At 73.6% G+C, this 56,224-nt stretch carries 52 protein-coding genes and 2 pseudogenes (1 of these 54 running past the window's edge); 29 read left to right on the top strand and 25 right to left on the bottom strand.

The features are described from left to right. The 10 genes from GV126_RS08205 to GV126_RS08160 all read left to right on the top strand — a co-directional run. Positions 1–336, top strand: partial view of an FAD/NAD(P)-binding protein gene (locus tag GV126_RS08205; RefSeq protein ID WP_159664020.1) — the 3' end only. The gene continues 1,419 nt to the left of window position 1, outside the view; only the last 336 of its 1,755 coding nucleotides appear in the window; its start codon lies beyond the left edge, outside the window; its stop codon occupies positions 334–336. A 77-nt stretch (positions 337–413) separates the two neighbouring features. After that, on the top strand, positions 414–1,175 hold the full coding sequence (locus GV126_RS08200; protein WP_159664018.1) for an amino acid ABC transporter ATP-binding protein: 762 nt from the start codon (positions 414–416) through the stop codon (positions 1,173–1,175). 25 nt (positions 1,176–1,200) lie between these two features. Further along, complete coding sequence (locus tag GV126_RS08195) at positions 1,201–2,265, top strand: LLM class flavin-dependent oxidoreductase (protein ID WP_159664016.1); 1,065 nt, start codon at positions 1,201–1,203, stop codon at positions 2,263–2,265. A gap of 44 nt (positions 2,266–2,309) precedes the next feature. Next, complete coding sequence (locus GV126_RS08190) at positions 2,310–3,089, top strand: DUF1684 domain-containing protein (RefSeq protein WP_159664015.1); 780 nt, start codon at positions 2,310–2,312, stop codon at positions 3,087–3,089. Between the two features lie 236 nt (positions 3,090–3,325). Further along, a complete protein-coding gene (locus tag GV126_RS08185) occupies positions 3,326–4,231 on the top strand; it encodes a S1 family peptidase (protein WP_159664013.1) in 906 nt (301 codons plus the stop codon). A gap of 401 nt (positions 4,232–4,632) precedes the next feature. After that, positions 4,633–5,724 (top strand): S1 family peptidase, encoded by a 1,092-nt coding sequence (locus GV126_RS08180; protein ID WP_159664011.1) that lies wholly within the window; start codon positions 4,633–4,635, stop codon positions 5,722–5,724. A 267-nt stretch (positions 5,725–5,991) separates the two neighbouring features. Continuing rightward, entirely contained in the window at positions 5,992–9,588 is a 3,597-nt protein-coding gene (locus GV126_RS08175) for a DNA polymerase III subunit alpha (protein ID WP_159664010.1), read from the top strand. After that, positions 9,585–10,559 carry a DNA polymerase Y family protein gene (locus GV126_RS08170; protein ID WP_159664008.1) on the top strand — a complete coding sequence of 325 codons (975 nt, stop codon included), beginning with the start codon at positions 9,585–9,587 and terminating at the stop codon, positions 10,557–10,559. Before GV126_RS08175 ends, GV126_RS08170 begins: the two co-directional genes overlap by 4 nt. 22 nt (positions 10,560–10,581) lie before the next feature. Continuing rightward, the gene (locus GV126_RS08165; RefSeq protein ID WP_185947551.1) at positions 10,582–10,785 is read left to right on the top strand and encodes a hypothetical protein; all 204 of its coding nucleotides are present in this window, start codon (positions 10,582–10,584) and stop codon (positions 10,783–10,785) included. Between the two features lie 185 nt (positions 10,786–10,970). Then, a complete protein-coding gene (locus GV126_RS08160) occupies positions 10,971–11,831 on the top strand; it encodes an esterase/lipase family protein (RefSeq protein WP_159664006.1) in 861 nt (286 codons plus the stop codon). A 69-nt stretch (positions 11,832–11,900) separates the two neighbouring features. Here GV126_RS08160 and GV126_RS08155 read toward each other — a convergent pair whose 3' ends face one another. Next, positions 11,901–12,995, bottom strand: a complete 1,095-nt coding sequence (locus tag GV126_RS08155; protein WP_159664004.1) for a lytic polysaccharide monooxygenase auxiliary activity family 9 protein — start codon at positions 12,993–12,995, stop codon at positions 11,901–11,903. Positions 12,996–13,223: 228 nt separating this feature from the next. Between GV126_RS08155 and GV126_RS08150 the strand changes: the two genes are divergently transcribed. Next, positions 13,224–13,685 (top strand): GNAT family N-acetyltransferase, encoded by a 462-nt coding sequence (locus GV126_RS08150; RefSeq protein ID WP_159664002.1) that lies wholly within the window; start codon positions 13,224–13,226, stop codon positions 13,683–13,685. A 115-nt stretch (positions 13,686–13,800) separates the two neighbouring features. Here the strand turns inward: GV126_RS08150 and GV126_RS37145 are convergent, their stop codons facing one another. Continuing rightward, entirely contained in the window at positions 13,801–13,935 is a 135-nt protein-coding gene (locus GV126_RS37145) for a hypothetical protein (RefSeq protein ID WP_159664000.1), read from the bottom strand. Between the two features lie 139 nt (positions 13,936–14,074). Here GV126_RS37145 and GV126_RS08140 point away from each other — a divergent pair, with 139 nt between their 5' ends. Continuing rightward, on the top strand, positions 14,075–14,701 hold the full coding sequence (locus GV126_RS08140; RefSeq protein WP_159663998.1) for a class I SAM-dependent methyltransferase: 627 nt from the start codon (positions 14,075–14,077) through the stop codon (positions 14,699–14,701). A 132-nt stretch (positions 14,702–14,833) separates the two neighbouring features. Here GV126_RS08140 and GV126_RS08135 read toward each other — a convergent pair whose 3' ends face one another. Both GV126_RS08135 and GV126_RS08130 read right to left on the bottom strand, forming a co-directional pair. Further along, complete coding sequence (locus tag GV126_RS08135) at positions 14,834–15,355, bottom strand: ribonuclease FAU-1 family protein (RefSeq protein WP_159663996.1); 522 nt, start codon at positions 15,353–15,355, stop codon at positions 14,834–14,836. Next, complete coding sequence (locus GV126_RS08130) at positions 15,336–16,265, bottom strand: GNAT family N-acetyltransferase (RefSeq protein WP_159663994.1); 930 nt, start codon at positions 16,263–16,265, stop codon at positions 15,336–15,338. The genes GV126_RS08135 and GV126_RS08130 overlap by 20 nt, the downstream gene beginning before the upstream one ends. A 100-nt stretch (positions 16,266–16,365) precedes the next feature. Between GV126_RS08130 and GV126_RS08125 the strand changes: the two genes are divergently transcribed. Then, positions 16,366–16,734, top strand: coding sequence for a GntR family transcriptional regulator (locus GV126_RS08125; protein WP_185947555.1), 369 nt, complete (start codon positions 16,366–16,368; stop codon positions 16,732–16,734). A gap of 49 nt (positions 16,735–16,783) precedes the next feature. Here GV126_RS08125 and GV126_RS08120 read toward each other — a convergent pair whose 3' ends face one another. After that, complete coding sequence (locus tag GV126_RS08120; RefSeq protein ID WP_159663992.1) at positions 16,784–17,557, bottom strand: DUF72 domain-containing protein; 774 nt, start codon at positions 17,555–17,557, stop codon at positions 16,784–16,786. A 45-nt stretch (positions 17,558–17,602) separates the two neighbouring features. Continuing rightward, entirely contained in the window at positions 17,603–18,712 is a 1,110-nt protein-coding gene (locus GV126_RS08115) for a DUF5925 domain-containing protein (protein ID WP_159663990.1), read from the bottom strand. 133 nt (positions 18,713–18,845) lie between these two features. Between GV126_RS08115 and GV126_RS08110 the strand changes: the two genes are divergently transcribed. Beyond that, on the top strand, positions 18,846–20,267 hold the full coding sequence (locus GV126_RS08110; protein ID WP_159663988.1) for a GH39 family glycosyl hydrolase: 1,422 nt from the start codon (positions 18,846–18,848) through the stop codon (positions 20,265–20,267). Between the two features lie 47 nt (positions 20,268–20,314). Here GV126_RS08110 and GV126_RS08105 read toward each other — a convergent pair whose 3' ends face one another. The 6 genes from GV126_RS08105 to GV126_RS08080 all read right to left on the bottom strand — a co-directional run bounded on the left by GV126_RS08105 (position 20,315) and on the right by GV126_RS08080 (position 28,746). Then, on the bottom strand, positions 20,315–24,217 hold the full coding sequence (locus GV126_RS08105) for a lipopolysaccharide biosynthesis protein (RefSeq protein WP_159663986.1): 3,903 nt from the start codon (positions 24,215–24,217) through the stop codon (positions 20,315–20,317). Next, complete coding sequence (locus GV126_RS08100) at positions 24,210–25,013, bottom strand: polysaccharide deacetylase family protein (protein ID WP_159663984.1); 804 nt, start codon at positions 25,011–25,013, stop codon at positions 24,210–24,212. The genes GV126_RS08105 and GV126_RS08100 overlap by 8 nt, the downstream gene beginning before the upstream one ends. Further along, positions 25,010–26,008: a glycosyltransferase family 2 protein gene (locus tag GV126_RS08095; protein ID WP_159663982.1), complete on the bottom strand. Its 999-nt coding sequence runs from the start codon at positions 26,006–26,008 to the stop codon at positions 25,010–25,012. The genes GV126_RS08100 and GV126_RS08095 overlap by 4 nt, the downstream gene beginning before the upstream one ends. Then, a complete protein-coding gene (locus tag GV126_RS08090) occupies positions 26,005–26,835 on the bottom strand; it encodes a glycosyltransferase family 2 protein (RefSeq protein ID WP_159663980.1) in 831 nt (276 codons plus the stop codon). The genes GV126_RS08095 and GV126_RS08090 overlap by 4 nt, the downstream gene beginning before the upstream one ends. Positions 26,836–27,227: 392 nt before the next feature. Further along, entirely contained in the window at positions 27,228–28,322 is a 1,095-nt protein-coding gene (locus GV126_RS08085; RefSeq protein ID WP_159663978.1) for a GNAT family N-acetyltransferase, read from the bottom strand. Position 28,323: 1 nt separating this feature from the next. Continuing rightward, positions 28,324–28,746 (bottom strand): hypothetical protein, encoded by a 423-nt coding sequence (locus tag GV126_RS08080; RefSeq protein ID WP_159663976.1) that lies wholly within the window; start codon positions 28,744–28,746, stop codon positions 28,324–28,326. A 275-nt stretch (positions 28,747–29,021) separates the two neighbouring features. Here GV126_RS08080 and GV126_RS08075 point away from each other — a divergent pair, with 275 nt between their 5' ends. Then, positions 29,022–29,831, top strand: coding sequence for an SGNH/GDSL hydrolase family protein (locus GV126_RS08075; RefSeq protein ID WP_159663974.1), 810 nt, complete (start codon positions 29,022–29,024; stop codon positions 29,829–29,831). A 384-nt stretch (positions 29,832–30,215) separates the two neighbouring features. After that, positions 30,216–30,482, top strand: a complete 267-nt coding sequence (locus GV126_RS08070) for a hypothetical protein (RefSeq protein ID WP_028422844.1) — start codon at positions 30,216–30,218, stop codon at positions 30,480–30,482. 490 nt (positions 30,483–30,972) lie between these two features. Here GV126_RS08070 and GV126_RS08065 read toward each other — a convergent pair. Both GV126_RS08065 and GV126_RS08060 read right to left on the bottom strand, forming a co-directional pair. Then, a pseudogene (locus GV126_RS08065) lies at positions 30,973–31,767 on the bottom strand (ABC transporter permease); the annotation flags it as partial. Then, on the bottom strand, positions 31,764–32,732 hold the full coding sequence (locus tag GV126_RS08060; protein ID WP_159663973.1) for an ATP-binding cassette domain-containing protein: 969 nt from the start codon (positions 32,730–32,732) through the stop codon (positions 31,764–31,766). The gene GV126_RS08060 and the pseudogene GV126_RS08065, both read right to left, overlap by 4 nt. 63 nt (positions 32,733–32,795) lie before the next feature. Here GV126_RS08060 and GV126_RS08055 point away from each other — a divergent pair, with 63 nt between their 5' ends. Next, positions 32,796–33,521, top strand: a complete 726-nt coding sequence (locus GV126_RS08055) for a TetR/AcrR family transcriptional regulator (RefSeq protein ID WP_159663972.1) — start codon at positions 32,796–32,798, stop codon at positions 33,519–33,521. Positions 33,522–33,718: 197 nt separating this feature from the next. On the opposite strand, the gene GV126_RS08050 is transcribed toward GV126_RS08055, so the two are convergent. The 3 genes from GV126_RS08050 to hmgA form a co-directional block, all read right to left on the bottom strand. Continuing rightward, positions 33,719–34,894 carry a type ISP restriction/modification enzyme gene (locus tag GV126_RS08050; RefSeq protein WP_159663971.1) on the bottom strand — a complete coding sequence of 392 codons (1,176 nt, stop codon included), beginning with the start codon at positions 34,892–34,894 and terminating at the stop codon, positions 33,719–33,721. A gap of 26 nt (positions 34,895–34,920) precedes the next feature. Beyond that, positions 34,921–35,670: a GntR family transcriptional regulator gene (locus GV126_RS08045; RefSeq protein ID WP_159663970.1), complete on the bottom strand. Its 750-nt coding sequence runs from the start codon at positions 35,668–35,670 to the stop codon at positions 34,921–34,923. Between the two features lie 70 nt (positions 35,671–35,740). After that, positions 35,741–37,057, bottom strand: a complete 1,317-nt coding sequence (gene hmgA / locus GV126_RS08040; RefSeq protein ID WP_159663969.1) for a homogentisate 1,2-dioxygenase — start codon at positions 37,055–37,057, stop codon at positions 35,741–35,743. A 189-nt stretch (positions 37,058–37,246) separates the two neighbouring features. Between hmgA and GV126_RS08035 the strand changes: the two genes are divergently transcribed. The 7 genes and pseudogenes from GV126_RS08035 to GV126_RS36290 all read left to right on the top strand — a co-directional run. Next, positions 37,247–37,807, top strand: a complete 561-nt coding sequence (locus GV126_RS08035) for a hypothetical protein (RefSeq protein ID WP_159663968.1) — start codon at positions 37,247–37,249, stop codon at positions 37,805–37,807. Between the two features lie 71 nt (positions 37,808–37,878). Next, complete coding sequence (locus tag GV126_RS08030) at positions 37,879–38,496, top strand: TetR/AcrR family transcriptional regulator (protein ID WP_159663967.1); 618 nt, start codon at positions 37,879–37,881, stop codon at positions 38,494–38,496. A 183-nt stretch (positions 38,497–38,679) separates the two neighbouring features. Then, on the top strand, positions 38,680–40,110 hold the full coding sequence (locus tag GV126_RS08025; protein ID WP_159663966.1) for a CitMHS family transporter: 1,431 nt from the start codon (positions 38,680–38,682) through the stop codon (positions 40,108–40,110). A gap of 20 nt (positions 40,111–40,130) precedes the next feature. Then, positions 40,131–41,402, top strand: coding sequence for an MFS transporter (locus tag GV126_RS08020; protein WP_159663965.1), 1,272 nt, complete (start codon positions 40,131–40,133; stop codon positions 41,400–41,402). Between the two features lie 110 nt (positions 41,403–41,512). Further along, the gene (locus GV126_RS08015) at positions 41,513–42,187 is read left to right on the top strand and encodes a hypothetical protein (RefSeq protein ID WP_159663964.1); all 675 of its coding nucleotides are present in this window, start codon (positions 41,513–41,515) and stop codon (positions 42,185–42,187) included. Further along, positions 42,177–42,878: a class F sortase gene (locus GV126_RS08010; protein WP_419796040.1), complete on the top strand. Its 702-nt coding sequence runs from the start codon at positions 42,177–42,179 to the stop codon at positions 42,876–42,878. The genes GV126_RS08015 and GV126_RS08010 overlap by 11 nt, the downstream gene beginning before the upstream one ends. Before the next feature lie 21 nt (positions 42,879–42,899). Beyond that, positions 42,900–43,038 (top strand): annotated as a pseudogene (locus GV126_RS36290) (sugar ABC transporter ATP-binding protein); the annotation flags it as partial. Positions 43,039–43,072: 34 nt separating this feature from the next. On the opposite strand, the gene GV126_RS08000 reads toward GV126_RS36290, so the two are convergent. Genes GV126_RS08000 through GV126_RS37140 form a run of 3 tightly spaced genes read right to left on the bottom strand, consistent with a single transcriptional unit; the run spans position 43,073 to position 44,843 of the window. Then, complete coding sequence (locus GV126_RS08000; RefSeq protein WP_438947873.1) at positions 43,073–44,191, bottom strand: RNA-guided endonuclease InsQ/TnpB family protein; 1,119 nt, start codon at positions 44,189–44,191, stop codon at positions 43,073–43,075. Next, complete coding sequence (locus GV126_RS07995) at positions 44,077–44,664, bottom strand: hypothetical protein (RefSeq protein WP_438947833.1); 588 nt, start codon at positions 44,662–44,664, stop codon at positions 44,077–44,079. Before GV126_RS07995 ends, GV126_RS08000 begins: the two co-directional genes overlap by 115 nt. Before the next feature lie 47 nt (positions 44,665–44,711). Next, complete coding sequence (locus GV126_RS37140; RefSeq protein ID WP_268977401.1) at positions 44,712–44,843, bottom strand: hypothetical protein; 132 nt, start codon at positions 44,841–44,843, stop codon at positions 44,712–44,714. Between the two features lie 102 nt (positions 44,844–44,945). Between GV126_RS37140 and GV126_RS07990 the strand changes: the two genes are divergently transcribed. Next, positions 44,946–47,738, top strand: coding sequence for a penicillin acylase family protein (locus GV126_RS07990; RefSeq protein ID WP_159663958.1), 2,793 nt, complete (start codon positions 44,946–44,948; stop codon positions 47,736–47,738). Positions 47,739–47,829: 91 nt separating this feature from the next. On the opposite strand, the gene GV126_RS07985 is transcribed toward GV126_RS07990, so the two are convergent. Continuing rightward, a complete protein-coding gene (locus GV126_RS07985; RefSeq protein WP_185947565.1) occupies positions 47,830–49,077 on the bottom strand; it encodes an exo-beta-N-acetylmuramidase NamZ family protein in 1,248 nt (415 codons plus the stop codon). Between the two features lie 210 nt (positions 49,078–49,287). On the opposite strand from GV126_RS07985, the gene GV126_RS07980 reads away from it, so the two are divergent. Genes GV126_RS07980 through GV126_RS07970 form a run of 3 tightly spaced genes read left to right on the top strand, consistent with a single transcriptional unit; the run spans position 49,288 to position 52,335 of the window. Further along, on the top strand, positions 49,288–50,052 hold the full coding sequence (locus tag GV126_RS07980) for an SDR family oxidoreductase (RefSeq protein WP_159663954.1): 765 nt from the start codon (positions 49,288–49,290) through the stop codon (positions 50,050–50,052). Beyond that, positions 50,049–51,713, top strand: a complete 1,665-nt coding sequence (locus GV126_RS07975) for a class I adenylate-forming enzyme family protein (RefSeq protein ID WP_159663952.1) — start codon at positions 50,049–50,051, stop codon at positions 51,711–51,713. The genes GV126_RS07980 and GV126_RS07975 overlap by 4 nt, the downstream gene beginning before the upstream one ends. A gap of 28 nt (positions 51,714–51,741) precedes the next feature. Beyond that, on the top strand, positions 51,742–52,335 hold the full coding sequence (locus GV126_RS07970) for a TetR/AcrR family transcriptional regulator (protein ID WP_159663950.1): 594 nt from the start codon (positions 51,742–51,744) through the stop codon (positions 52,333–52,335). Here the strand turns inward: GV126_RS07970 and GV126_RS07965 are convergent. Beyond that, on the bottom strand, positions 52,274–53,194 hold the full coding sequence (locus GV126_RS07965; RefSeq protein ID WP_159663948.1) for a LysR family transcriptional regulator: 921 nt from the start codon (positions 53,192–53,194) through the stop codon (positions 52,274–52,276). The two genes, GV126_RS07970 and GV126_RS07965, sit on opposite strands and share 62 nt — an antisense overlap. Before the next feature lie 75 nt (positions 53,195–53,269). On the opposite strand from GV126_RS07965, the gene GV126_RS35685 reads away from it, so the two are divergent. Then, positions 53,270–53,416 (top strand): hypothetical protein, encoded by a 147-nt coding sequence (locus GV126_RS35685; RefSeq protein WP_185947566.1) that lies wholly within the window; start codon positions 53,270–53,272, stop codon positions 53,414–53,416. 7 nt (positions 53,417–53,423) lie between these two features. Here GV126_RS35685 and GV126_RS07960 read toward each other — a convergent pair whose 3' ends face one another. From GV126_RS07960 to GV126_RS07950, 3 genes are all read right to left on the bottom strand, one after another. Then, on the bottom strand, positions 53,424–54,638 hold the full coding sequence (locus GV126_RS07960) for an acyl-CoA dehydrogenase (RefSeq protein WP_159663946.1): 1,215 nt from the start codon (positions 54,636–54,638) through the stop codon (positions 53,424–53,426). Positions 54,639–54,644: 6 nt separating this feature from the next. Further along, positions 54,645–55,679, bottom strand: a complete 1,035-nt coding sequence (locus GV126_RS07955) for a phosphotransferase family protein (RefSeq protein WP_159663944.1) — start codon at positions 55,677–55,679, stop codon at positions 54,645–54,647. A gap of 211 nt (positions 55,680–55,890) precedes the next feature. Next, a partial coding sequence (locus GV126_RS07950) for a DUF202 domain-containing protein (RefSeq protein ID WP_438947832.1) occupies positions 55,891–56,224 on the bottom strand: 334 nt, incomplete at its 5' end.

Here is a 56,224-nt window from a genome sequence, read left to right as displayed (position 1 = left end):
GGCTTCTCCGTCCGGGCGCGTGCCCTGGTCGAGGCCCGGCTGCCCGCCCCCACCGTCCGGCGCGCCCGCGACCCGCTGCTGCGCGAGCTGCACGCCGAGGGGGCCGCCGAGACCCCCGACGGGCTGCTGCGCGTGGACCCCGCCGACGGCCGCGTCCTGGACCGGGCCGGCCGGCCGCACCCCCGGAGGTTCGCGCTCGGCCCGTTCACCGACGGCCGTACCCCCGGCGCCTTCACCCGGCCGCGCACCGGCGGTGCCGCGTTCCGGCAGAACGACGCCACGGCGCGGGCCGCGCTGGCGTTCCTGCGCACGCTCACCGCCCGCGTGGCGGCGTGAGCGCCCGGCCCGGCGGCCTCTCTTCTTCTCCCTTCCGCCTCCTCCCGTCTCCCGTCTCCCGCTAAGGAATTCCCACGATGAGCGTCATGGTCGACATCAGGTCCGTCCACAAGAGCTTCGGTCAGCTGGACGTCCTCAAAGGCATCGACCTGCAGGTGCGCACCGGCCAGGTCACCGTGGTCCTCGGTCCCTCCGGGTCCGGCAAGTCCACGCTGCTGCGCACCATCAACCACCTGGAGAAGGTCGACCGCGGCGCGATCCACGTCGACGGCACCCTGATCGGCTACCGGCGTTCCGGGGACCGGCTGCGCGAACTGCCCGAGCGGGAGGTGCTCAAACAGCGCACCCGGATCGGCTTCGTCTTCCAGAACTTCCACCTCTTCCCGCACCTGACCGTGCTGGAGAACATCGTCGAGGCCCCGGTGTCCGTGCAGAAGCGGCCCCGGCAGGAGGCCGAGGAGCTGGCGCGGCGGCTGCTGGAGCGGGTGGGTCTCGCCGACAAGGCCGATGCCTATCCGCGCCGGCTGTCCGGTGGGCAGCAGCAGCGGGTGGCCATCGCCCGCGCGCTGGCCCTGGAGCCCCGGCTGCTGCTGTTCGACGAGCCGACCTCCGCGCTCGACCCCGAACTGGTCGGCGAGGTCCTCGACGTCATCAAGGACCTGGCCCGGCAGGGCACCACGATGATCGTCGTCACCCACGAGATCGGCTTCGCCCGCGAGGTCGCCGACACCGTGGTGTTCATGGACGACGGGCGGATCGTCGAGCAGGGCCCGCCCGGCGAGGTGCTGGACCGGCCGCGGCACGAGCGGACCCGGGCGTTCCTGTCGAAGGTCCTGTGACGCCCCGAGGAAGGAACGGTTCGCCATGACCGCACGGCACGGCCGCGGGCCGCTGCACCTGGCCGCGGCCGTCGACCGGCCCGCGGCGCCCCCGGCCGGTGACACCGGGCCCTACGTCGACGCGGTACGCCTCGCCGAGCGCGGTGGCCTGGACTTCGTCACGCTCGGCGACGACCCCGCGCGGCCGGGCCCGGACGCGCTCGCCGTCCTGACCCGGGCGGCGCCCGCCACCCACCGCATCGGCCTGGTCCTCGCGGTCGCCGCGCCGCACCCCGACCCGTGCCACGTCCCGGCGGCCGTCGTGGCCCTGGACCGGGTCAGCCGCGGCCGGGCCGGCCAGCACATCCGGCCCCCGGCCCCCACCGGGACGGCCGAAGACCCGCCGGCCGGCCAGGACATCAAGAGGGAGGGGGACGGCCGGGAAGCCGGGGGAGAGAGGGACGGCCGCGAGATCCGGCGGGAGGGAGACGTCCAGGACATCCGGCAGGAGGGAGACGTCCAGGACGTCCGGTACGAGCAGCACGGCGACCCGCCGGGCGCGGCCCGCTCCCCGCAGGGCCGGCCCGTGCGCGTGGTCGACGTCGTCGAGGAGCCCGCCCGGCCCGCGGTGGCGCGCCACGCCGACGTGGTGCTCGTGCGCGCCACCAGCGCGGAGCAGGCCGGTGCCGTACGGGAGCGGCTGCGCGCCGCGGCCGAGGAGTGCGGCCGGGACCCGGACTCCCTGCGGGTGCTGGTCCGTCTCGGCGTCGACCTCGGCGACGGCGAGTACGCGGCGGACCGCGGATGGGCATCCGACCCGTTCGCGCGCGGCCGGACACTCGGGGCGGGCACGGGCCGCCGCCGGCCGGCCGCGCCGGGGCCGCTGTACCGGGGTGGCCCGGTGGACCTGGCCGAACTGATCGCCGCCTGGTACCGCGAGGGCGCCGTCGACGGCTTCCACCTGGTGCCCCGTGAACCGGCCCGGGACCTGGAGCGCCTGGTCAACGGCACCGTGGCGGTCCTTCAGCACCGCGGCCTGTTCCGCACGTTCTACCCGGGCGACACCCTGCGCGAGCACCTGGGGCTGGCCCGGCCCGCCCGCACACCATGACACCTCGGTTCGGCCGCTCGGCCACCCAGGGAAAGGCTGATCACATGACGGACGCATCCGCCCGCTGGAAGCAGTGGCACGAGGACCGCACCGCGGCGGTGTCGGCGCCCTACGGGCCGCTCGCGCTGACCGGCACGCACTGGCTCGAGGACCGTCCGGACGGTCGAATCCCGGACATCCCCGGGCTCTGGACGGCCGACGGCGACGCGGTCGTGCTGAGCGCCACCGAGGCCGACGGGCTGAGCGTCGACGGCCGGCCCTTCGCCGGCCGGGTCCGGCTCGGCGCCGACGCCGGACCGGTGGCGCACGCCCGGGTCGCGCTGGGCGAACGCCGGCTGGTCGTGCTCGTGCGGGAAGGCGTGTGGGGCGTACGGGACTACGACCCCGGCTCCGCGGCGCGCCGGGCCTTCCGCGGCATCGCGGCCGGCGCCTACGACCCGCACTGGTCGGTGCCCGGACGCTTCACGCCGTACGCGCGGAGCCGCACCGTGCGGGTGCCCAACGCGGACGGACGCGCACGCGGGCTCGCCCTCGCCGGAGAGCTGGCCTTCCTTCTCGACGGCCGGGAGCGGACGCTGCGGGCCGCGGTGCAGCCGGACGGCACGCTGTGGGCGGTGTTCGCCGACGCCACCAGCGGGAAGAGCAGTTTCCGCTTCCGGTTCCTGTACGCCGAGGCCCCGGACGCCGAGGGACGCACCACGGTCGACTTCAACCGGGCCGTGCTGCCGCCGTGCGCGTTCGCCGACCACTTCATCTGCCCCTTCCCGCCGCCCGGGAACACCCTGGACCTCGCGATACCGGTGGGTGAGCGCTCCCTGCTCTGAGTCCCGGCCGTCGCCGACCCACCGTCAATCCCGGCCGGACCGCACATAATCCACGCGAACCGCACACGGTCGCACGGCCGAAAGGCACCCTTGCGCCGACCGGCCGTTCGGCCGAATACTCCCCCACAGCGCTTGTCAGGGGCACAACTGTCCGGATCCGGACGCCCGCCCCCGGCTGCGCCTCACGGGCCCCGACCCCACGCGGGCCCCCGACTTCCTTCATGGAGGACCGACAAGTGAGGATCAAGCGCACCGCCCCCCGCAGCGGCATCACGAGACCGACCCGGCTGATCGCCCTCGCCTCCGGGCTCGTGGCCGCCGCCGCGTTCGCGGTCCCCAGCGCGAACGCGTCCGACGCCACCACCTTCAGCACCGCGCAGCTCACCAAGGCGAGCGACTCGGTGCTCAAGGCCGACATCCCCGGCACCGCCTGGGCCGTGGACAGCAAGACCCACCGTGTGGTCGTCACCGTCGACAGCACGGTCTCCCCGGCGGAGATCGCCAAGATCAAGCAGCAGGCCGGGGCGAACGCCGGCGCGCTGACCATCAAGCACACCCCGGGCAAGTTCAACAAGCTCCTCTCCGGCGGCGACGCCATCTACGCGAGCAGCTGGCGCTGCTCCCTCGGCTTCAACGTCCAGGACTCCAGCGGCAACTACTACTTCCTGACTGCCGGTCACTGCACCGACGGCGCGGGCACCTGGTGGTCGAACTCCTCGCACTCGACCACGCTGGGCACCACCGCCGGATCGTCCTTCCCGGGCAACGACTACGGCATCGTGCGCTACACCAACAGCTCGGTGGCCAAGTCCGGCACCGTGGGCAGCGTGGACATCACGAGCGCGGCCACGCCGTCCGTGGGCACCACCGTCTACCGCCGCGGCTCCACCACCGGCATCCACAGCGGCCGGGTCACCGCGCTGAACGCGACCGTCAACTACGGTGGCGGCGACATCGTCTACGGCCTCATCCAGACCACGGTCTGCGCCGAGCCCGGCGACTCCGGCGGTCCGCTGTACTCCAACAGCGGTGTCGCCTACGGCCTGACCTCCGGCGGCAGCGGCGACTGCACCTCCGGCGGAACGACCTTCTTCCAGCCGGTCACCGAGGCGCTCAGCGCCTACGGGGTCCACGTCTACTGACGTTCCCCCGTCCCGTCCCCGGGCCGTGCGCGGCCCGGAACCTGTCGGCCGACAGCCGGCGCAGCCCCCGTACGCACCGGGCGTACGGGGGCTCGTCGTTGTGCGCGACCGGCGCGCGCATCCGCGCCCCGCGGCGTTCCGCTACGGCGATTTCCGGCCAGGGCGGGACCTCACCGCGTGTCGACGGGGTACTCGCACGTAGTGTTTGCGCTGCGAACGCGGGGGCGGTGACCTCGGGCGGGCAAGGCACAGGGGGCGTACGCCGGTTGACGTATGCGCGTCCAGAAGTCGACCTTGTGTGCTCCCTGTGCGGCTCGGGATAGTGGGCGCCGGTCCAACCGCCTTCGGCCTTGCGAGGTCCCCACAACCTCCGGGGTCGACCCCCCACAGGAGGACGCAAGTTGACACATCGACGGACACACCGACGTACGTCCGCGCGCCGTACGGTCCTGGCGGGTGCGGGCGCCGCCGCACTCCTCGCCGCCGGGCTGTCCTTCCAGAGTGCGAACGCCAGTGAGGCGACGAAGGCCCCGACGTCCCGCGTCCTGTCCGCTCCGGCGGCCGGAAAGCTCGCCTCGGCACTGCGCAAGGACCTGGGCGCCGAGACGGCGGGCACGTACTACGACACCAGGTCCCGGGCCCTCGTGGTCAACGTGCTCGACCAGCGCGCCGCCCGCGCGGTCGAACGGGCCGGGGCGAAGGCCAGAGTCGTCCGCAACACCCTCGCCGAGCTGGAGGCCGCGCGGACGGCGCTGACGAAGAACGCGACCGTCCCGGGCACCTCGTGGGTGACCGACCCCGTGGCGAACAAGGTCGTCGTCACCGCCGACCGCACGGTCTCCGCGACCGAGTGGGCCAAGCTCTCCCGGGTCGTGGCGGGCCTGGGCGGCAAAGCCGAACTCAAGCGGTCCCAGGGGCGGTTCACACCCTTCATCGCGGGCGGCGACGCCATCACCGGCGAGGGCGGACGCTGCTCGCTCGGCTTCAACGTGGTCAAGGACGGCCGACCGTACTTCCTCACCGCCGGCCACTGTACCCAGGCCATCAGCACCTGGTCGGACGCCGACGGCACGGTGATCGGCCGCAACGCGCGGACCAGCTTCCCGGGCGACGACTTCGGCCTGGTCGAGTACACCGCCGACGTCGACCACCCGAGCGCGGTGGACCTCTACGACGGCTCCACCCGGCCCATCACCCGGGCGGGCGAGGCGACCGTCGGCGAGCAGGTGACCCGCAGCGGCTCGACGAGCCATGTGCACACCGGCACGGTCACGGGCCTGGACGCCACCGTGAACTACTCCGAGGGCACGGTCAGCGGCCTGATCCAGACCGACGTGTGCGCCGAGCCCGGCGACAGCGGCGGCGCGCTGTTCGACGGCGAGACCGCCCTCGGCCTGACCTCCGGCGGCAGCGGCGACTGCACCTCGGGCGGCGAGACCTTCTTCCAGCCGGTGACCGAGGCGCTGTCGGCGACCGGCACGCAGCTCGGCTGAGGAGTGGCGGCCCGGCCGAGCCGTCCGACGACCCCCCACGGGATCGGTGGGCGCCCCGTCCCCGAGCGTGCGAGGACGGGGCTCTCACGCGTCCTCACGCAGCGCGGCGGCAGGCCCCGGCGGCGGGCGTTTGCGCAGGTGGGACACGCTCGAACGGATGTCGTACAACTGTTCGGGGATGGGGGTATGGTGGTGCTGAGAGAGTAGTGAACTGATGTTCGAGAGTCTCGTTCGGTCCGGACGGGCTCACGACTGCGGGAGGTGTGTGTGCCGGGCTTCGCGCATCTGCACACCGTCTCCGGGTTCTCCCTGCGCTACGGCGCCTCGCACCCGGAGCGGCTGGCCGAGCGCGCCGCCGAACGGGGCATGGACGCCCTCGCGCTCACCGACCGCGACCCCCCGGCCGGCACGGTCCGCTTCGCCAAGGCCTGCGCGGCGGCGGGCGTGCGCCCGCTGTTCGGGGTGGACCTGGCGGTGGCCGGGCCCGAGCCGCTGCGGCGTGAGGCCCCCGCCCGGCCCGAGAGGCGCCGGACGCCGGTGCGCGGCGGTGCCTTCGTCGACGAGTCGACCCCGCGCGTGACCTTCCTCGCCCGCGCCGGCGCCCGCGGCTGGGCCGACCTGTGCCACCTGGTCACCGCCGCCCACACCCCTCCCGAGCGCTCGGCCGCGCAGGGGGGACCCCCGTCCGGGACGCCCCTGCTCGCCTGGCCCGACAACCACGGCGACGGCCTGACCGTGCTGCTCGGCCCCGACTCCGACGTCGGCCGGGCGCTGGCCGCGGGCCGCCCCGACCGGGCCGCGCGGCTCCTCGCGCCCTGGCGCGAGGTCTACGGCGACGCCCTGCGCCTGGAGGCCGTCTGGCACGGCCGCGAGGGCACCGGGCCCGGCTCCCTGCGCCGGGCCGCCCGCACCGTCGGCTTCGCCGCCGAGCAGCGCATCCGGCCGGTGCTCACCAACGCCGTCCGCTACGCCGACCCCGGCCAGGGCCCGGTCGCCGACGTCCTGGACGCCGCCCGCCGCCTGGTCCCCATCGACCCCACCAAGGAACTGGACTCCGGCGAGGCCTGGCTGAAGGATCCCGGCGCCATGCTGCGCGCGGCCGAGCGGATCGTGGAGGCCGCGGGCTTCCGGCGCGAGGCCGCCCACCGCCTGCTGGAGCAGACGCGGGCCACCGCCGCCGAGTGCCTGGTCGATCCCGAGGACGACCTCGGCATGGGCACCGTCCACTTCCCCGAGCCGCACCTGGTCGGCGCCGCCCGCCGCACCGCCCAGCGCACGCTCGCCTCCCGGGCGGCCGCCGGCATGGTGCTGCGCGGCTACGCCGGCCGGCGCGCCTACTGGGAGCGGATGCACGAAGAGCTGGACATCATCGCCTACCACGGCTTCGCCAGCTACTTCCTCACCGTCGCCCAGGTCGTGGACGACGTACGGAGGATGGGCATCCGGGTCGCCGCGCGCGGCTCCGGCGCGGGGTCGCTGGTCAACCACCTGCTCGGCATCGCCCACGCCGACCCCGTCGAGCACGGGCTGCTGATGGAGCGCTTCCTGTCCAAGCGGCGCTTCGTCCTGCCCGACATCGACATCGACGTGGAGTCCGCGCGCCGCCTGGAGGTCTACCGCGCGATCATCGACCGGTTCGGCACCGAGCGGGTCGCCACGGTCGCCATGCCGGAGACCTACCGCGTCCGGCACGCCGTCCGCGACGTGGGCGCCGCCCTGTCCATGGACCCCGCCGAGATCGACCGGATCGCCAAGTCCTTCCCGCACATCCGCGCCCGCGACGCCCGCGCGGCGCTGCGGGAGCTGCCCGAGCTGAAGGCGCTGGCGGGGGAGCAGGAGAAGTACGGCAGGCTGTGGGAGCTGGTCGAGGCCCTGGACGCGCTGCCGCGCGGGGTCGCCATGCACCCCTGCGGCGTACTGCTGTCCGACGCCTCGCTGCTGTCGCGCACGCCGGTGATGCCCACCAGCGGCGAGGGCCTGCCGATGTCCCAGTTCGACAAGGACGACGTGGAGGACCTCGGGCTGCTCAAGCTGGACGTGCTGGGCGTGCGGATGCAGTCGGCGATGGCGCACGCCGTCGCCGAGGTGGAGCGGACCACGGGGGAGCGCATCGACCTGGACGCGCTGCCGGCCGGCGACCCGGCGACGTACCGGCTGATCCGCTCCGCCGAGACGCTCGGCTGCTTCCAGATCGAGTCGCCGGGCCAGCGGGACCTGGTGGGGCGCCTGCAGCCGGCGACCTTCCACGACCTGGTCGTCGACATCTCCCTGTTCCGGCCCGGTCCGGTCGCCGCCGACATGGTGCGGCCCTTCATCGAGGCCCGGCACGGGCGGGCGCCGGTGCGCTACCCGCACCCGGACCTGCGCGAACCGCTGGCGGAGACGTACGGCGTCGTCGTCTTCCACGAGCAGATCATCCACATCGTGCACATCATGACCGGCTGCGGCCGCGACGAGGCGGACCGGGTGCGGCGGGGGCTGTCCGACCCGGAATCCCAGGGGCGGATCAAGGTGTGGTTCGCGCAGCACGCGGCGGCGCGCGGATACGACGCGGAAACGATTCAGCGGACCTGGGAGATCGTCGAGGCGTTCGGGTCGTACGGCTTCTGCAAGGCGCACGCGGTGGCCTTCGCCGTGCCGACCTACCAGTCGGCCTGGCTGAAGGCCCATCACCCGGCCGCGTTCTACGCCGGGCTGCTCACCCACGACCCCGGGATGTACCCCAAGCGGCTGCTGCTGGCGGACGCGCGGCGGCGCGGGGTGCCGATCCTGCCGCTGGACGTGAACAAGTCGGGAGCCGCCCACCGTATCGAACTGGTGTCTGAGTCGAAGGTGGTGGCGAGGGGTCGTTCGTCCGGTATGTGGGGACTTCGGCTCGCCCTGTCCGACGTGCACGGCATCAGCGAGGCCGAGGCACGGCGGATCGCGGACGGGCAGCCGTATGCCTCGCTGCTGGACTTCTGGGAGCGGGCCCGGCCCAGCCGGCCCATCGCCACCCGGCTCGCCCAGGTGGGCGCGCTGGACGCGTTCGGCGCCAACCGCCGCGACCTGCAACTGCACCTGGCCGAGCTGCATCGCGGCGCACGCGGCGCGGGCGGCGGTCAACTGCCCCTGTCCGGCGGCCGGAAGACCGCCGCGGCCGGCCTGCCCGACCTGTCCGACACCGAGAGGCTCAGCGCCGAACTGGGCGTGCTGTCGATGGACGTCTCCCGCAACCTGATGGACGACCACCGCGCCTTCCTCGACGAGCTGGGCGTGATCTCCGCGCGCCGCCTGCGCGAGGCCCGGCACGGGGAGACGGTGCTGGTCGCGGGTGCCAAGGCGGCCACCCAGACCCCGCCGATCCGCTCCGGCAAGCGGGTCATCTTCACCACGCTGGACGACGGCACCGGCCTGGTCGACCTCGCCTTCTTCGACGACTCCCACGACGCCTGCGCGCACACCGTCTTCCACTCCTGGCTGCTGCTGGTGCGCGGCACCGTGCAGCGGCGCGGCCCGCACAGCCTCAGCGTGGTGGGAACGGCCGCGTGGAACCTCGCCGAACTGGCCGACCTGCGCGCCGAGGGAGGCCTGGACGAGGTGGCGGCCCGGCTCGCCCGGCCCGCCGGACCACCGGACGGCGCCTTGGACGGCGACGGCGGCGGCGCGGGTGCGCGGCGGGCCCGGCTCGCCGGCTCGGACGGCCGTCCCGCGCCCGCCGGGTCCGCGGCCCAGGACCCGATGGAGACCGCCCGGGCCGGCGACCGCCGGATCCGCATGTCCACCGGCTACGAGATGCACCCATGGGCGGATCTGCGCCCGGCGGGCGAAGGGCCCGCGAGCGGACGGAAGTTGTGGCACCAGTCTCCAGGGAGTGCGGGATGACCGTTCTCTGCGTACGTTTCCAGCTGCCCCCGATGTACGAGGCGGCCCTGCCGGGGCTGCTCGGACTGCTGGAGGAGTTCACCCCGGTGGTCCAGGCGCTGCCGCCGGACGGCGCGCTGGCCGATCTGCGGGGCGCCGAACGGTACTTCGGGCGCGACGCCGTCGAGTTGGCCTCGGTCATCCGGGTCCGCGCGCTCGCCCGGTACGGCGTCGACTGCCTGATCGGCGCCGGGCCCGGCCCGATGCTGGCCCGCATGGCGCTGCGCGCGGCCCGGCCCGGCCTGACCCGCGCGGTGCCCGCCGACCCGGCCGCGATCGCGGAGTTCCTCGCCCCGCTGCCCGTCACCGCGCTGCCCGGCGTCGGCGCGGCGACGGCCCGCACCCTGGGCGAGTACGGCCTGGACACCCTCGGCCGGGTCGCCGCCGCGCCCCTGTCCACACTCCAGCGCCTGGTCGGCGCGAAGACCGGCCGCGAGGTGCACGAGAAGGCGAACGGCATCGACCGCGGCCGGGTCGTCCCCCATTCCGTCTCCAAATCCCTGGCCGCGGAACGCCCCTTCGACCGCGACGAGGTGGACCCCGACCGCCACCGCCGGGCCCTGCTGTCGGCCACCGAGGAACTGGGCACCCGGCTGCGCGCCCTCGACAAGGTCTGCCGCTCCCTGACCCTCACCGTGCGCTACGCCGACAGGTCCGCCACCACCCGCACCCGCACCCTGCCCGAACCCACCGCCCACACGGCCGCGCTGACGAAGGCCGCCTACGGCATGTACGAGGCCCTCGGCCTCCAGCGCGCCCGGGTCCGCGCCCTCGCCCTGCGCGCCGAGGGCCTGGACTGTGCCGACCGGGCCGCCCACCAGCTCACCTTCGACCCCGTCGACGAGAAGGTCCGCCGCATCGAGGAGGCCGCGGACCGCGCACGGGCCAGGTTCGGTCCCCGGGCGGCGTTCCCGGGCACCTTGGCCGCGTGACCTCGGCCGCCGGTCGCGTCGGTTGATCACCGTGTCGCCCGCGGCGACGCGCTCGGTGCGCCCCGCGCACAGCTCCCGGGAGCCGGCGTGCACCCGTGCGGCCGAGGAGGTGGCGGCGGAGGTCGTGGGGGAGTGGGGCGGTGTCCTCGGTGCGGCCGAAGTGCGCGCGCTGTGGGCGGCGTCGGCGCGGATCGCGCCGCAGGGGCCGATCCGGCCCGCCTGGTGACGGGCCGTCGCGGTCTCTATCACGGGCCACATCGGCGCACGGGCGTCGCCGGAAGTTTTTACCGACGCGTAACTTCACACTGGGGCTACCCGTCCGTAACTTGACGAGTGAACAGCATCCTCGTGATCCGGATCACAGGGGCGTAGTGCCGTCGCACCTCCCTCGTGCCGCAAGGAGATCACACGATGCTGCCCGTCAAGCGCGCCCTGAGACCCCTGGCCGCCCTGCTCCTGGCCGCTGCCGTCGCCACCGTCCCGGCCGCCGCCGCCCACGCCTCCGACGCCCCCAGCAGGGGCTGGAACGACTTCACCTGCAAGCCGTCCGCGGCCCATCCCCGCCCCGTCGTCCTGGTCCACGGCACCTTCGGCAACTCCGTCGACAACTGGCTCGCCCTCGCGCCGTACCTGGAGGACCGCGGCTACTGCGTCTACTCCTTCGACTACGGCCAACTGCCGGGCGTCCCCGTCTTCCACGGCCTCGGGCCCATCGACAAGTCGGCCGAGCAGTTGTCCGCCTTCGTCGACAAGGTGCTCGCGGCCACCGGCGCCGCCAAGGCCGACCTCGTCGGCCACTCGCAGGGCGGCATGATGCCCCGCTACTACCTGAAGTTCCTCGGCGGCGCCGCCAAGGTGAACGCCCTCGTCGGCATCGCCCCCGACAACCACGGCACCACCCTCGACGGGCTCGCCGCGCTGCTGCCGTACTTCCCCGGCGCGAGCGACCTGCTCGACGCCGCCACCCCCGGCCTCGCCGACCAGGTCGTCGGCTCCGCCTTCCTCACCCGGCTCAACGCCGGCGGCGACACCGTGCCCGGCGTGCACTACACCGTCCTCGCCACCCGCTACGACGAGGTCGTCACCCCCTGGCGCAGCCAGTACCTGAGCGGTCCCGACGTCCGCAACGTGCTGTTGCAGGACCTGTGCCCGGCCGATCTGTCCGAGCACCTGGCGATCGGGCTGTACGACCGCATCGCGTACCACGAGGTGGCCAACGCGCTCGATCCGGCCCACGCCACCCCCACCACCTGCGCGTCCGTGTTCAGCTGACCCTCTCGGGCCGGTACGGGGCCTGTCCGGCCCGAGCCGCCGGACAGGCCCCGCGTCCGTGCGGCCGCCTCAGCGGCCGTGCCGGCCGCCGCTCGCGGCGCGCCGCCGCACCGAGGCGAACAGCACCGCCGAGCCGAGCGCCAGGGCGGCCGCCCCGCCGACCGCGACGTACGGGGCGCTGCCGTCGCCGCCGGTCTCGGCGAGGTTCTGGGTCCGCGGACCGCCGGCCGCGTCGAGCCGATCGGACCGGCCGGACCGGTCGGGGCTGCTGTCCGCGGGGGCCTGTGCGGTGCCGTGCGCGGCCTGCGCGGGAGGCGTCGGGTCCGTCGTCGTCCGGGGGTCGGCGTCCCCGTGGCCGTGGTGCTCGACGGTCGACCTGGCGGCCCCGGCCGCGATCTGCCGCTCGGTCGGCGCGGAGGCCGTCGGTGCGGGGGAGGAGCCGGCCGACGCCGACGAACCGTCCGAGGCCGAGGAGTCGTCCGGGGCCGAGGAACCGCTCGATGCGGCACCGCCTTCTGTGCCTTGGAAGGTGACGTCCGAGCAGGAGTAGAACGCCTCCGGGCTGTCCGAACGCTGCCAGACCGCGTACAGCAGCTGCCTGCCCGTGCGCCGGGGCAGCGTGCCGGAGAACGTGGAGAAGCCGTTTGCGGCCACCGGGTCGGTGACCGTGGCGACCGGGTGCGCCAGGTCCAGGTCGGCCCAGGCAGGCGGCTTCGCCGGGTCGTAGCCGGGCTTGGTGATGTAGACCGTGAACGTGCCCCTGTGCTGCGCGGTCACCCGGTACCGGAAGGTGTACGAGCCGCTCTTGACCGAGGTCGCCGGCCAGTCCGCGCGCGCCAGGTCCAGTCCCTTGAACTCGTCGTTGTTCGCGCTGCACAGCCTGCCGTCGGGGATCAGGTCCTGGTGCCGGCCGTTCGCGTCGCCGATGCGGATGCCGTTCCAGTCGTACAGGGCCTGCGTGCCGCCGGCCGCGACCGCCGCCTTGCACGCCGCCGACCTCGGGCTCTCCGGGCCCTCCGCGTAGCACTGGAAGACCCGGCTGACCGGGTCGCCCATCGTGCCGTGCGCGGCCGCGGGCGCGGCGGCGAGCGCGGTCAGGACGAGCGGGGCCGTGCCGAGCGCGGCGAGCGCGGCGGCGGTACGGCGTCGGCGGCGTGCGGGCATGGGGGGAACTCCTCGAAAACGGTCCGGACGGTCCTGGCCGGACCGGTGCGCCCGGTGCCCTGGGGCCCGGGCCGCACGGGCGGCCGGTGCGGCGGCGCGATCCCGGGACCGCGCCGCCGCGCTCCCCCAGGGAACCGGGAAACCGCCTGCTGAGGGCGGTTGCGGGAGATCCTTATGCTCGCGTTAAGGGAGTGCTGAGGCTGCGCTCAGGTGGATAGCGTGCACGGCATGCTGAACGAAGAGATCCGGGCGGCCGAGGCCGCGGACATACCCGCCGTGCGGGCGGTGACGGAGGCGGCCTACCACCCCTACATCGCGCGTATCGGCGTGGTGCCGGCGCCCATGGAGGCCGATCACGCGGCGAACGTGGCCGCGGGGAAGGTGTTCGTCGCGCCGGGGCCCGGGGCGCACCCCGTGATCGGCCTCGTCGTGCTGGAGGTCTTCGACGACCACCTGTTCCTCGACAGCATCGCCGTCCACCCCGACGTCCACGGCCGGGGAGTGGGACGGCGACTGCTGGAGTTCGTGGACACCCGCGCGCGTACGCTGCGGCTGCCGGAGATCAGGCTCTACACGAACGCGATGATGTGGGAGAACCAGAAGATCTATCCGAGATTCGGCTACGAGGTCGTGGAACGCCGGATCGACGGGCCCTACGACCGGTTCCACTACCGCAAACGGCTCGTCTGAGGTGCGGGTGCGGGTGTTGGGGCTGCTGCGGGTGCGGGTGCGGGTGCGGGTGCCGGTACCGGTGCCATGGACAGCGCACGTGCCGCGCGCGTCGTCTTCTCCGCGGGTCCGCGGGTCATCCGTCCGGCCACCAGGTCCGGGCGATGTCCTTGCGGACCTCGGGCCGTCCGCCGGGACGCTCGTCGGCCTCCTCACGGACCCGGCGCGTGTCCGACTTCCTCGGGGGCTTCTGCACTGTCATACGGCGCATCACTGCCTCCTTCGACGTCTACCGGGTTCCGTGTTCTCACGGAGGTAGACCTTTCGGGTGAGAGTTCCTCATCGGTGCCGGTCTGTCTGTGGCTGCCGTCACGGATCGGCTGTCAGTGGTGGGTGTCACCCTTGGGGCCATGAGTGAGCAGATGACGACCGACGGTGAGGCGGCTGCCCCGGGCCCCGTGGACTGGGACGCCCAGGCGGCGGTCTTCGACGACGAGCCCGATCACGGGCTGCGCGATCCGCAGGTGCGGGCCGCCTGGGCCGAGCGGCTGCGCGGCTGGCTGCCGGACGGCCCCGCCGAGATCCTCGACCTCGGCTGCGGCACCGGCAGCCTGTCCCTCCTCGCCGCCGAGCAGGGACACCGGGTCACCGGCGTGGACCTCTCGGCGAACATGGTGGAGCGGGCCCGCGCCAAGCTCGCGGGCCGCGACGCGGTGTTCCTGGTCGGCGACGCGGCGCAGCCGCCCGTGGACGGGCGGCGCTTCGACGTCGTGCTCGTGCGCCACGTGCTGTGGGCACTGCCCGACCCCGCCCGTGCCCTGCGGCACTGGCGGGCGCTGCTGCGCCCGGCGGGGCGGCTGGTCCTGGTCGAGGGTGTCTGGGGCACGCTCACCCCGGGCGGCATACCCACGGATCGCCTCCTCACTCTTCTCGCCCCTCTCGCGGACCACACCCGCATCGAGCACCTGTCCGAGGACGCCCGCCTGTGGGGGAGGGAGGTGGACGACGAGCGGTACGCGGTGGTGGCGACGGTGTGAGCCGGCGGGGGCAGTGCTTGTGGGCCGTGCGGGGCGGCGCCGGCCGGTGAACCATGCCGGGACCGCGCCGGCCGGTGGGACGTGCGGTACGGCACCGGCCGGTGGGCCATGCGGCACGGCACCGGCCGCTCCTCAGCCCGGCAGTGCCGCGAAGCCGCCCCCGCGTGCCCACGCCTCCAGCTCGTCGAGCGCGGCCACGGCGGCGGCCGCGGCCTCGGGGTCCCGGCGCGCCAGGCCGCTCGCGGCGAATTCGTCCTCGTCCAGGCGGCGCACGTCCGTGCCGTCCGCGGAACACCACAGATCCAGATCGAGGTCCTCCACGACGAGTTCGCCGCCACGCCGGACGGCGGGGCGTGTCACGTCGCAGTACCAGCCCTTCAGCCGTCCCGCGCCGTCGCGGACCTCCTTCACCGCGTACCACCGGTCGCGCCAGTAGTGCTCCGTGAAGACGTCGCCCGGCTCGAAGCGCACGAACCCGAAGTCGCGCACGCCGGCGCCCGCCCAGGCCGCCCGCACGGTGATCCGCGCGCCCTCGTCGGCCACCAGTACGCACGGGTACCGGATCTTCGTCCGGCCGCCCTTGACCAGGACCACGGTCAGCCGGTCCGCCACCGGACCCTCGGCAGCGGCGGCCTCAGCCGAGTTCCCGGACATACCGCACCTCCGTCGCGCACACCTCGTACCCGAACCACTTGTTGATCGCGAGCATCGGCCCGTTGCCGGTGTCGTTGCCCGTGAAGGCCTCGGTGTACCCGGCGGCCCGGGCCCGGTGCAGGGAGTCGTTCTTGGCGAGCTTGGCCAGGCCCCGGCCACGGAACTCCTGTGCGGTGCCCGTCATGACCGTGCCGTACCGCCTGCCGCCGTCCGTGCGGGCCGCCGAGAACGCCGCGGGGCGGCCGTCGACCAGGACCACCGACGTCAGCTCGGGGCTGAACAGCGGATGCCGCCAGGTCTCCGCCAGCCAGGACTCGTAGTCGGTGAACTCGTGGTCCACGTCGCTGGGTTCGTCCGCCGTCGTCCGCGCGTCCAGCTCGAACAGGGGGCGTGGGTCGGCGGCGAAGTCGGAGCCGCGGCGCAGCTCCACCCCGGGGGGCGGGTCCGCGAGCGGCGGAAGCGTGCCGCCGACCAGGTCCAGCCGGAGGAAGTGGGCGGAGCGGCTGCTGCGGTAGCCGTGGCGTGCGGCGAAGGCGCGGGTGCCCGGCTCGTCCAGCACCCATGAGGACAGCCGGACCGCGCCGTGCGCGGCCAGGTGCTCCTCGGCGGCCCGCACGAGCAGGGTGCCGGCGCCGCGGCCGGTGTGCCGCGGGTGCACGTACACGTTGACGCTGCCCACGCCGGGCTCGGCGCTGTCGTGCACCAGGAGCACCTGCGCGGTGCCGATCACCTCGCCGTCCGCGACGGCCACCAGCGGGCGGTAGTGGGCGTCGGGATGCATGTGGGCGAGGTCGTGGGCCAGCGAATCGGCGGTGAGCAGCATGTAGGGCAGCGCCAGGTGCCGTACGCGGGCGAAGCCTTCGAGATCGGCGCGCGCGTCGGCGCGCAGGTCGCGGACGATGACAGTCATGGGGGTGCACGCTACGCAGCGCATCCCGCGGGCCGCCTCCTGTTTTCCCGGCCGCGGGCCGCCCGTCCCGCCGCTCGGCCGGGTGCGCGACAATCGCCACGTGACCTTGTCGATCCAGATCCACGACGGCGCGCCCCCCTACGAGCAGGTGCGGGCGCAGATCTCCGAGCAGGCGCGCTCGGGAGCGCTGCCGGTGGGGTACCGGCTGCCCACGGTGCGCGCACTGGCCGAATCGCTGGGGCTGGCGGCCAACACGGTCGCCAAGGCCTATCGGGCGCTGGAGACCGACGGGGTGATCGAGACACGCGGGCGCAACGGCACCTTCGTGGCGGCCGCCGGCTCGGCCGCCGAACGCGAGGCGGCGACGGCCGCGCAGGCCTACGCGGAGCGGGTGCGCCGACTCGGGCTGGACGAGGACGCCGCGCTGGCCGCCGTACGCGACGCCCTGCGCGCGGCCTACGCCCGATAGCCCGCGGCCCAGCGGTGGGCCACGGTGGGCCACCCCCGGCGCGCCCGGCTCAGCGGCGGGCCGGCACCGCCTCCGGGGTGCGGGTCACCGTCAGGCTCGCGCGCCGCGCCGCCCGAGCGAACGTCACCGCGTCCCGCACAGCCGCGCCCGTGGGGTCGTTGTTGAAGTACGCGTACCCCTCCCGCTCGTCCGGCCAGGTGGTCGCGATGCGGTCGACCCAGGTCTCCAGGCACCGCCGCCCGTAGTGCGGCCAGGGCAGGGCGCGGCCCACGTGGAAGCGGACGTAGCCCCAGTCGGCGGTCCGCCACAGCGGCGTGACCGGGCGGGCGTGGGCGTCGGCCCAGCACAGCGCGGCGCCCCGCAGCTCCAGCACGGAGCGGACCTGCGGGCTCCACCACGACTCGTGCCGCGGCTCGACCGCCACCCGCGTGCCCGGCGGGAAGCGGGCGAGGCAGGCGTCCAGCAGGCCGGAATCGGCGCGCAGCGTCGGCGGCAGTTGCAGCAGGACGGGACCGAGCCGGTCGCCCAGGGCCGCCGCCCGCGTCATCAGCCGCTCCACCGGCTCCTCGGGGTCCTTCAGCCGCTTGATGTGGGTCAGGAAGCGGCTCGCCTTGACCGCGACCACGAAGTCCGGCGGCACCCGCTGCCGCCACGCCGCGAAGGTCTCCCGCTCCGGCAGCCGGTAGAAGGCGTTGTTGAGCTCGACCGTGGCGAACGCGCCCGCGTACTCCTCCAGCCACAGCCGGGTGGGGCAGCCCTCCGGGTACAGCACGCCCCGCCAGTCCTTGTACTGCCAGCCGGACGTCCCGACGAACAGGGTCATACGCCCATCAAAGCACCAGCCGGCGTCCGCCACCGGCGGAGCCCGTCACAGGTACAGGCCCGCGTCCGACCCCTCCCGCTGCTCCGGCAGCGCCGTCGGGGACGTGCCGCGGCGCAGCGCGTACAGCTCGGCCAGGCTGGCGCCGTCCCGGGGGACGGCGTCCTCCCGGTCGCAGCCCTCCCGGCCCAGCCAGTCCACCGCCTCCTGCCGGGTCAGCTTGCCCACCTCGATGCGGGCCAGGCAGCGGCCGGGGCGGACCACGGCCGGGTGCAGGCGCTCCAGATCCTCGTTGGTGGTGACGCCGACCAGGACGTTGCGGCCCTGGCCGAGCAGGCCGTCGGTGAGGTTGAGCAGCCGCGACAGGGCCTGGCCCGCGGTGTGCTTGGCCTCGCCGCGGATCAGCTCGTCGCAGTCCTCCAGCAGCAGCAGCCGCCAGCGGCCCTTGCCGGCCGCGTCCTCCTCGCCGATGGCGATGTCCATCAGGTAGCCCACGTCGGAGAACAACCGCTCGGGGTCGAGCACGCAGTCCACCTGGCACCAGTCCCGCCAGGAGCGGGCCAGGGTGCGCAGCGCCGAGGTCTTGCCGGTGCCGGGCGGGCCGTGCAGCAGCAGCAGCCGGCCCGCGATGTCCTCGGGGGTGGTCTTCATCAGGCGGTCCATGGCGTCGGCGACCGGCGCCGTGTAGTTGCCCCGGACCTCCTCCCAGGTGCCCGCGGAGATCTGCCGGGTGGTGCGGTAGGGGCCGCGCCGGGGGGAGACGTACCAAAAGCCCATGGTCACGTTCTCCGGCTGCGGTTCCGGCTCGTCCGCCGCGCCGTCGGTGGCCCGGTCCAGCACGGTCCTGGCCAGCTCGGCGGTGGTCGCGGTGACCGTGACGTCGGCGCCCCGGTTCCAGCGGGAGACCAGCAGGGTCCAGCCGTCGCCCTCGGCGAGGGTCGCGCTGCGGTCGTCGTCGCGGGCCTCCCGCAGCACACGGGCGCCGTCGGGCAGCAGCGTGGCGCCGGCGCGCACCCGTTCGATGTTCGCCGCGTGCGCGTACGGCTGCTCGCCCGTCGCGAAGCGGCCGAGGAACAGCGCGTCGACGACGTCGGACGGCGAGTCGGAGTCGTCGACGGTGAGCCGGATCGGCAGGGCGTCGTGTGGGTTCGCGGACATGCCGCCATGATCCGCCACCGGGGCCTTGCGCGCACCCCGTTTGCGGGGCGCGCCGCCCGTGTCGCGCTCCTGTCGCGGCGAGCCTGCCCAAACCCTGTCCGAGCGGCCGATTCCGCCCTTACTGTTGTCCTTGATGGGACGTCATGGGTGGGATTCGGGGGTAGGGCGGTGGCGGCTCACCGCGCTGCTCGGGGTGGGCGCGGCCGTGGTGGCCCTGCTGGTGGCGCTGGTCGACGCGCTGCCGGGCGGTGCGAGCACCGAGGGCACGACACGCGACGGCGACGCGGTGCACGGCACGCCCGCGGCGCCGCGCTACGCGCAGAAGCCGTACGTCGGCTGGGGGTTCACGCACACCCAGTTCAGCGCCGACGAGGGCAGCGGCGCGGCGACCGCCCGGGTCTCGGGGGCCCTGGCGAAGGACGGCCCGCTGCCGCAGAACCAGGCCATCATGGGCTGGGGCGCCGACAACCCCGAGCCGGTCAAGGGGCGTTACGACTTCGCCGCGCTGGACCGCCGGGTGGACTTCATGCGCGCCTCGGGCGGCACCCCGGTGATCACCCTGTGCTGCGCCCCGGACTGGATGAAGGGCGGCCGTGCCGGGGTGGACAACACCGACTGGAGCAAGCGGGCTCTGGAGACCGCCCCGACGCCCGCCCACTACAAGGACTACGCCGCGCTCGCCGCGACCGTCGCCAAGCGGTACCCGGACGTGCGCCACTTCCTGGTCTGGAACGAGTTCAAGGGCTTCTGGGACGACGCCGCCGCCCGCTGGGACTACGAGGGCTACACCGAGCTGTACAACCTGGTCTACCGGGCGCTCAAGCAGGTGAACCCCGAGATCATGGTGGGCGGGCCGTACCTCGTCATGGACAGCGTCGACCCACGGCAGAAGGAGTACGCCTCCACCGCCCTGCGCGGCCCGTGGGGGGCCATGGACCAGCGGGTCCTGGACGCCTTCACCTACTGGAACACGCACAAGGCGGGCGCCGACTTCGTCGTCGTCGACGGCTCCAGCTACACCAAGGACGACGAACTGCTGCCGAACGAGTTCGCCGCCACGGACAAGCTGACGGCCGTCGGCCGGTGGGTGCGCCGGCAGACGCACGACCTGCCGCTGTGGTGGGCCGAGTACTACGTCGAGCCGGCCGACGGCAACGACGACCGCAAGGGCTGGTCCGAGCCGCACCGCGTCGCCGTGCAGGCCGCCGGGATGATCGCGATGGTCAAGGGCGGCGCCTCCTCCGGCTTCTACTGGAACCCGGAGGAGGAGAAGGGCACCGACTGCCCCGGCTGCCTGTGGACGCCCACCGACACCGCGGACGGCGGGCGGACCCTGCCCCTGTACGACCTCCTCACCCGCTTCGACCGCGCCTTCCCGCCCGGCACGACGTACCGCACGGTCCCCGTGGCGCCGGACGACGTGCCGAACGTGCGGGTCCTGGCCAGTGACAGAACCGTCCTGGTGGTCAACACCCGCGACCGGACGATCAGCGCCCAGGTCGACGGCAGGCGGTTCGACATGAAGCCCTACGGGGTGACGTGGCTCCAGCGGTGAGCCGCCCGCGCCACGTCACCCCGTAGGGCCGGACCCCGGCGGGGGCCCTACCCCCGCCCCCTCGTCAGGAACCGCTGCACCAGCGAGGCCAGCAGCAGCGCCAGCAGCGGCAGCGAGAACCAGAAGCCGCCCTGCAGCCGGCGCAGGTGCCGCACGCTCGGCCGCAGGGCGACCCGGGCGACCTCGCGGGCCGCCAGCAGCAGCACCAGCGCCAGCGCCGCCAGCCCGCCGACCACCGACCAGGGCGTCCACGTCACCTTCGGCCCGATGGGACCCGGATCCGGCTCGGGCACCGGACCGGCCGGCCGGGCGCGCAGCGCGTACATCGTCACGTCGTCGTTGACGAGGACCTTCTTCAGCTCCTGCCGGTGGTCGAGGTTCTCCACCAGCCGCGAGGCCCAGGTGGCCGAGTAGCCCGCGTCCATCCGCAGATACGTCACCTGACTGTCGTTGACCATCAGATACGAGTTCGGACCCGCGTCCTTGAGCGCCTTGACCAGGCTCGACACCAGCACCGGATCGGTCGGCGCCAGGGTGGGCACGTAGGTGACGCGCTCCATGTCCCGCGCGCCCCACGGCATGGCCGGCGTGACGTTGTCGACCGTGTCGTTGCTCAGCCACAGCACCCGTACGGTCGGCTTGTCGTGGGCGTAGACGTAGTCCATCGCGGCGACCTCGCCGGGCCGGATCCGCTCGAAGGGCTCGTTGCCCCACCGGGCCACCAGGAAGCCGCCCATGAGCAGCAGCCCGGCCAGCAGCGCGGCGAGCGGGGCCGGGCTCACCCGGTCCTTGTGGCGTTCCTCGGCGGTGACCCCGGCGCGCGGGAACAGCGCGAGCGCGGCGAGCAGAGCGGCCCCGGGCAGGGCGAACATGAAGACCCTGAGGGCCATCTCGCCGCCGTAGGACTGCATGCCGAAGCCGAGGAACGGCACGAAGGCGAGCACCAGCAGCGAGCGCTCCCGGTACTGGTGCTCGCGCCGCCGCCACCAGCCCCAGCAGGCCAGCAGCATGACCGCGCCGGCCAGCAGCACCCGCATGTACAGCACCAGCTTGTGCGTGGAGTCGCCGCCCTGGATGCGGCCCGAGACGGACGTCGAGACATTGCTGCCGACCCCGCCGACGCCGCCGAACAGCTCGTCGAAGTGCCCCGACCAGTACGGCTCGGCCATGAAGCCCAGCCAGAACAGCACCATCACCGCGCACAGCAGGGGCAGCCCGCGCAGCTCGCAGCGGCCGACGAGGACCAGTACGGCCACCACGCCCAGCATCATGAACGGGGTGAGCTGGTGGGCGGGGACGGTGGCCGCGAACAGCCCGATCAGCACCAGCAGCAGCACGGCCCGCTGCCGCCGGCCGGCCGGCTCGACCTCCGCCTCCCCGGGCCGCGCCTTCGCCCACAGCATGCGCGGCGCCCGGAAGCAGACCAGCAGGATCGCCACGAACGCCAGGTAGAGCAGGAACGTGAAGCCCTGCGGGGAGAAGTAGTCCTGGCCCACCCAGCCGCTGAGCACGAAGATCCACAGGCCGCTCCAGCGGGCCCGCCAGCTCGCCCGCAGCGAGCGGGTCAGCAGGAACATCGGCGCCAGGTACAGCAGTTGGACCGTCATCGGCCACCAGCGGATGACCTCGGTGAAGTCGCTCAGCCCGCAGGCCCGGGCGACGAACGCGGCCACCGCGAAGAACCCGGGCCAGCTCCAGCGGGCGTCCAGGTCGGGGACGGCCGCTCCGGTGCGGTCGATGTAGTCGATGAAGCCCAGGTGCTGCCAGGCCGTCGCGAACCGCGGCTCGCTCTCGATCACGGCCGGCAGCGCGTGCAGCGACACCACGGTCGCCAGCAGTGTCACCAGCAGCAGCGCCCGGTGCTCGCGGCGCAGCCACAGCAGCACGGCGAACACCGTGATCAGCAGCGCGGCACCGACCAGCGTGGGCAGCGGCAGCACCGAGATCAGGCCGGGCCCGCCCATCCGTTCCAGGTCGGCGTCGTCGAGCCGGGCCGCGGGCACCCAGTACAGCAGCAGCGCCGCGGTCAGCAGGCAGCCGAGGAGGACGCCGGCGCGGGTGGGCAGCAGCCGCTGCCGCCCGGAGCGCGCGGGCGCGCCCGGACGGCCGGCGTCCGACGCGGGCCGCGGCCGCGGCTCCGGCCCGTCTCCCGGCTCCGGTTCGGGCGCGCCGAGCGCCGCGAGCGCCGCCTCCGGGTCGGCCTTGCGTCCCCCGGTCCGGGACGGCGCGTCGGGGCCGGCCTGGTGTTCCGTGGCGGCCGGCGGCGCGCCCGGCACGACCGCCCGTTCCCCGGTGGTGAACGGCGCGTCGGGGACGACCGCGCGCTCGTCGGCCGCGAACGGGGCGTCCCCCTCCCACGCGTCCCGCTGCCCGGACCCGTGCCCGTGCCCGGGGGCGTCCCCGGGCACGGCGAGGCCCGCGGGCGGCGTGCCCGGGCCGGGGCGGACGTCGGGCCGGCGTTCCACGTGGTCGAAGTCGACGTGGATGCCCAGCGCCAGGGTGTCGGACCGGGCCCAGCCCGGCCGCCGCCGCACGCCCTGGCCGCCGGCCGTGTCCGTGCCCAGGTCGGCGAGGTCCCCGTCGGGTGCCACGGCCTCGGCCGCGGCGGCGGGCGCGGCCCGCACGGGCCGGTACAGCCTGGGCGCGGCGATCGCGACGATCACGGCGAGGCTGGAGATCTCCGCGACGCCCGCGCCGGTCAGCCCCATCCGGGGCAGCAGCAGCAGCGTCAGGCCGAGCACCAGCACGCACAGCAGGCCCTGCAGCCAGGCCAGTCCCGAGGTGCGGCTCTGCGCGCGCAGCACCGCGAAGTACGTCTCCATCACCACCCGCAGCAGCGCCCCGACGGCGAACCAGCGCAGCAGCGGGGTCGCGGCGTGCGCGTAGCCCTCGCCGAAGACGTGCAGGATCTGCGGCGCCAGCAGGAACAGCAGCCCGCAGATCGGCACCATGATCCGGGCCATCCGTTTCAGCGCCGCCCGGGTGTTCGCGGCCAGCCGCGCCGGGTCGTGCGAGCCCTCGACGGTGAGGGAGGCGCCCATGTTGATGGCGAGCAGGTTGACGGTGCCGCCGATGGTGGTGGTGATGTAGAAGTAGGCGTTGTCCGCGGAGCTGACCTGCGAGGCGATGATCACCGGCACGAGGTAGGTCACGGCGAGGGAGAACAGGGAGCCGGTGTAGTCCCCGGCCAGGAACCGGCCGAGTTCCCCGGTCGTGGGCGGCTTGGCCTGCTCCTCGGTGGCCTTCACGTGCCGGGGCACCAGGCGGCGGAAGACCAGCCAGCCCAGCGGGACCACGGAGGTGGCGATCGCCACCACCCAGGAGACGAACACGCCGGCCGTCGGGAGCGCGGCGGCCAGTCCCACCAGCAGTGCCAGCTTCACCGCCGAGAACACGGTGTTGCCCACCGGCACCCAGGGCGCGCTGCGCAGCCCGGTGAGCACCCCGTCCTGCAGGGTCAGCAGGTTCCACGCCATCACGGCCGCGACGAAGCCCAGCCCGTGGGAGAGCCCGTGCAGGAAGCGGTACGACGGCCCCCACGTGTCCAGGGTGAGCAGGAACACCACCGCCGCGAGCGCCACGATCAGGCAACTGCCCGCATAGGTCCGGGCGATCAGCCGGCCGGTGGCGCGCCCGGAGACCGGGATGAACCGGGCCAGGGCGCCGGTGAGGGTGACCGCGGTCAGCCCGGCCAGGAACTTCATGGCGGCGATGGCGGCCGAGCCCTGGCCGACGGCGGAGTCGGTGTAGTAGCGGGCGGCGACCAGCCAGAAGCCGAGGCCCAGCACCGCGGAGATCCCGGTGTTGAGCATCAGGGCGTACGCGTTGCGGAACAGCTGGCTGCCGCCGGGGGACCGGCCCCGTCCGGGCAGGCGCAGCCGGCGCCGCGGCTGCTCGGACGGCTCCGGTGCGGTGGCCGATGCCTCGGTGGTGGTCGTCGTGTCAGACACGGGTACGGATGGCCTTCCGGCGGACCTGTCGGGCTCTGCGGACCAGGGCGTAGCCCTTGGTGAGGGCGCGGTCCCCGGCGAAGTTCCGGGCGATCGCGCGGCCCTGGACGAGCCGGGCGAACTCCTCGGTGGTGGTGGAGCGGCGCACGGTGAGCCGCCGCAGCGCGTACGGTCCCTGCGCGCGGCGGGCCAGGCCGTTGCCGACGGCGAGCGCCTGGCGGAAACCGGCCGCCCGCACCCGCTGCCGCACCCGCCGGCTGGAGTAGCCGTAGGGGTAGGCGAACGACACCGGTACGGTGCCCAGTTCGGCGGCGACGATCTCCTTGCAGCGGGTCAGCTCCGACCACAGGGCCTCGTCGTCGAGCTGGTCGAGCTGGGGGTGGGTGTGGCTGTGCCCGCCGATCTCCACCCCGCCGGCCGCCAGGTCGCGCACCTGGTCCCAGTCGAGCATGGTGTCCAGGCCGCCGCCGGTGTCGTGGGCGCCGCGCAGCCAGCCCGTCGAGACGAACAAGGTGGCGGGAAAGCCGTGCTTCACCAGCAGCGGCAGGGCGTGCCGGTGCACGCCCTCGTAGCCGTCGTCGAAGGTGATCAGGACGGGGTTCTCGGGCAGCGGCGAGCGGCCCTGGGTGCGCCAGTGGGCGGCCAGGTCGGCGGTGGTGACCGGGTGGCGGCCCAGGTCCTCCAGTACCGCCAGCTGCTCCGCGAACGCCTCCGGCGACACCGACAGGCCGCGCGTGGCCTCGTTCGGTTCCCGGGCGACAGCGTGGTACATGAGCACCGGCACGGGTGCGTTCATCGGTGCGTTCCCCCCTCGCCGTCCTCGATCCGCACGATCCGGAAGCGGGCGCCGCCCCGGCGGGCGCGCAGGCTGCCGACGGCGTAGCCGCCGGCGGCCGTGAGCACCCCGGCGACGATCGCGCCGGCCCGGCCCGCGCCGCCCGGCCGGGCCAGCAGCGCGTCCCGCAGGCCGCGGGCCACCCCGGCCGGCAGCACCCGCGTGGTGTAGCGGCGTTCGGACTCAAGGCCCTTGTCCGCGCCGACGCTGCGCGCCACCAGCGCCTTCGACAGGCCCTCGGCGAAGGTGCGGGTGCGGAAGTAGCGGAAGTGCTCGCGGGCGCCGGGCACCCGGTGGTGGATGACCGCCCGGTCGTCGATCAGCAGGACCGCCTCCGGCCGGGCCCGGGTCAGCCGGATGCACAGCTCCGTCTCCTCGCAGCCCAGCGGGCGTTTGTCGCCGTCGCGGCCGATGCCGGTGGCGAAGCCGCCCGCCGCGTTAAAGGCGCTGCGGCGGAAGGAGGCGTTGCCGCCGAGGACGTTGCGCACCCGGACCCGGCCGGGCGGCAGGCCCTTGTAGGTGCAGCCGACCACCCAGTCGAACTCCTCCGGGAACCAGGCGGGCCGGCGGCCCGACGCCCACACGGGCACGGTCCGCCCGCCCACCGCCATCACCCGCGGGTCGGCGTAGGCCTCGGCGAAGCGGCGCAGCCAGTCCCGCTCGGCCACGGCGTCGTCGTCGAGGAAGGCGACGACCTCGCCGCGGGAGGCCGCGATGCCCGTGTTGCGGCCGGCGGACAGTCCGCGCGGGCCCGCGTTGGCGAGCACCCGCACGTCGTCCGCGTCCTTGTACTGGCTGCTCAGCCGGTCCAGGAGCGCGGTGTTGTGGTCGACGACCAGCAGCGTCTCCAGCGGCGGCCGGGACTGCGCCCGCACCGAGGAGACCGCCGCGAGGATGTCCTCCCAGCGGTCCTCGGTGTAGACGCAGATCACGACGGAGACGCCGGGACCGCTCAAGACGTCTCTCCCAGGTCCGCCGGGTACGCGGCGAGCATCGGGGAGTGCCGTTCCTGGCGGCGCAGCTCACGCCGGTTGGAGCGTTCCTTCAGGATCACCTTCAGCACCCGCAGCCCGTCCCGCACGGCCCGCAGGTTGCTGGCGCCGTGGATGCGCAGGTACTCGTAGCTGGGGATCTCCTGCACCTTCAGGCCGGCCTTGACCACTCTGATGTTCATCAGCGTCTCGACCTCGAAGCCGGTGCAGTCCAGCTCGATCTTGTCCAGGCAGTGCCGCCAGAACGCGTTGTACCCGTAGCACAGGTCGGTGTAGCGGGCGCCGAACTTGCGGTTGACCACCGCGCACAGCACCCGGTTGCCGAGCTTGCGGACGAAGGTCATGTCGTCGGTGCCGCCGCCGTTGGCGAACCGGGAGCCCTTGGCGAAGTCCGCGCCGGAGACCAGCGCGGAGACGTAGGAGACGATCTCGCCGCCGTCGGCCGAGCCGTCCGCGTCGACCATCACGATGATGTCGCCGGTGCACGCCTCGAAGCCGGTGATCAGGGCGTCACCCTTGCCCTTGCCCTGCTGCGGGACGACCTTGACCTTCGGCCACAGCTCGCGGGCCACCTCGACGGTGTTGTCGGTGGAATTGCCGTCCACCAGGACCACTTCGTGTATCCAGTCCGGAAGGGTCTTGAAGACGTACGGGAGATTCTCCGCCTCGTTCATGGCGGGGATCACCACGCTCACCGGTGGCGCGATGGCCAGGTGCGAGGAGATCGGCCGGTACTGAGTGGCCAGTAAAGGATCCTGACCGGAGGACGGCGGGTGGAGAACGGAACTCATGGTCGGTTTCCCTCTCGTCCGGCGGACCGCCCGCCCCCGGGCGGCCCGGCTGTGTGTCCGGTTCGAAAGGGGGGTTCTCATCCGGGCAGGACGGAACGGCTCTCCGTGCCCGCCGGGTGAGCTGGCAAAGCTGACCGGGCTGCCGGAACGGACGGCAGCCGGTCGCGCGGCACGGCCCGGTGACCTGGCGGCCGACCGAGCACGGCACCCCCCTACCGCGCCCCGCGCCGGTGTGCCCCGGTCCCGAAAGCCCTCCCCTGGGACCATGTGCGGGACGTACCGATGCGGGTGAGATGTACGACGGTATTGACGATTGAACCAGTATGGCAAGACCTGGAGTGAGGCCTCACGCTTTTGTTGGTTTTGCCGTTACGCACTTTTGTGCCGGCCGTTCATTCCCGCGAACGGATTTTCCCCATCCGTTTGAGAATTCTGTCCGCCGGTTCGAAAAGTTCCGGCCGGGACAGCACCACATTGCGCAGCGCCCGGACCGGGGCGCGACGCGCCCGGTGCCCGATCGCCACCGGGTGACGGCGTGTCACCCACCCCTCGAAGACCTCCAGCTCCCGGGTCTTGAGGGAGTCCTTGTATTCCTTCTGGCCGCGGCCCAGATCGAGATAGGCGATGCCGTCGGCGGCCGCCGCCTCGGCCATCCGCAGATGCAGCACCAGCCCCGGCGAGTACTTCGCGTACGCCGGGTCGTAGGCGGGGAACCAGCAGGCCAGCACCCGCTCGGTGCGCAGCCCGAAGTGCGCGGCGACCGGCTTGCCGTCGGCGTACAGCACCGACAGGATCCCGGCGAACGGCTCGGAGCGGGTGTGGAAGAGCCGGGTGACCAGATGGGTGATCCACTCGTGCGCGAAGCGGTCGCTGCGCCCGGTCCGGCGGTACTGCGCGGACTTCCATCCCATCAGCGTCCGCAGCACGGCCGGGTCGCGCTCGTCGTGGACGTACGTCACCGGGCCGGCGTCCCGGCCGAGCTTGCGCTCCTTGGCGAGGGTGGTCCGGGTGAACTTCGGCGAGCGGGCGCGCAGTGCGCGCAGATAGCTGTCGTAGCCCTGGTCGACGTCCATGACCGGGGAGGGGAAGGCGCCGGTGGCCGCGGCCTGGAACGGCTGCTGGCCGGTGATGAGGTGGTCGAACTCCCAGACGGCCAGCCCGCAGGCGCGCAGCAGTTCCCGGGCGTCCCAGGTGAAACCGGGGCGGTGGACCACGCCCTGGGCGTCGGAGACGCCGAGCCCTATGGCCCGGCCGACGCCGGCGGCCGATCTCTGGAACGGGAAGAACGCGGCCGGCTCGCCCCCCTCGCGGGCCACCGCGATGCGCACCCCGCGTCTGCACCGGCCCACGGCGAGCGCGAACTCGGGGGAGAGGAAGGGGTTCGCCAGCTCCTCGAAGCCGTGCAGATGGGCCTTGGACTGCATCGCGGTCCAGGCCGCCCGGTCGGCGGCGGTCAGCTCGCCGGGACGGTACACGCTGATGTCCACGTCAGGAGCCCTGCCTTCTCGCCGTACGGCCGCGCAGCCGCCGCAGGGGGACCAGCAGGAGGACGAGGGAGCTGACCACGGTCACGGCCACGATCCCGCCGGGGACGGACCACCGGTGCACCGCCAGCATGCCCTGGGCCACCAGCATGTCGAGGACGACCGCGCCCGTCAGGGAGGCCAGCACGCGGCCGAAGGGGTCGAGCCCGTCCAGCCAGGCCGCGACGGCGGCGGCCGGCGCCGCGAGCAGGAACAGCAGGGCGAGCGGGCCGCGCAGCGGCGAGGACGAGGCGGTGAGCGCCAGCAGCACGCCGGTCCCCGCGGCGGCCGTCACGGCACCCGCGAGCAGCGGCGGCAGGTCCCTCCCCGGCCCTGGCCGCGCCCGCTCGTCGGCGGTCGAAGCGGTCTTGATGCGTAAGGTCTGCATTGGCGACTTTGCCCCCCGAAGCGCCGGATGCCGGGCTTCAATGTCGCGCAGTGGTACACGGGCCGTCAAGACGCGGAAGCCACCCATACAGGTCCTTGTCCGTCTTCGAACTCTCTTCCCCGGCCGTTTCCGCTCCGGACGTTGACGACCCGTCGGAAACCGCCATGGGTCCCTGGATCCGGTCCGCTTCTCAACAGTTTTGGCATGGACACTTCCAGTCAACACGCGTAGCTGCTACCACGGTTGACGCAGGGATCCTGCTAAAGGGAGGTTCCATGAGACGTTCCCGAATGACCGCCTATGTCGGCTCTCTCCTCCTCGCCGTCGGTCTCGCGCTGACCGGAGCGGCCTCCGCGCAGGCATCGACCGGGCAGGCCGCCGCGGGCGGTTACGTCGCCCTCGGCGACTCCTACTCCTCCGGTGTCGGTGCCGGCAGTTACATCAGCTCCAGCGGCAGCTGCGACCGCAGCACCAAGGCGTACCCGTACCTGTGGAACGCCGCCCACGCCCCCTCGTCGTTCGCCTTCACCGCCTGTTCCGGCGCGACGACCGACGACGTCCTCGCGAACCAGCTCGGCCCGCTCGACTCCACTACGTCCCTCGTCTCGATCACCGTCGGCGGCAACGACGCCGGATTCTCCGACGTCATGACGACCTGTGTGCTCCAGTCCGACAGCACCTGCCTGTCGCGGATCAACACCGCCAAGGCGTACGTCGACACCACGCTGCCCGGCAAGCTCGACAACCTCTACTCCACCATCCGCGGCAAGGCGCCCTCCGCCCACGTGGTCGTGCTCGGCTACCCCCGCTTCTACCTGCTCGGCCAGACCTGCCTCGGCCTGTCCGAGACCAAGCGCTCCGCCATCAACGACGCGGCCGACCACCTCGACGCCGCCATCGCCAAGGTCGCGGCGAACCACGGCTTCACCTTCGGCGACGTCCGCACCACCTTCAGCGGGCACGAGATCTGCTCCGGCAGCTCCTGGCTGCACAGCGTCGACTGGCTCGACATCGGCCAGTCGTACCACCCGACGGCCACCGGCCAGTCGGGCGGCTACCTGCCCGTGCTCAACGGCGCGGCCTGACCCTCCGTCCGCACCGGGCCGCGGACCGGACGGCCGCGCCCGCGCCGTCCGGTCCGCGTGCACGCCGTGCGGGCGTCCCGTCCGCGGTGGCGGAACGGTCTCTTCCGCTGCGTGGGTGACACGCCCCGGGCCGCTCCCGCGCCGATCCCGGCCCGGCGGCGGTCGCGCCGTCACGCCCGGTGACCCCGGGCCCCGACGGAGCCCCGGCCCGCCCCGCCCACCAGCGGCTTGTCCAACTCGCCGCGGAAGCAGCCGGATTCGGAGCGTAGTCGTCAACCCCCTTACGGCGAAGGTGAATCCTGGGGGCGAGATACCCGCATGCCCCTGTGGGGCGATAGGGTTACTCTGCCCGGGCCGGGTGGACTCGTACGGGTGGGGAGTGACATGGAGCAGATAACAGTGCGCAGCAGGGCCAGGGTCCCTGCGATCACCTGCGGAAGCAGCGCGACCAGCTCGCGCCTCGACCGCCACCTGGCGGTGCTGGCGGGCCCCGCGGTGCCGCAGTGCGAGACGGTCGAGGCGACCTCGCTGATGCGTGAGCTGACCGCGCGGGACCCCCGTGACCGCACGGGCCGGGGTGCCCGGGTCGGGCGGGTGTCGCTGTTCGCGCCGCTGCGGCGGCTGCGCCGCTCGCTGTTCGGCGGCCGCTAGCGGCACCGGGCCGGCGCCCGAGGCCGCTCCTCGAAGGCGCCCATCGGAATCCGCACCCGGTGCCCCCGGGCCGCTCGGCCCACCGGGTCTGCCCGGTCCACCGGACCGTCTGATCCGCCGGGTGTGCCCGGTCCCCCCGTTCCGCCGGGCGGGTCGATCGGCCTCGTGCCGCCTCGCGGGGCCGCACCGGTGCCGTGATGCCGGCCGACGCTGTCTTCATGGCCGGACCCGGATCCGGAGCCGCGGCCGGACATCGGTCGGCCAGGTCGTTCCGCCGCGCGGGAGGCGTCCCCACCTCGCCTCCCGCGCGGCGTCCTCCTCTCTCTCCCGCCGCTCCCGCCGGGGCGCCCCGGCCGCGCCCGCCCGGGAAGTGACGCCCGCCGCCCCGTGCCGACGGGCGTGGGCCGCCGTCGGGACGGATCCCGGCCGCACCTTCCGCACCCCACCTGCGCGTCCGGCCGCCACAGCGCCGTCGCGGAGTCGCTCCCCCCTCCGCGCGGGCGTACCGCCGTACGGCGAGCGGCGCGCACAGCGCGATCAGGACCGCGCACCAGGCCAGCGTGCCGGCCACCGGATGGGCCGTCGGCCAGGCGTGGGGGGTCCCCGCCTGCTCTAGCGAAGCCGAGAGCGTGGGGGAGAGCAGGCGGCGCAGCGCCGTGGTCACCGCGCTGATCGGGTTCCACTCGGCGAGGGTGCGCAGCCAGCCGGCCAGGTTCCCGGTGGGGATGTAGGCGTTGGACAGCAGCGGCAGCACGAACGTGGCGGCGCCGAGCTGTCCGGCCGCCTCCTCGCTGCGGCTGGCCAGACCCAGCCAGATCCCCACCCACGTGCAGGCGAGGCGGAACAGCAGCAACACGCCCACCGCTCCGAGCGCTTCGGCCGCCGTCCCCTCGATCCGCCAGCCCACGGCCAGCCCGACCAGCAGCAGCGGAATCGTGCCCAGCGTCGTGACCACCAGGTCCGCCACCGCCTGGCCCACCGGTACGGCCGCCCGGCTCACCGGCAGCGTGCGGAAGCGGTTCATCACCCCCCGGTGGGTGTCCTGGGCGGCCTGGAACATGCCGGTCATGACACCGCCCGCCGCCGTGGCCGCCAGCAGCCCCGGCACCAGGAACGACCGGTACTCCCGGCCCGGCATCGCCAGGGCGCTGCCGAAGACGTAACCGAAGAACAGCAGCAGGTTGATCGGCATGATCTGGGTCAGGATCGCGATGCCGGGGTTGTTGCGCACCCGGCGCAGCTGCCGGCCCACCATCACCGTGCCGTCGTACACCGACGCGTTCACGCGGCGACCTCCTTCCGGGCCGCCTCGGTGTCCCGGGGCTCTCCGGTCAGCCGGAGGAAGACGTCGTCGAGCGTGGGCGGCTTCAGGCTCGCGTCCAGCAACGGCACGCCCGCCGCGTCGAGTTCGCGCACCAGCCGGGGCAGCGTGAGGGTCGGGTCGGTGGCGACCGCGCCCACGGCGAGCCGGTCGTGGTCGAGCACCGGCTCGGACCCGGTGAGCCGGTCCAGCGCGGCCGCCGCCCGGGCCATGGCGTCCGGGTGCGCGACCACCACCTCCGCGTGCGTGCCGATCAGGGCCTTCAGCTGGGCCGGTGAGCCGGTGTGCGCGAGGCGCCCCCGGTCCACCACGGCGACGTCGTCGGCCAGCTGGTCGGCCTCCTCCAGGTACTGGGTGGTCAGCACGACCGTCGTGCCCTGCTGCTTCAGCTCGCGCACGGTGTCCCAGACCTGGGTCCGGCCGGCCGGGTCCAGGCCGGTGGTCGGCTCGTCCAGGAACAGCACGGCGGGCCGGCGGACCAGTCCGGCCGCCAGGTCCAGGCGGCGGCGCATGCCGCCGGAGTACGTCGCCGCGGTCCGGTCGGCGGCCTCGGCCAAACCGAACCGCTCCAGGAGCGCGTCGGCCGCCGCGCGCGCCGCCGGCAGCCGGTGCAGCCGGGCGAACAGACGCAGGTTCTGCCGGCCCGTCAGGTCGCCGTCCACCGAGGTGTCCTGCCCGGTCACCCCGATCAGGCGGCGCACGGCGGCGGCCTCGCGGACCACGTCGTGCCCGGCCACCCGGGCCGAGCCCGCGTCCGGCCGCAGCAGCGTGGTCAGCAGCCGGACGAGTGTCGTCTTGCCCGCGCCGTTGGGTCCCAGCACCGCGCAGACGGTGCCCTCGGCCACCGCCAGGTCCAGCCCGCGCACGGCGTGCACGTCCTTGAACCGCTTCTCCAGACCCTCACTAAGTACAGCGTACGTAGTTGTCATGGGGTGACCATAGCGCACTACGTACGCCGTACGTAACTACGATGAGGAAAGAGGTGATGATCGATGGCTGGCCGAGCGGCCGTACCCGAGGTGATCTGGGCCCGTCCCGAGCGGGCCGGGCGGGGGCCCAAGCCCGCGTACAGCCGCGCCGACATCGCGGCGGCCGCGGTACGGCTCGCCGACGCCGGCGGACTGGACGCGGTCTCGATGCGGCACGTGGCCGCGGAACTGGGCTGCGGCACGATGTCGCTGTACAACTACGTCCCCCGCAAGGAGGACCTGTACGAGCTGATGGTGGACGCCGTCAGCGGCGAGCACGAGCTGTGGCAGCCGTCGGGCGACTGGCGCGCCGACATGCTGAGGGTGGCCCACCAGACGCGCGCGCTCATGCACCGGCACACCTGGCTGCCGCGCCTGATGTCACCGGTCTACGGCTTCAGCCCCCACGCACTGCGCTACCTGGAGCACTGCCTGGCCTGCCTGGACCCGCTCCAGGAGATGACCTACGGCATGAAGATGCAGCTCATCGGGTTGCTCAACGGGGTCGTGACGATGTACGTCACCAACGAGCTGGCCACGGCGGAGCGCACGCGGAACCTGCCGTGGTCGGAGGAGCAGGAGAACGCGGTCCGCGGTGCCTATCTCGGGCGGCAGCTCGCCAGTGGGGCCTATCCGCGGATGGCGGCGGCGTTCACGGAGGACGCGGGGCCGCTCGACCCGGACGCCGTGTTCGACATGGTGCTGGCGAGGGTGCTGGACGCCTTCGACCCCGGCCGGGGCCGGTCGTAGCGCGGCCCGGGGGCTCGCCCCTAGGGCGTGTTTCGAAAGTCCCGCCTGGCCCGCGACGCCTGGCACGGCACCTCGCCGCGTTGTCGGGCTCGTCCGCGTACGCCCAGTACGCGGACGACCCTCCGCCTTGCGATGCACCGCGCCAGACGCCGCGGGCCCCGCCCTCCGGGCGGACGACGCTACTTTCGAAACACGCCCTAGAGCAGCGCGAACTGCCCCTCCGGGCCCTCCTCGCGGTGGTCCAGCACCGTGGCCGGCCGGCGCGCCGGCTCCGGCACCGGCAGGACGCCCGCCGCCCGCAGGTCGGCGGCGGTGACCTCGTCCGCCACCGGCCACGCCGCCGGATCCGGCCGTGCCTGGGACAGCAGCGCCAGGACGGTGATCAGCTCCAGCAGCTCCGACGTCCACGCCTGCGGCCAGGTGGCCGGGCGGATCGCGGCGAGCGTGCCCGGCTCGCCCTCGGCGGTGCGGGCCGCGAACCACTGCTCCAGCACCCGGACCCCGCCGGTCTCGAAGTCCCACGCCTCGGCCGGCACCGGGGCGATACGGCCCTCGTCGAGCAGCAGGGCCTCCTCGTCGCGGTCGTAGCGCAGGGTCAGCGGGCGGGGCGGCAGCGGGGCGCGCACATAGGGACGGCGGCCACCGGGCAGCTTGGGGCGCTCGCCGTCGCGGCGCATCAGCCACAGCGTCCGGCGCCCCGCCCGAACGCCCCGCGCCCACAGGTCGGCGTCCCCGGTCAGCGGGACGACGAGGCCGGCCGGGCCCTGCCGTACCGCCGTCAGGATCCAGGCGAGCACGTCCAGCGGATCCGGGCGGTGCCCCAGGCGGCCGGCCAGATGGTCCAGCAGGCCCGGCGCCAGGTTGGGATCCGCGCCCCCGGGACGGCGGAACAGCGGGCGGATCCGCCCCGGGCGCACCACGGGCAGCAGGGAGGTCGCCAGCAGCAGGAGCCCGGAGGAACCGGGCGCGGCGGTGGTCTCGACCGTGAAGACCTGCCGCGCGTCCGCCACCCGCCACAGCTCGGGCCGGGCGGCGTCGATCAGCCGGTGGTCGGGGATCAGCCACTGCTCGTCGAAGGGTGCCGCCAGGACCCGTACCGGATCGGGGCACGGACCCGAGGCGCGCGCCAGCCGCTCGGTGCCGCCCGAGCGGCCCGGCAGCTGTCCGACCGCCGTGTGCGGGGTGCGGGCGCGCGTCGGCTCGAACAGCGCCTCCCGGTCGGGGCCCTCGGCCTTCAGCAGGGTGTCCCAACGGGCCTTCAGGCAGGCCGCGTCGGGGGCCGCCGGCCAGCCCCGGCCGAGCCGCGGCGGTGCGACGGACCACGGCATGAGGTCCGCCAGAAGCGGAGCGTCGTCGTGCGTCACGCCGGGCATCGTACGATGGGCCGGGCGCCGTGGGGTCAGGTGGCGTCGAGCGTCACCGTGAAGGAGAAGCGGTCCCCGCGGTAGTGGATGACCGCCACGTCCAGCGGCCGCCCCGCCCGGTCATAGGTGATCCCGGTGTAGTGCAGGATCGGGCTGAGCAGCGGTACCTGGAGCAGCCGTGCCGTCTCCGGGTCGGCGAGCCGGGCCTCGACGGTGTCGGTGATCCGGCTGATGTCCGCGCCCACCACGTCCCGCAGCACCTTGGTCATCGGCCAGCGGGCCAGGTCCTGGGGGTCTATTCGGCCGGCCGCCTCGGGACGGACGTAGTTGCGGGCGTGGTTGGTCGGCTCGCCGGTCTTCTCGTCGCAGCGCAGCCGGTGGTACGTCGCGACCTCCTCCACGTCCGGGAAGAACTCGGCGAGTTCGGCGGGCACGGGGCACCTGCCGTGGTCGAGCAGCTCGCTGGTCATGCCGGACTGCTGGGCCACGATCGCGTCCACCGAGCCCAGCAGCCGCACCGGGGAGCCCCGGCGGGCCGCCGGTTCGATGAACGTGCCGCGCCGCCGGTGCCGGCTGATCAGCCCCTCGTCCTCCAGCTCCTTCAACGCCTGCCGCATGGTCAGCACGCTCACGCCGTAGTGGTCGGCCAGCTGTTCCTCGGTGGGCAGACGCAGCGGGTCGTGGGGCGAGCGGCCGAGGATCGAGGCGCGCAGCGACTGCGACACCTGGTACCACAGCGGCAGCTTGCGGTTCAGGACGATCGAATCCGGAGCGAAGGAGGTCACGCGCTATCCGTACCGGTCGGGCACCCTCGGTGCAATGGTCCTGGGTGCGGGGGGCGGTGAGGCCGCGGTCTCACCCCTGCGGACGGAAGTGCCGCTCGAAGCCCTGCCACACGTCGTCGTAGCGCCGCTGCAGGTGCTCCGCGCGCAGCGCGTGCGGGGTGAGCGTCACCGGCCAGCGGGTCTCGAACATGAACGCCAGCCCGTCGTCCAGCTTCTGCGGCCGCAAGTCCGCGCTGCTCGCCCGGTCGAAGGTCTCCCGGTCCGGGCCGTGCGCCGACATCATGTTGTGCAGCGAGCCGCCGCCCGGCACGAAGCCCTCCGCCTTGGCGTCGTAGGCGCCCTCGATCAGGCCCATGTACTCGCTCATCACGTTCCGGTGGAAGTACGGCGGCCGGAAGGTGTCCTCGCCCACCAGCCAGCGCGGGGCGAAGACGACGAAGTCCACGCCCGCCAGGCCCGGCGTGTCCGACGGCGAGGTCAGCACCGTGAAGATGGACGGGTCCGGGTGGTCGTACGAGATGGTCCCGATCACATTGAAACGGCGCAGGTCGTAGACGTAAGGCACATGGTTGCCGTGCCAGGCGACGACGTCGAGCGGGGAGTGGTCGTAGGTGGCCGTCCACAGGTTGCCGCAGAACTTGTTCACCACCTCCACCGGGCCCTCGACGTCCTCGTAGGCGGCGACGGGGGCCCGGAAGTCCCGGGCGTTGGCGAGGCCGTTGGCGCCGATCGGGCCGAGGTCGGGCAGGCGGAACGGGGCGCCGTAGTTCTCGCAGACGTACCCGCGGGCGGTGGCGTCGAGGAGTTCGACGCGAAAGCGCACTCCGCGCGGGATCAGCGCCACGTGGCCCGGCTCGGCGTGCAGCAGCCCGAACTCGGTGCGCAGCAGCAGCCCGCCGCGCTCGGGCACGATCAGCAGCTCGCCGTCCGCGTCGCTGAAGACGCGCTCCATCGAGGCGTTGGCGTGGTACAGGTGCACCGCCATGCCGGTGCGCTGGGCGACGTCGCCGTTGCCGCCGAGGGTCCACAGGCCGGCCAGGAAGTCGGTCTCCGGGCCGGGTTCGGGCAGCGGGTTCCAGCGCAGCCGGTTGGGGTCGGGCACGGTCTGGGTGAAGGGCGCCGTGCGCAGCGTGCCGTTGCCGGTGCGGGTGAACGCCGGGTGCGCGGCCGAGGGGCGGATGCGGTACAGCCACGAGCGGCGGTTGTGCGCCCGGGGCTCGGTGAACGCCGTGCCGCTGAGCTGTTCCGCGTACAGCCCGAGGGGGGCGCGCTGCGGGGAGTTGCGGCCCTGGGGCAGGGCGCCCGGAACCGCCTCGGAGCTGTGCTCGTTGCCGAAACCGGAGAGGTAGTCCAGCCCCTCCGCCACCTTGCGTGCGTCCCCGCTCATCGTCGCTCCCTTACGCAGCGCTGAGGTCCGACCTGATTCCTATGGGACACCGTAGGATTGCGGTTTCCCCCGCGCAAGAGGGCCTGCGCCGCCTCCGCCCCGGGGGCGCGGTCCTCCGCCCGGAGGAGGGCCGGGGAACCAGACCTGAGGGGGATCCGGCGGTCGGACGGCTGTTCTACGCTCGCCGGCATGACATCGTGGACGCGCCGGAGACGCGCCGCGCTCGCCGTCGGTGTCCTGCTGCCGCTGTGCGCCGCGGGCTGCGGTACGAGCGGGGGGCAGGATCCAGGAGCGCGGGCGCAGCCGACCGCATCCGCCGGCAGGCTCATCGACCACACCGATGAACAGGGGCGCCCCTACCGCGAGGTGGACGCCGCCGGCGCGCCCGGAATCGGGGTCGAGGTACGGCCCGACACCGGCGGCGACTGGGACGTACGGCTGAGGGTCCGCCGCTTCCGCTTCTCGCCGGCCGGCACGGCCGCGCGCGCCCGGGCCGGCCGCGGCCTGGCCCACCTCCTGGTGGACGGCCGGCTCGTCGGCCGGCTGCGGACCACCGAGTACCACCTGCCCGCCCGGCTCGTGCCCCGGGGCACCCACCACGTCACCGCCCGTCTGTACGCCGACGACGGCACGGTGTGGGCGGTGGCCGGCAAGCCGGTGCAGAGCACGGCGGACATCACGGCCTCCGCCCAGGAGCCGCCCGAGGCGTCGCCGTCCGAGCCGGGCGCCGCTCAGGAGCCGCCCCGGTAAGCCGCCCGTTCCCGCAGCCGGGAACAGCCGGGAACAGGGAGAGCTTCACCGGGGGCGGGCGGGACGGCATCATGAGCCCTGTGCCTCCTGCGACCCCGCTTCGCCGCGCACCCGTGCAGCGGCGCAGTGCCGAACGGCTGACCCGGATCCTCGACGCCTGCGCCGACCTCCTCGACGAGGTCGGTTACGACGCGCTGAGCACGCGCGCCGTCGCACTGCGGGCCGGTGTGCCCATCGGCTCGGTCTACCGCTTCTTCGGCAACAAGCGCGCGATGGCCGACGCGCTCGCCCAGCGCAACCTGGAGCGGTACGCCGAACGCGTCACCGAGCGGCTGGAGAACAGCGCGGACGGCGGCTGGCGGGCCGCCGTGGACGCCGTGCTCGACGAGTACCTGGAGATGAAGCGCACGGCCCCCGGCTTCTCCCTCGTCGACTTCGGCAACCAGATCCCGCTCGGCCGGCGCCACACCGGGCCCAACCACCGGGTCGCCGACCGCCTCGTCGACCTGCTCTCCGGGCCGGTGCGCCGCGAGCCGGACGACGACCTGCGCCGCACCTTCCTCATAGCCGTCGAGACCGCCGACACCCTCGTGCAGCTCGCCTTCCGCGTCGATCCCCGGGGCGACGAGAAGATCATCGAGGAGACGCGGGAGCTGTTGCGGGCCTATCTGGGACGCGTCCTGGACTGACCCCCCGGGCGGGCCGCGGCGGCCGCGCCGCCTCCAGGTCCTTCCCCGAGAGCCTGGCTGACCTGGAGTTTTGCGCTTATTGCTCGTGCGTCAACCACTTGTTAACCCTTCTTTACGGCACCTAACGTCATCGCGACCCCCGGCCCGGTGGGCAGTTCAAGGGCGAACGTTAGGTATCCACTCATGCTGACCATCCTCGGCTTCGCCATGATCGCGACCTTCCTGGTCCTGATCATGATGAAGAGAATGTCGCCGATCGCGGCGCTCGTGCTGATCCCCGCGCTGTTCTGCGTGGCCGTCGGCAAGGGCGCCAAGCTGGGCGACTACGTCATCGACGGCGTCACCGGCCTCGCCCCCACCGCGGCGATGCTCATGTTCGCGATCGTCTACTTCGGCGTGATGATCGACGTCGGCCTCTTCGACCCGATCGTCCGGGGGATCCTGAGGTTCTGCAAGGCCGACCCGCTGCGGATCGTCGTCGGCACGGCCCTGCTCGCGGCGGTGGTCTCCCTCGACGGCGACGGCTCGACCACCTTCATGATCACCGTCTCGGCGATGTACCCGCTGTACAAGCGCCTGAAGATGAGCCTGGTCGTGATGACCGGTGTGGCCGCCATGGCCAACGGCGTGATGAACACCCTGCCCTGGGGCGGCCCCACCGCCCGCGCCGCCACCGCGCTGAAGGTGGACGCGAGCGACATCTTCGTGCCGATGATCCCGGCCCTCGCGGTCGGCCTGCTCGGTGTGCTGGCCCTGGCCTGCGTGCTGGGCCGCCGCGAGCGCAGGCGGCTGGGCGTGCTCACCCTGGACGAGGCGCTGGAGCCGGCCGGGCGGGAGACGGTGCTGGTCCGCGCGGGCGGGGGCAAGTCCCCGGCGTCGACGGGCGGTCCGGGCTCCGCCGGCCCGGGCGGCTCCCCGGCGCACACCAGCGCTTCGGACTCCGCCGACGCGGACCTTCCCGGGGAGGCGGCCGTCCAGGGGCTGGACCCCGACCGCCCCACCCTGCGCCCGAAGCTGTACTGGTTCAACGCGCTGCTCACGGTCGTGCTGCTGACCGCCATGATCATGGAGTGGCTGCCGATCCCGGTGCTGTTCCTGCTCGGCGCCGCCCTCGCGCTGACCGTCAACTTCCCGCACATGCCCGACCAGAAGGCGCGGATCGCCGCCCACGCCGAGAACGTCCTCAACGTCTCCGGGATGGTCTTCGCCGCCGCGGTCTTCACCGGTGTGCTGCAGGGCACCGGCATGGTCGACCACATGGCCGACTGGCTCGTGACCAACATCCCCGACGGCATGGGCCCGCACATGGCGCTCGTCACCGGAGTGCTGAGCATCCCGCTGACGTACTTCATGTCCAACGACGGCTTCTACTTCGGCATCCTGCCGGTGCTCGCCGAGGCCGGCCAGGCCCACGGGGTCTCCGCGCTGGAGATCGCCCGCGCGTCCATCGTCGGCCAGCCGCTGCACATGTCCAGCCCGCTCGTCCCCGCCGTGTACGTGCTGGTCGGCATGGCCAAGGTCGAGTTCGGCGACCACACCCGGTTCGTGGTCAAGTGGGCCGCGCTGACGTCCCTGGTGGTCCTGGGCGCCGGCCTCCTCTTCGGCATCGTCTGAACACCGGAAAGGCAGGTCCCATGGCGCCCGGCGGGAACCGCGGCTGGCTGCTCCGTCTCGTCCTCGCCTTCGGCTTCGCGCAGGCGGCGGTGTCGATGGCCCGGCCCGCCGTGTCCTACCGGGCGCTGGCGCTGGGCGCCGACGAGCGCGCCGTCGGCGTGATCGCGGGCGTGTACGCCGTGCTGCCGCTGTTCGCCGCGGTGCCGCTGGGCCGCCGTACCGACCACGGCCGGTGCGCACCGCTGCTGCCCGCCGGGGTGGTGCTCATCGCGGGCGGCTGCGCGCTGAGCGGGGCGGCCGGCTCGCTGCCGGCGATGGCCGTCTGGAGCGGGGTGATGGGCCTGGGGCACCTCTGCTTCGTGATCGGGGCGCAGTCGATCGTGGCCCGCCGGTCCGCGCCGCACGAACAGGACCGCGACTTCGGCCACTTCACCATCGGTGCCTCGCTCGGCCAGCTGATCGGGCCGCTCGCGGCGGGCGCGCTCATCGGCGGCCCCGACCTGGCCGGGACCAGCGCGCTCGCGCTGCTCGTCGCGGGCGCGGTCGCCGCCGTCGCCTGCACGTCGCTGTGGCGCATCGAGCCCCGTACGGCCTCCACGGCCTCGTCCGGGTCGCGGCCCGGGCGCGTTCCCGTGCGGCGCATCCTGGCGGCCCGGGGGGTGCCCGCGGGCATCCTCGTCAGCCTGTCGGTGCTCTCGGCCACCGACGTCCTCACCGCCTATCTGCCGGTGGTCGGCGAGCACCGGGGGATCGCGCCGTCCGTGGTCGGGGTGCTGCTCGGCCTGCGCGCGGCGGCCACCATCGCCTGCCGGCTGGTGCTGACCCCGCTGCTGCGGCGGCTGGGCCGCAGGCTGCTGCTGACCGTGACCTGCCTGCTGGCGGGGGCGCTGTGCGCGGGTGTGGCGCTGCCCGTGCCGGTGTGGGCGCTGGGCGCGATGCTCGCGGTGCTCGGGTTCTGCCGGGGCGTCGGCCAGCCGCTGTCGATGACGACCGTGGTCCGGGCGGCGCCCGAGCAGGCGCGCTCCACCGCGCTGGCGCTGCGGCTGACCGGCAACCGGCTCGGCCAGGTGGCCGCGCCCGCCGCCGCCGGGCTGGTGGCCGGCGTCGCCGGGGTGGCCGCGCCCTTCGTACTGCTCGGTGCGCTGCTCGTGCTCTCCGCGGGCGGCGCCCTGCGCGCGCCGCGCGGTGAGGGGCCGCCCGAGAGCGCCGGGCGCTCCCCGGCGGCCGGCGGGGGAGGCCGGCCGGGGCCGGAAGGGTGCCGCGCGCAGGGCGCGATTGCGCCGGAGGAGTGATGTGTGACGGCGCGTCGGGCGTCGGTGCCGCACCGCGGTGAGGGGGTGTGAAAGAGAGTCAGGTGAACGAGCGATTTGTATGAAAATCGTCTGACTCGGAGGAACGCGTCATGCCCACCCTGACACTCCCACGCACCCTCGGCTCCCGCGTCGGTGCGACCGCGGCCCTGACGGTCCTGACCCTGGCGGGTGCCACGTGGCTGGCGGCGCCGGTCGCCAAGGCCGCTCCGGGAGACGCCGGCGACATCAGGATCCACCGCGTGGGTGTGCCCTACGGCGTCCCGAAGGACGACCCGGCCGTCTGCAAGTTCTATCTGGAGGCGGCGAACTTCGGCGAGCTGACGACCGTGGGGTACACCATCCAGGCCCAGCCGCCGCTGCCCAGCAGCGCCACCGTCACCGGCGCCATCGCCCTCGGCCTCAACTCCGGTTCCGGGCACACCGACGAGATGACGCTGGCCGACGGGCAGTACCGGCTGACCTGGACCATCGGCACCAACCCCAAGGAGAAGATCTTCCGGGTCAACTGCCACCAGGACGGCCAGCGCCACGACGGCCCGAACCAGCAGATCGAGGACCAGGACCACGACGAGCACGGCGGCGGCGCGGGCGGCCACGGCGACCCGTCCGGCCCCAGGGGCGGCGTGCACGCGGGCGGCGGCGGTCTCGTCGACCCCGCGCAGGCCTTCTCCCCGGTGGCCGCGGCCGGGGCCGTGGGCCTAGTCGTGGTCAGCGCGGTCGCGTACCTCCGGCTGGTCCGCCGGCGTCCCCGCCGTGCCGCGTAGGCGCAGACGCAGACCCTGGTACCGGACCCGCGCCTACCGTCTGGCCAGGACGGCCGTGCTCGCGACCGTCCTGGTGACGCTGGGGGTCCGGTGCGAGGGGCACCACGAGCACACCGCCCCGGACCGGGCCGCCGGCCCGCACAGCCCCGGCACGGACACCGCCGGCGGGCAGGCCGACCCGGACGCGGACGACCGGGCCGCCCCGGCACCCGCCGCGCCCCCGCCCGAGCCGCTGCCCCGCTCCCGGGCGACGCACCTGCGCATCCCCTCCCTCGGGATCGACGCACCCGTCGTCGCCATCGGCCTGGACGCCGACCGGCAGTTGCAGACCCCGCCGGTGGACCAGCCCAAGGTGGTCGGCTGGTACGACCGGGGTCCCTCGCCGGGGGAGCCGGACACGGCCGTCGCGGTCGGGCACCGCGACACCACCACCGGCGCCGCCGTCTTCGCCGCGCTCGGCCAGGTCGAGCCGGGCCGCCACATCGAGGTGCGGCGCGCGGACGGCCGTACCGCCGTCTACACCGTGGACAAGGTGCGCGTGTTCGACAAGACCCGCTTCCCCGACAAGGAGGTGTACGGCCACTCCCGCCGCCCCGAGCTGCACCTGATCACCTGCGGCGGCCTCTACACCCGCCGCACCGGCTACTCCAGCAACGTCGTCGTCTTCTCCCACCTGACGTCGACGAAGTGAGCGGGCCGCGCCCCATCCCAGCGCGCCACTCCTGACCTCGCCTTGCGGCACGGCATGCAGGCGCCGCTGCTGGTGGGACTTTGCCCACCAGTTCGTCTTCGCCCAGCACGGCGACCGTATCTGCCCGGCCCCGGAGCACCTGCCGGATCTGGGGGATTGACTGCTCCCCTCCCTGAAGGGAGGGGATTCCTGGCTCAGGCAGCCTCCCGGAGCGGCGCTCCGGGAGGTCTTGCGCCCTCGATGCCAGCCGGGTCCAGACCTGCCCGGAGGAGCATCACGCGCGCGGAGTTCTTGTCCCGTGGCGAGACGGCTCCGCACGCGGTGCAGGTGTAGGTGCGTTCCGACAGCGGCAGGGCGTGCTTGGTTCTCGCTCCGCACCTGCCGCAGTCCATCGTGGTGTACGCGGGATGCACCAGCCGCACGTCCCGGCCGTGCTTGCGGCCCATCTCGATCAGGGCCTGCTTGGTCGCACCGATCGCGGCGTCCGCCGCCTTCCTGGCCATCGACGACCGGGCCAGGAACCTGGGCCGGAAGTCCTCCACCGCGATCACGTCATGGTCGCGCACCACCTTCTTCGCCCACTTGCGTGCCGCGTCCTGCCGCTGCCGGGCGATCTTCGCGTACGTCTTCGCCCGCCACCTCTTCGCCTCCCGGTACCCCTTCGACGCCGCCTGCCCCTTGGCCGGTTTGCGGCGGGCCATCATCCGGTCGTACCGGGACAGCTTCACCTGCGCCTTGAGCCCGTACTGAGGGTGCGGGAGGTCGTGGGCGTCGGAGGTGGTGGTCGCCGTCTCCCTCACACCCCAGTCAACCCCCAGGACGCGTCCGGTCGGCGGCAGCGGCTCGACCGGGGCGCGCACGACGAAGGAGGCGTACCAGGCGCCGAGACGGTCGCGGTAGACCCGCACCGAGGAGGGTTCGGCAGGCAGTGGCCGGCACCACACCACGGTCAGGACGAGGCCGCCCGCCAGGTGCAGGCGCCCGTCCTTGAGACGGAAGCCGCGCCGGGTGTAGTTCAGCGTCGGCCGCGCACGGTGCTTCCGCCTGTGCCGGGGCATGCCCGCCCGCCGCTTGAGCGGGAGCCGGTCCTTGATGTCCTTCAGCGCCTTGGTGCGGGAGGCGGCGAAGTCGCGGATGGTCTGCTGCTGCGGCACGGACGAGCCCGCCGCCAGCCACGGAGTGACGGCACGAGCCTCCGTCAGCATCTTGTCCAGCCGTGCCGGACCGCACGCCTCCCCCTCAGCGTGGGCCTTCTTCGAACGGGCCACACACTCGTTCCACACCCAGCGGCAGCGGCCCCACTCCGCCTCCAGCCCCTTGCGAGCCGTGGCCGACACCCGCAACCGGTAGGTGTACCGCGCGTGCCCCGCCGCCTCCCCGGTCGCCGGCGCAGCACCTCCGCCAGCGGCTCGGACGGGTGCACCCGCGGGGCGTCGCCCCAGGCGACCCCGAATCCGCCCCAGGTCAGCCGGTGCCAGTCGTCCACGCTGCCCGGCCGGCGCAGCCCGTCGTGCTTCTCCTTCCTGCGGCGCCGGGCGAACTCGACCTCGTAGTCGAGCCAGACCGCCCGCGCCTCCTCCAGCTCCTCCAGCGCGGCCACGAGGCGCGCCGGATCGGGGGACCTGTCCTCGGGTCCGAACCCGGCCCGGGAGCACAGATGGTCCCAGGTCGCCCTGTGCCCGTAGGGAGCGAACCGCTCAAGGCACTTGCGCAGTGAGTAGCGCCGCAGCGCCAGATCGCACCGCGGGTCCCTCACCTGTCTCGCCAGACTCCGGAAACCGGCCATCGCCCTGCACCTCCGTCACACCTGCACCTGTACATCGGTCACTTCGGTCACTTCGGCGTCGCCGCACGGCCGCCGCACGCGGCGGTCGTACGGGCGTCGCCGGATAGACGTGCCGAGCCGCGAATCGGCTCCATCCGATTTCCGATGACCGCCATAACTTCGCCCTTGTCGACCGTCATGTCCGCCACGGGGCCACTCCCGAAAAAGTGACGCATGTTCATCTTCCAACTCGGGGATACCGGCGGTAACGTGCCGCCCCGTCCCCGTCGGGAGGAGCAGTCATGCCACGGCGCATCCCACGCAACGCGCTCGACGAAGTGAGAACTCCCCGCAGATTCCCCGGGTTCCTGAAGACGGCCTCCGTATGCGTCCTCATTGCCGGTCTTTTGTCACCCTTTTCCCAAGCGGTGGCCGCGGACGCCACCCCGAAGGCCGCCGCGGACGACTACTGCGGCGGCCGGTGCTCGGACATCCTGCCGCCCGGTGAGAACGGCAACGCCACCCTCGCCCAGATCCTGCTCAACCAGGGCTTCGGCACCCAGCCCGGTCACGCCGAGGACCAGCTCGGTCCGTACGCGAACCTCGCCACGGGCTACCCGGCCCTCACCGACGCCAAGATCAACAGCTTCTTCAACGACGCCTCGTTCGGCGTCCCCGCCGACCAGGTCGCCTCCACCGAGAAGCCCGCCGGGCGCGGCGACGTCACCATCGTCCGCGACAAGAAGACGGGTGTGCCGCACATCACGGGCACCACGCGCTACGGCACCGAGTTCGGCGCGGGCTACGCCGCCGCCGAGGACCGACTGTGGCTCATGGACGTCTTCCGGCACGTCGGGCGCGGCCAGTTGACCTCCTTCGCCGGCGGCGCCGCCGCCAACCAGGGCCTGGAGCAGCAGTTCTACCGCAACGCCCCCTACACCGAGGCCGATCTGCAGGCGCAGATCGACAACGCCGTCGCGCACAACGGCGCCCGCGGGCAGCAGGCCCTCGCCGACGTGAACGCCTACCTGGCCGGCATCAACGCCTACATCGACGCCTCCGACTCCGGCCGCTACTTCCCCGGCGAGTACGTCCTGACCGGCCACAAGGACGCGCTCACCAACGCCGGGAAGATCGAGCACTTCAAGGTCACCGACCTGGTCGCGCTGGCCTCCGTGGTCGGCTCGCTGTTCGGCTCCGGCGGGGGCGGCGAGGTGAACAACGCCCTGTCCCTGCTGGCCGCCCAGGCCAAGTACGGCGTCGACGAGGGCACCAGGGTCTGGGAGTCCTTCCGCGAGCGCAACGACCCCGAGGCCGTCCTGACCCTCCACGACGGCCAGAGCTTCCCCTACGCCACCAAGCCGGACGCACCGAAGGGCGAGGCGCTGCCCGATCCCGGCTCGGTGACCCAGGAGCCGCTGGTGTACGACCGCACCGGCAGCGCGGCGAGTGCCGCCGCCAAGAGCGCCTCCACCACGGCCGCGAAGTCCACTCTCTCCTCCGCCCGCCGGGGCATGTCCAACGCCCTCGTGGTCAGCGGCGCGCACACCGCGAGCGGCCACCCGGTCGCCGTGTTCGGCCCGCAGACCGGCTACTTCGCGCCCCAGTTGCTGCTGCTCCAGGAGATCCAGGGCCCGGGCATCAGCGCCCGCGGCGCCTCCTTCGCCGGCCTGAGCATGTACGTGGAACTCGGCCGCGGCCAGGACTACGCGTGGAGCGCCACCACCTCCGGCCAGGACATCATCGACACCTACGCCGTCGAGCTGTGCCAGGACGACCACCACTACCTGTACCACGGCACCTGCACGGCCATGGACCAGGTCGAGCGGGCCAACTCCTGGAAGCCCACGGTCGCCGACGGCACGGCCGCCGGCTCCTACACGATGCGGGTGTGGCGCACCGAGTACGGCCCGGTGCAGTACCGCGCCACCGTCGGCGGCAAGAAGGTCGCCTACACCACCCTGCGCTCCTCCTACCTGCACGAGGCCGACTCCATCATCGGCTTCCAGATGCTCAACGACCCCGACTTCGTCAAGGGACCGCAGGACTTCCAGCAGGCCGCGCAGCACATCAACTTCACGTTCAACTGGTTCTACGCCGACGCGCAGCACACCGCGTACTACAACAGCGGCGACAACCCGGTGCGGGCGAGCGGCGTGGACGCCGAGTTCCCGGTGTGGGCGCAGCCGGCGTACGAGTGGCGCGACTGGGACCCGGCCACCAACACCGCCGCCTACACCCCGCCCGCCGAGCACCCGAACTCCATCGACCAGGACTACTACACCTCCTGGAACAACAAGCAGGCGAAGGACTACACGGCCGCGCCCTGGGGCGAGGGCTCGGTGCACCGCGGCGACCTGCTGGACGACCGGGTGAGCAAGCTCGTGGCGGCCGGCGGGGTCACCCGCGCCTCGCTGACCCGGGCGATGGCGGACGCGGCCCTGACCGACCTGCGCGCCGAGGACGTGCTGCCGCACCTGCTGAAGGTCATCGACAGCGCGCCGGTGGCCGACCCCACGGCCGCCGCGGCCGTGAACACGCTCGACGCCTGGCTGTCCGCGGGCGGCAGGCGCACCGAGACCTCGGCCGGCTCGAAGACGTACGCGCACGCCGACGCCGTGCGGATCCTGGACGCCTGGTGGCCGCTGCTGGTCAAGGCCGAGTTCGAACCCGGCCTCGGCAGCGACCTGTACACCGCCCTGACCGGCAACCTGGCCGTCGACGAGTCGCCGTCGGCCGGGCACGGCCCGACCGGCGCGCACGCCGGCAGCGCCTTCCAGTACGGCTGGTGGAGCTATGTCGACAAGGACATCCGGGCGGTGCTCGGTGAGCAGGTGCGCGGTCCGCTCGCCAGGAAGTACTGCGGCGGCGGCGACCTGAGCGCCTGCCGGGACACCCTGATCGCCACCCTGAAGCAGGCGGCCCGGGCGACCGCCGCCCAGGTCTACCCGGGCGACGACCAGTGCGCGGCGGGCGACCAGTGGTGCGCGGACTCGATCGCCCAGCGTCCGCTGGGCGGCATCGAGCACGGCAGGATCAGCTGGCAGAACCGGCCCACCTACCAGCAGGTGGTGGAGTTCGCCTCGCACCGGTGAGACACCGCGGCGGCGGGCCGGCGCCTGCGGCCCGCCGCCGTGACCTCACACGCGGTTCTCCGCGCGCGGCGCGCCTCACACGCGGTCCACCTCACTTGTAGAGCAGGTAGTGCTGCCGCACCCGGCGGAACGCGGCCAGTTCCTCCTGCCAGGCGGCCACCACCTCGTCGGGGCCGGCCCCGGCGTCGATCATCGTGCGCACCCGGGCGGAGCCGGTGAGCTTGTCGATCCAGTTGTCCGAGCGCCAGGCGAAGCCGCTCCAGACCCGCTTGGCCGTCACCAGCAGGGCGATGCCGGTCCGTACGGGGTCGAAGGCGTCCCGGTCGTGGACGTGGATCTGCACCCCGCCGATCGTCGTGCCCTGGAACTTGGAGAAGGTGGGCGCGAAGTACGCCTCGCGCAAGCGCACGCCGGGCAGGTCCAGCGCGTTCGCCGCCTCGGCCCAGCGCCCGTCGAGGCCCTCGGCGCCGAGCAGTTCGAAGGGGCGGGTGGTGCCGCGGCCCTCGGAGAGGTTGGTGCCCTCGAACAGGCACGTGCCGGAGTACACCAGGGCGGTGTCGGGCGTCGGCATGTTGGGGCTCGGCGGCACCCAGGGCAGCCCGGAGGCGTCGTAGAACTCCGCGCGCCGCCAGCCCGTCATCAGGACCGTCTCCAGCGGCACCGGCTCGGCGAGGAACTCGCCGTTGAACAGCCGTGCCAGCTCCGCGACCGTCATGCCGTGCGCCTGCGCGATCGGCTGGCGGCCGACGAAGGTCGCGAACTCCTTGTGCAGCACCGGCCCGAGGGCCGCCCGCCCGGTCACCGGGTTCGGCCGGTCCAGCACCACGAACCGCTTGCCGGCCAGCGCGGCGGCCTCCATGCAGTCGTACAGCGTCCAGATGTAGGTGTAGAAGCGGGCGCCCACGTCCTGGATGTCGAAGACGACCGTGTCCACACCGGAGGCGGTGAAGACGTCGGCGAGCGGCTGCCCGCTCTTGAGGTACGTGTCGTACACCGGCAGCCCGGTGGCCGGGTCGTCGTAGCGGCCCTCGGAGCCGCCGGCCTGCGCGGTGCCGCGGAAGCCGTGCTCGGGGCCGAAGACGGCGACCAGGTCCACCCGGCGGTCGGCGTGCATCACGTCCACGATGTGGCGCACGTCCCGGGTGATCCCGGTCGGGTTGGTGACGATGCCGACCCGCTGTCCGTCGAGCAGCGCGTAGCCGTCGGCGGCCAGGCGCTCGAACCCGGTGCGCACCGTCCGGCCGCGGCCCTGCGGGGCCGCCTGCGCCTGCGCGGCGGGGACGGTCGAGGCCGCGACCGCGGCGGTGGTGGCGAGCAGGCTGCGTCTGGACAGCTTCATGCGGTGACCTCCGTGATCCCGGCACGTGTCATGGTCACGCACGCTAGCGCGCGCCCCGGCCGGCTGGGAACGAACCGGCGGCACCGTCCATGGTCCACACCACTGGCGGTGCCGGCTGTGCGACACCCCTTCCCGCGCCACATACCGACCGGTTAGTGTGGCGCGGCAGAGCCGATGCGCGTCGCGTCGCAGTCGTGTCGAAGGAGACCGATGGTGGAAGCCGTTCAGGGAGCGGGAGTCGTCGTCACGGGGGCCGGGGGCGGCATCGGGGCCGCGCTGGCCCGCCGGTTCGCCGCCGAGGGAGCCCGCGTCGTCGTCAACGACCTCGACGCGGACAAGGCGCGGTCCGTCGCCGAGGAGATCGGCGCCGTCGCCCTGCCCGGCGACGCCTCTTCGATCGTCGCCGAGGCACGGGACGCCCTCGGCGGCACCATCGACGTCTACTGCGCCAACGCGGGTGTGGGCACCGGCGGCTCGGAGGCGGCCGGCGAGGAGGCGTGGGCACGCGCCTGGGACGTCAACGTCATGGCCCACGTCCGCGCCGCCGAGGCGCTGGTGCCGGCCTGGCTGGAGCGCGGCAGCGGCCGGTTCGTCGCCACCGTCTCCGCCGCCGGACTGCTCACCATGGTCGGCGCCGCCCCGTACAGCGTCACCAAGCACGGCGCCTACGCCTTCGCCGAGTGGCTCTCGCTCACCTACCGCCACCGCGGCATCAAGGTCCACGCGATCTGCCCGCAGGGCGTGCGCACCGACATGCTGGACGCCACCGGCAGCGTGGGCGACCTGGTGCTCCGGCCGACCGCGATCGAACCGGAGGACGTGGCCGACGCCCTGTTCAAGGGCATCGAGGAGGACCGCTTCCTAATCCTGCCGCACCCCGAGGTCGCCGGCTTCTACCAGGCCCGCGCCGCCGACCCCGACCGCTGGCTGGTCCACATGAACCGCATCCAGCAGAAGTGGGAGGAGAACCGGTGACCGCCTCGCGCTACGCCGCCAAGCCCTGGCTGGCCCTCCTCACCGACGCCCAGCGCGCCCCGGTCGACCCCGACGACTCCCTGGTGCACGCCCTGCGCCGGGCGGTCGCCGAGGCCCCGGACCGCACCTTCCTGGCCTACTTCGACGCCCGCCTGACCTACCGCGAGGTGGACCGGCTCAGCGACTCGGTCGCCGGGCACCTGGCCGCGCGCGGGGTGGAGCGCGGCGACCGGGTGGCCGTCGTCCTGCAGAACTCCCCGCACTTCGTGCTCGCCGTCCTCGGCGCCTGGAAGGCCGGCGCGACCGTCGTCCCGGTCAACCCCATGTACAAGTCGGCCGAGGTCTCCCATGTCCTGAAGGACGCCGAGGCGGCCGCGCTCGTCTGCTCCGACCGGGCCTGGCAGGCGTATCTGCGCGACACCGCCGCCGGCTCGCCGGTGCGGGCCGTGCTCACCGCCTGCGAGCGGGACTTCCAGACCCGCGACGACGCGCGGGTGCTCGGCTTCGAGCGACTGGAGCCGGCCGCGGACGCCGACGACCTGACGGCCGTGGCCCGCGCGGGCCACCGGCCCCCGGAAGGCCGTGACCCGCTCCCCGGCGACATCGCGCTGATCAGCTACACCTCGGGCACCAGCGGCACCCCCAAGGGCGCCACCAACACCCACCGCAACATCATGTACAACGCCGAACGGCAGCGCACCGGCCTGGACCTGCCCGAGGCGCCGGTGTACTTCGCGATGGCGCCGCTGTTCCACATCACCGGCATGGTCTGCCAGTTCGGCGCCTGCCTGAACAGCGTGGGCACCCTGGTGCTGGCCTACCGCTTCGAGGCGGGCGTGGTCCTGGAGGCGTTCGCCGAGCACCGGCCGCACTACACCGTGGGCCCCTCCACCGCGTTCATGGCGCTGGCCGCCCACCCGTCCGTCACCCCGGACCACTTCTCCTCCTTCGAGGTCATCTCCTCCGGCGGCGCACCGCTGCCGCCCGCCCTGGTGGAGAAGTTCCGGGCCGGCTTCGGGCCGTACATCCGCAACGGCTACGGCCTGACCGAGTGCACCGCGCCCTGCGCCTCCGTGCCGCCCGGCCACGAGGCCCCCGTCGACCCGGTCTCCGGGACGCTCGCGGTGGGCGTGCCCGGCCCCGACACGGTGGTGCGGATCCTCGACGACGCCGGGCAGGAGGTGCCCTTCGGCGAGCAGGGCGAGATCGTCGTCAGCGGCCCCCAGGTCGTGCCCGGCTACTGGCGGCGGCCCGACGCCACCGCCGAGACCTTCCCCGGCGGCGAGCTGCGCACCGGCGACATCGGGTTCATGGACGAGCGAGGCTGGCTCTACGTCGTGGACCGCAAGAAGGACATGATCAACGCCTCCGGCTTCAAGGTGTGGCCGCGCGAGGTGGAGGACGTCCTCTACACCCACCCGGCGGTGCGCGAGGCGGCCGTCGTCGGCGTGCCCGACGGCTACCGCGGGGAGACCGTCAAGGCGTACATCAGCCTGCGCCCCGGCGCCGAGGCGGACCCGGACGCGCTCGCCGCGTACTGCAAGGAGAGACTGGCCGCGTACAAGTACCCGCGGCAGGTGGAGATCCTGCCGGAGCTGCCGAAGACGGCGAGTGGGAAGATCCTGCGTCGGGAACTGCGTTCCCGCACGCGAGACAGCTAGCAGAGTTACGGAGAGGCAGGTGGCGGCAGTGCCCAGGACGACGGACAAGGACGGCACGCCCGTGCCCCAGCGGCTCCTGGCCGCCGCCACCCGGCTCTTCGCCGAGCAGGGCTACGACCGCACCTCCGTGCAGGAGATCGTCGAGGCCGCGGGGGTCACCAAGGGCGCGCTCTACCACTACTTCGGGTCCAAGGAGGACCTGTTGCAGGAGGTGTACGCGCGGGTCCTGCGCGTCCAGCAGGAGCGGCTGGACCACTTCGCCGGCCTGGACGCGCCGGTGGAGAAGCGGCTGCGCGACGCGGCGGCGGACGTCGTGGTGACCACGATCGAGAACCTGGACGACGCGTCGATCTTCTTCCGCTCCATGCACCACCTCAGCCCCGAGAAGCACAAGCAGGTGCGCGCCGAGCGCCGCCGCTACCACGAACGCTTCCGCGCGCTCATCGAGGAGGGCCAGCGGCAGGGCGTCTTCTCCACGGCCACCCCCGCCGACCTGGTGGTGGACTACCACTTCGGGTCCGTCCACCACCTGTCCACCTGGTACCGCCCCGACGGCCCGCTCACCCCGCAGCAGGTCGCCGACCATCTGGCCGACCTGCTGCTGCGGGCGCTGCGGCCGTGAGGTGACGCAGCAGGGCCGCAGCCGCGGGGTTGCGCGGCCGCGGCCCGCGACCGGCCAGCACGACCGTGCGGCCCGGCTCGGGCTGCCGGATCCGTACGCAGGGCAGCCCGGCCCGCTCCCCGATGGCCCGGGGCACGAACGCCACCCCGATCCCGGCCCGCACCAGCTCCACCAGCAGCCCGATCTGCGTGACGTCACAGGTGATACGGCGCTCCAGGCCGCAATGGGCGGCCAGGCGCCGCACGGCCGTCTCCAGGCCGGTCCCGGCGCGGAAGTCGACGAAGGGTTCCTCGGCGAGGTCCTTGATGAGGGTGCGGCCCGCCTTCGCCAGCGGGTGTCCGGGCGCGGTGACCAGCACCAGCTCCTCCTGCCAGGTGGCGTGCACCGTCAGGCCCTCGGGCAACGGCCGCGCGTCCGGCGCCAGATACGCCAGGTCCAGCTCGCCGGCCCGTAGCGCCTCGGTCAGTTCGGCCACCGGCGCGTCCCGCACCGACACCTGCACACCGGGCACGTCCCGGTGGAAGGCGGCCAGTTCGGCGGGCAGGTCGACGCAGGTCAGCGTCTGGATCGTGCCGATGGACACGCGGCCGGTGGCCAGGTCGGTGACGGCCGCGACCGCGTCCTTGACCGCCTCGGCGGCGGCCAGCAGCGCCCGGGCCTGCGGCACCAGCGCCCGCCCGGCCTCCGTCAGCACCACCCGGCGGCCCGTGCGCTCGAACAGCTCGGCACCCAGCTCCCGTTCCAGGTTGCGGATCGAGGTGCTCAGCGCCGACTGGACGATCAGCTCGGCGCGCGCGGCGGCCGTGAAGCCGCCCTCGGTGACGACCGCCATGAAATGACGGAGCTGACGGATCTCCATCCATCTATTTTAAAGATGGAAGCCAGCGAATCCATCTGTTGGACCGCTCGGGGTGCCGCGGCCGAAGCTGAGGCCATGGATCACGTACCCGTGCTCTGGACCGCCGCCTACGCCCCGCGCCGCCCGGCCGCCTTCCGTTTCGCGGCCCGCCAACTCCTGCGCGCACGCTGCTTCCTGCGCGCGCTGGCGCTGGCGGACCACACGCCGTCCGGCGGCTACTGACCGGGGCTCACAGGTACCTCTTCAGCTCCCGTCGTGCCAGCGACCGCTGGTGCACCTCGTCCGGGCCGTCGGCGAGCATCAGGGTCCGCGCGCCCGCGTACAGCTCGGCCAGCGGGAAGTCCTGGCTGACGCCGCCCGCGCCGTGCAGCTGGATCGCCCGGTCCAGGATGCCCACCACCGCCCGCGGGGTGGCGATCTTGATGGCCTGGATCTCGGTGTGCGCGCCCCGGTTGCCGACCGTGTCCATCAGCCACGCGGTCTTCAGCACCAGCAGCCGCAACTGCTCGACCTGCACCCGGGCGTCCGCGATCCAGTTCTGCACCACGCCCTGCTGGGCCAGCGCCTTGCCGAACGCCTCACGGGACACCGCCCGCCGGCACATCAGCTCGATGGCCCGCTCGGCCATGCCGATCAGCCGCATGCAGTGGTGGATGCGGCCCGGACCGAGCCGGGCCTGGGCGATGGCGAAGCCGCCGCCCTCCTCGCCGATCAGGTTCGACACCGGCACCCGCGCGTGGTCGAAGACCACCTCGGCGTGACCGCCGTGGTAGTGGTCCTCGTAGCCGAAGACCTGCATCGCCCGCTTCACCGTGACGCCCGGGGTGTCGCGCGGCACCAGCACCATGGACTGCTGGCGGCGGATGTCCGGCCCGTCCGGGTCGGTCTTGCCCATCACGATGAAGATCGTGCAGTCGGGGTGCATCGCGCCGGAGATGTACCACTTGCGGCCGGTGATGACGTACTCGTCGCCGTCCCGCTCGATGCGGGTGGTGATGTTGGTGGCGTCCGAGGAGGCCACCTCCGGCTCGGTCATCGCGAACGCCGAGCGGATCTCACCGGCCAGCAGCGGCTCCAGCCACTGCTTCCTCTGCCGCTCGTCGCCGAACTGCGCCAGCACCTCCATGTTGCCGGTGTCCGGGGCCGCGCAGTTGGTGGCGGTGGGCGCCAGCTGCGGGGAACGGCCGGTGATCTCGGCGAGCGGCGCGTACTGCAGGTTGGTCAGCCCGGCCCCGTACTCGGCGTCCGGCAGGAACAGGTTCCACAGGCCCTGCCGGCGGGCCTCGGCCTTCAGCTCCTCCACCACCGGCGGGGTCTGCCACGGCGAGGCGAGCCGCGCCCGCTGCTCGTGCGCGACCTGCTCGGCCGGGTACACGTGCTCGTCCATGAAGGCGAGGAGTTTCGTGCGCAGTTCCTCGGTGCGCGCGTCGAACGCGAAGTCCATGCTGGATCAGCCCTCCTGAAGGCCTTCGTGAAGAGTGGTCAGGCCGTGCCGGATGAAGACGGGAACGAGGTCGCCGATGCGGTCGAAGCCGCGGCCGACCGTCTGGCCGAGCGTGTAGCGGTAGTGGATGCCCTCCAGGATCACGGCCAGCTTGAACCAGGCGAACGCCGTGTACCAGGACAGCCCGCTCACGTCCCGCCCCGAGCGCGCCGCGTACCGCTCGACCAGCTCGGCGGGCGAGGGGTGCCCCGGGGCCTCGGCGGTGGTGGACACCGGTGAGTCGGGCAGGCCCAGCGGCGTGCAGTACATCACCAGCAGGCCCAGGTCGGTCAGCGGATCGCCGAGCGTGGACATCTCCCAGTCGAGCACCGCCGTGATCCGGTCGTCGTCGCCGATGAGGGCGTTGTCCAGGCGGTAGTCCCCGTGCACCACGGCCGGCGCGGGGGAGACGGGCAGGTGCCGGCCGAGGGCCGCGTGCAGTTCGTCGATGCCCTCCAGTTCGCGGTTGCGGGAGGCGTCCAGCTGCTTGCCCCAGCGCCGCAGCTGCCGGTCCAGGAAGCCCTCCGGGCGCCCGAAGTCCGCCAGGCCCACCTCGGCCGGGTCCACCGCGTGCAGCTCCACCAGCGTGTCCACCAGCGACAGCACCGCGCCGCGGGTGCGCTCCGGGCCGAGCGGGGCGAGCTGTGCGGCGGTGCGGTACGGCGTGCCCTCGACGAACTCCATGACGTAGAACGGCGCCCCCAGCACCTCCTCGTCCTCGCACAGCAGCACCGGACGCGGCACCGGCACGCGCGTGGGGTGCAGCGCGCTGATCACCCGGTGCTCGCGCCGCATGTCGTGCGCGGTGGCCAGCACGTGTCCGAGCGGCGGCCGCCGGACGACCCACCGGGAGGTGCCGTCCGAGACCGTGTACGTCAGGTTCGACCGTCCGCCCTCGATCAGCCGGCCGGTCAGGGGGCCCTGGGCCAGGCCGGGCCGCTCGCGGTCGAGCAGTCCGCGCAGGCGGTCGAGATCGAGACCGGGCGGGTGGTCGGGGCTCATGCACGCTCCTACAGGACGCGACGACATCGATGGCGACCATCATGCTGACTAGTCGGTATGTCGTCCAGTGCGCGGGCCGAACGTGACCGGGGACACGACGGGAGGAAGCCGGAGGAACATCAAGAGGAGGACTGTCCGCGCGTCCGACAGGTCCGGCGCCCGACCGGCCCACGCGCTCGATCGGCCCGGTACCCCGGCGGCCCCGGTGTCCTCACACCACCAGCGCCGTCGCGCACACCGCCAGGGCCACCGTGCAGACGGCCGCCGCCGCGGCCAGGCGCGGGGCGAGCGCCGGCGGGGCGGCCGACCGGCCCAGGCGGCGGATGCGCACCTCGGCCAGCAGCAGGAAGCCCAGCCACAGGACGCAGCACAGGGCGCACACGGTCAGGCCCGCGGGCGACGGCCCGCCGTGCAGGGCCGTCTTGACGGCGAGCACGGCGGCGACCGTGGCGGACAGGGTCGTCCGCCGCCAGGCGAGCCGGGTCCGCTCGGGCTGCAGCCCGGGGTCCCGGTACGGGCCCGCGGCCCCGGCGCCGTGCCCGCCC

The organism is Streptomyces mexicanus (genome assembly GCF_902506575.1).
Lineage (GTDB): Bacteria > Actinomycetota > Actinomycetes > Streptomycetales > Streptomycetaceae > Streptomyces > Streptomyces mexicanus.
The sequence above is the reverse complement of the archived record's forward strand: the minus strand, read 5'-3'. Positions and strand labels throughout refer to the sequence as shown.

What these genes read in the sequence shown, in the direction of transcription:
- GV126_RS08190 (WP_159664015.1), top strand. Translation starts at nt 2,310, where the DNA reads ATGACGGACGCATCCGCCCGCTGGAAGCAGTGGCACGAGGACCGCACC.
- GV126_RS08070 (WP_028422844.1), top strand. Translation starts at nt 30,216, where the DNA reads ATGGAGCAGATAACAGTGCGCAGCAGGGCCAGGGTCCCTGCGATCACC.
- GV126_RS08075 (WP_159663974.1), top strand. Translation starts at nt 29,022, where the DNA reads ATGAGACGTTCCCGAATGACCGCCTATGTCGGCTCTCTCCTCCTCGCC.
- GV126_RS08130 (WP_159663994.1), bottom strand. Translation starts at nt 16,265, where the DNA reads ATGACTGTCATCGTCCGCGACCTGCGCGCCGACGCGCGCGCCGATCTC.
- GV126_RS07960 (WP_159663946.1), bottom strand. Translation starts at nt 54,638, where the DNA reads ATGGACTTCGCGTTCGACGCGCGCACCGAGGAACTGCGCACGAAACTC.
- GV126_RS08140 (WP_159663998.1), top strand. Translation starts at nt 14,075, where the DNA reads ATGAGTGAGCAGATGACGACCGACGGTGAGGCGGCTGCCCCGGGCCCC.
- GV126_RS08090 (WP_159663980.1), bottom strand. Translation starts at nt 26,835, where the DNA reads ATGAGTTCCGTTCTCCACCCGCCGTCCTCCGGTCAGGATCCTTTACTG.
- GV126_RS08110 (WP_159663988.1), top strand. Translation starts at nt 18,846, where the DNA reads ATGGGACGTCATGGGTGGGATTCGGGGGTAGGGCGGTGGCGGCTCACC.
- GV126_RS07955 (WP_159663944.1), bottom strand. Translation starts at nt 55,679, where the DNA reads ATGAGCCCCGACCACCCGCCCGGTCTCGATCTCGACCGCCTGCGCGGA.
- GV126_RS08155 (WP_159664004.1), bottom strand. Translation starts at nt 12,995, where the DNA reads ATGCCCGCACGCCGCCGACGCCGTACCGCCGCCGCGCTCGCCGCGCTC.
- GV126_RS08035 (WP_159663968.1), top strand. Translation starts at nt 37,247, where the DNA reads ATGACATCGTGGACGCGCCGGAGACGCGCCGCGCTCGCCGTCGGTGTC.
- GV126_RS08025 (WP_159663966.1), top strand. Translation starts at nt 38,680, where the DNA reads ATGCTGACCATCCTCGGCTTCGCCATGATCGCGACCTTCCTGGTCCTG.
- GV126_RS08195 (WP_159664016.1), top strand. Translation starts at nt 1,201, where the DNA reads ATGACCGCACGGCACGGCCGCGGGCCGCTGCACCTGGCCGCGGCCGTC.
- GV126_RS08120 (WP_159663992.1), bottom strand. Translation starts at nt 17,557, where the DNA reads ATGACCCTGTTCGTCGGGACGTCCGGCTGGCAGTACAAGGACTGGCGG.
- GV126_RS35685 (WP_185947566.1), top strand. Translation starts at nt 53,270, where the DNA reads ATGGATCACGTACCCGTGCTCTGGACCGCCGCCTACGCCCCGCGCCGC.
- GV126_RS08115 (WP_159663990.1), bottom strand. Translation starts at nt 18,712, where the DNA reads ATGTCCGCGAACCCACACGACGCCCTGCCGATCCGGCTCACCGTCGAC.
- GV126_RS08100 (WP_159663984.1), bottom strand. Translation starts at nt 25,013, where the DNA reads ATGAACGCACCCGTGCCGGTGCTCATGTACCACGCTGTCGCCCGGGAA.
- GV126_RS07965 (WP_159663948.1), bottom strand. Translation starts at nt 53,194, where the DNA reads ATGGAGATCCGTCAGCTCCGTCATTTCATGGCGGTCGTCACCGAGGGC.
- hmgA (WP_159663969.1), bottom strand. Translation starts at nt 37,057, where the DNA reads ATGAGCGGGGACGCACGCAAGGTGGCGGAGGGGCTGGACTACCTCTCC.
- GV126_RS08020 (WP_159663965.1), top strand. Translation starts at nt 40,131, where the DNA reads ATGGCGCCCGGCGGGAACCGCGGCTGGCTGCTCCGTCTCGTCCTCGCC.
- GV126_RS08200 (WP_159664018.1), top strand. Translation starts at nt 414, where the DNA reads ATGAGCGTCATGGTCGACATCAGGTCCGTCCACAAGAGCTTCGGTCAG.
- GV126_RS08050 (WP_159663971.1), bottom strand. Translation starts at nt 34,894, where the DNA reads ATGCCCGGCGTGACGCACGACGACGCTCCGCTTCTGGCGGACCTCATG.
- GV126_RS08060 (WP_159663973.1), bottom strand. Translation starts at nt 32,732, where the DNA reads ATGACAACTACGTACGCTGTACTTAGTGAGGGTCTGGAGAAGCGGTTC.
- GV126_RS08055 (WP_159663972.1), top strand. Translation starts at nt 32,796, where the DNA reads ATGGCTGGCCGAGCGGCCGTACCCGAGGTGATCTGGGCCCGTCCCGAG.
- GV126_RS08015 (WP_159663964.1), top strand. Translation starts at nt 41,513, where the DNA reads ATGCCCACCCTGACACTCCCACGCACCCTCGGCTCCCGCGTCGGTGCG.
- GV126_RS08160 (WP_159664006.1), top strand. Translation starts at nt 10,971, where the DNA reads ATGCTGCCCGTCAAGCGCGCCCTGAGACCCCTGGCCGCCCTGCTCCTG.
- GV126_RS07995 (WP_438947833.1), bottom strand. Translation starts at nt 44,664, where the DNA reads ATGGCCGGTTTCCGGAGTCTGGCGAGACAGGTGAGGGACCCGCGGTGC.
- GV126_RS37140 (WP_268977401.1), bottom strand. Translation starts at nt 44,843, where the DNA reads ATGACGGTCGACAAGGGCGAAGTTATGGCGGTCATCGGAAATCGGATG.
- GV126_RS07990 (WP_159663958.1), top strand. Translation starts at nt 44,946, where the DNA reads ATGCCACGGCGCATCCCACGCAACGCGCTCGACGAAGTGAGAACTCCC.
- GV126_RS08030 (WP_159663967.1), top strand. Translation starts at nt 37,879, where the DNA reads ATGAGCCCTGTGCCTCCTGCGACCCCGCTTCGCCGCGCACCCGTGCAG.
- GV126_RS08150 (WP_159664002.1), top strand. Translation starts at nt 13,224, where the DNA reads ATGCTGAACGAAGAGATCCGGGCGGCCGAGGCCGCGGACATACCCGCC.
- GV126_RS08080 (WP_159663976.1), bottom strand. Translation starts at nt 28,746, where the DNA reads ATGCAGACCTTACGCATCAAGACCGCTTCGACCGCCGACGAGCGGGCG.
- GV126_RS07985 (WP_185947565.1), bottom strand. Translation starts at nt 49,077, where the DNA reads ATGAAGCTGTCCAGACGCAGCCTGCTCGCCACCACCGCCGCGGTCGCG.
- GV126_RS07980 (WP_159663954.1), top strand. Translation starts at nt 49,288, where the DNA reads ATGGTGGAAGCCGTTCAGGGAGCGGGAGTCGTCGTCACGGGGGCCGGG.
- GV126_RS08135 (WP_159663996.1), bottom strand. Translation starts at nt 15,355, where the DNA reads ATGTCCGGGAACTCGGCTGAGGCCGCCGCTGCCGAGGGTCCGGTGGCG.
- GV126_RS08170 (WP_159664008.1), top strand. Translation starts at nt 9,585, where the DNA reads ATGACCGTTCTCTGCGTACGTTTCCAGCTGCCCCCGATGTACGAGGCG.
- GV126_RS37145 (WP_159664000.1), bottom strand. Translation starts at nt 13,935, where the DNA reads ATGCGCCGTATGACAGTGCAGAAGCCCCCGAGGAAGTCGGACACGCGC.